Genomic DNA, 49,010 nt, shown 5'->3' with positions numbered 1-49,010 from the left:
CTACCGCCACCGCCACCCCCACCCCCACTACCTCCGCCGCCGCCACCACCACCGTCTTTCGCCTGAGCGCTCGACATCCCGGAAAGACTGTCCGGAACCCATACCGTAGATGCCGACAGAACTACGCCAATAGCCACTGCGAGCAAAAGCTTCTTCATGTGCATATCGATCTCCGCCTTATTGTGGGTGTATCAGTGAATACTCGAGGCCAGTTCGAAGATAGGGATGTACATCAGGATCACGATCACCCCGATCAACAGGCCAATAAACGTCATCAACAGCGGTTCGAACAACCGCACGAACCATTCGATCCAGCGGCTGATTTCTTCGTCATAGAAGTCGGCGCTGCGTTCCATCATCTGCCCGAGGTTGCCGGACTGTTCGCCTGCACGCAGCAAGCGCAGGGACACGGGAGTCACCAGGTGATTGAGTTCCAGCGCGGCGGACAGCGATTGCCCCTCGCGCACCCGCTCGCATGCCTGGTCCAGGCGCACGCGCGAAGGCACGGTGAGCAGGCCGCGGACCATGCCCATGGCCGTGACCAGCGGGATACCGCCCTGCAGCAGGATGCCCAGGGAGCGGTAGAAACGCGCCAGTTCGTACATGAAAATCCGTTGATGCACCGCCGGCAGTCTTTCGATCACCCGGTCGACGCCACGGCGAAAGGCCGGCTGGCGCTGGAGAAAGGCGAGGGCAACGACAATGGCCACCAGGGCGCCGAAGAATTCACCCTGGTGAGCATGCAGGAACATCCCGCAGCTCATCAGGACCTGGGACAACCACGGCAGGTTCGACCCCAGCCCCTCGAACACCAGGCTGAAGCGCGGCACCACGTAGCCCATCAGGAATAACACCACGCCACCGCCCACCACCAGCAACAGCATCGGGTAGATCGAAGCGCTGACGATCTTCTGGCGAACCTCATCCATGCGCTGGCGATAGCTGACATAACGACCAAGGGCATCGCCCACGGCGCCGGTTTTCTCGCTGGACTGTACCAAGGCTACATAGAGAGGCGGGAAAACCGCCGACAACTGGCCCAATGCCTGGGAGAAAGATTTGCCTTCGTACAGCAAACGCACCAGCTCACTCAGGGTTTTGCGGGCCTGGGGTGCGTTTTCTTTTTCCGCCAGGCTCTCCAGCGCATCGATCAACGGCAGGCCGGCATTGAGCAACGTGGTCAGCTCCTGGCTGAACAACACCAGGTTGAAAGTCTCGCGCTTTTGCAGGCGCAACGCTTGCCATCGTCGGTCGGCCTGCAGGCTGACGACACGCAAGCCCTGGTCCTCGACCATGCGCCGCGCCTCGCTGTCGCCCTGGGCTTCGACGGTCACCGACACGACGCCGGCCTTGCCCACTGCCTTGAGATGAAACCGCATGGTCGCCGCTCCTGTCATTGCCAACTGGTGACTTCGGCGTTTTCGCCTTCGCCACCGGGTTGGCCATCCTTGCCCATGGACAGCAGGTCGTACTCGCCGTTTTCACCGGGGTAGCGGTAGTTGTAATTACGGCCCCACGGATCCTGGGGTAGTTTTTTCTGCAGGTAGGGGCCGGTCCAGCGGGTTTCATCGCTGGGCGCGGTGACCAGCGCCTGCAAGCCTTGTTCGGTCGAGGGGTAATGGCCGACCTCCAGGCGGTACAAGTCCAGCGCCTTGCCCAGGCCTTCGATTTGCGCCTTGGCCACTTTCACTTCCGAGCGGCCGAGTTGGGCAAAGTACTTTGGCGCGACGATGCCGGCCAACAGACCGAGCACCACCAGCACCACCAGCAATTCGAGCAGGGTGAACCCGCTTTGAGCCCGCCGGGTACAGCTACGCGCAGTACAACACTGACGCTGATTCATGATGACCTCACACATAGACGGAAGGGTCGCGGGAAAGGCTAATGCAATTGTCATGCACATGCCCCGGCATTGCTCTGCAACCCCTGTATCACGGGCCTCGGCACTTGCGGCACGGTGCTTGCGTACGGCTGGTTCACGACTTGTCATTGGGGCATTACCCCCATTTTTCGGGGCAGGTCAGGGGAGGCACCAATGATCAAGTCATTCACTGCGGGACTGCTGGGCGGGTTGTTGCTGGCCGGGGTCGCGCACGCCGATGTGTTCATTTCCGTCGACGCCAAGGGCAGCTACGTTCTGTCCAATGTCCACCGTCCCGGCCGCCACTATGAACGGGTGATCCGTGAGCCTGAGGTGGCCCAGGTCAGCCTCGACCAGCAGCCGCAGATGATTGCCGCGCGGCCCTATGCCGAGCTGGTGTCGGCAGCGGCCACGGCCAACCAGTTACCGGCGGCGCTGTTGCATGCGGTGATCCAGGCCGAGTCCAGCTACAACTCCGGCGCCACCTCGCCCAAAGGCGCAGGGGGGTTGATGCAGTTGATGCCCGACACCGCGCGGGAAATGGGGGTCACGGATGTTTATGACCCGAAGGCCAACATCCAGGGCGGGGCCAAATACCTCAAGCGCCTGATGACGCTGTTTGACAACGACATTGCCCTCGCCGTGGCGGCCTACAACGCCGGGCCGCAGGCGGTGATCAGCCGTGGCGGAGTGATCCCGCCGTTCGCCGAAACCCAGCGCTATGTGCCCAGCGTCCTGCGCCAATACCGGCGTCTGCAGGGCTTGGACGCTGATTCGCCGCTGTGACCGGGGAATTCCCCAATTGTGGGGGAAGCCGGCAGGCATCGGTTAACCCGCAAACTGGGGAATGGGTGGGGGATTTCCCCCGACTTATCAAATCGTTTAGGTAACCGTTTGAAAAATAAGGAAAAAGGTTTATGGCATGGCGATTGCTGAAGTGATTTTTGTCGAGACGTATTTCCAATGAGCACACAAATCGAGGCCCGTGATCATGACCGGCAAACCCAACGCTCATCACCTGCTTAATCTGCTGCTGTTTCTGGTGCCGATGTTCGGCCTGGAAATGGCCCAGGCCGCCCTGCGCTGCGAGCGCAATCTGGTGGCAAACGTCGTGGCGCTGGACCAGCCGCTGATGTTCAACCGACTAGGCGCACAGAACGTCAACGGCATGATGTTCGCCCTGCGCCGCGATGTGGTCGACGACCACAACAGGTCACTGGCACAGGGTGGTACGGCGGTGCCGGGCAAGGTCTCGCTACGACCCGACAAGCGTCCGCGCCCCCTGGTGCTGCGCGTTGCGGCCGGGGATTGTCTGACCATTAACCTGCAGAACTTGCTGGCATATCAAGCCAACCCCGGCAGCCATGACAGCGGGGAAGAAGGCGAAATCGAAGGCGAAGTGCAGATCGGTGCAGTCGATCACTTCAAGGTCGATGAACAGGTCACTGACCGCCATATCGGATTCCAGGTCAACGGCATGCAGGCGGTCAACAGCATTGACGATATTTCCTCCTACACCGGACGCAACGCCAACACCCTGATCTCCCCCGGCGCGAGCCGCTCCTATACCTTGTATGCCGAACGCGAAGGCGCCTTCGCCGCCAGCAGCCGTGGCGCAACCTTCGGAGGCGAAGGCGCTGCAGGTAACGTCGCCAACGGCCTGTTCGGCGAAGTAGTGGTAGTGCCCAAGGGCGGCCGCACCTATCGCAACACCGTGACTGAAGAAGAGATGCGCCTGGCCAGCACCGGGCGTACCCCGACGGGTCAGCCGATCGTCGACTATCAGGCGCGATACCCACAGCGCCAGCCGTGGATCCGTGAAGGCAAGGCCGGCACGCCGATCATCAACATGGTCGACGGCAGCGAAATCATTTCCAGCGAGAGTGACGCGATCGTCATGGGCAGCAACGCCGACGGCAGCTTCGCGCCTTCGACCTACCCGCTGGAAACCATTGGCAAGCGCAACCCGGCACTGCCCAATCGGCTTGAACCGTTCCGCGATTTCGCCTCCCAATTCCAGGATGAAACCGCTGCAACCCAGGCATTCCCTGCTTATTGGGCAGACCCGGTGATGGCCCACGTGCTGGAACCGACCCGCGATGCGTTCATGATCAACTATGGCTCTGGCGGCATGGGTGCCGAAGTGGTCGCCAATCGCCTGGGCGTCGGGCCGATGCACGATTGCCTGTCCTGCGCCTACGAAGAGTTCTTCCTCAGCTCGCACACCGTTGGCGACGTGGCGATGTTGGTGGATGTGCCGGCCAACGCCGGCCTGGAAAATATTCGTCCCGGTGAAACCCCGCGCGCCGACCAGATCGGGGTCAAGGCCACCATGGCGCTGTATCCGTCGGAGCCGTCCAACGTCAACCACAGTTACATCGGCGACTTCGTGAAATTCCGCAATACTCACAACGGTCACGAGCAGCACATTTTCCACCTGCACGGGCACCAGTGGCTGTTCAACCCCAACGACGATAACTCCGACTATGTGGATGCCCAAGGCATCGGTCCGGGCGCCGGCTACACCTATGAAATCGCCAACGGTGGTTCTGGCAACCGCAACCGCGTGGCCGGTGATGCTATCTATCACTGCCACTTCTACCCGCACTTCGCCCAGGGCATGTGGGCCATGTGGCGGGTGCACGACGTGTTTGAAGAAGGCACCAAACTCGAAGTCTCGCAGCAAGGCGACGACGGTTACCACAGCGAACCTTATGCCCTGCGAAGCGGTAAACCCGCAGCGGGTGCCCGGGCCTTGCCCGATGGCGAGATCATCGCCGGTACCCCGATTCCGGCGATAGTGCCGCTGCCTGGTAAGGCGATGGCGCCGATGCCAGGCAAGGTCGCGGTCGTACCGAAAATCGGTGAAACCCTGGTGGCCGGTCACGACGATGACGATGATGAAGACGACGATGGCGAACACCACGGTGGCAACGGTGGCGCCCAGGCCATCGGTTCGCTGGCCCTGGTGGACCGCAGCGAAGCCAACCGCAATGCCGATGGCAGCCTGAAAAACCCTGGCTATCCATTCTGGATTGGTGGCATGGAAACTTCGGTCGGCCAACGCCCACCGACTCCACCCCTGGACATGCTGGATGCAGCCAAGGCCCAGGCTTTGAAAACCAGCGGCAACGCACTGTGGGCCAACCTCGACCCGGCGCAATCCGGTGGCTGGGATGGCGGCCTGGGCCGGCACTCGCTCGATGGTTTTTCCTCCGGCGGTGAAGCCCGCACCATCACCACCTCGCTGGATTTCTCCAAGGAAGTGACCCGCGCCAAACCCATCTACATGCCGGAAGAGGGTACTGAGGTGGAACAGGCAGCGATGGCCTTCCACGCCAAGAAAGACCACCCAAGCTACGCCTTGCTGCCGGGCAACCAGATCGTGGCGCGGGCCTTCCGCACCAATGGCGCCTTGCCCATTGCCGGCGCGCCTTACTACGAACCTTGCATGGATGACCGGCAAAAACGCCTGACCAGCAGCGCCGGTACTGGCGAGTTTGCCAGCGGCGAACGCATCGACGGCATGTCCTACACCGGTTCGTCGACTTTCACCGCCGACCGTCCACGGGTCTACAAAGCCGCGAACATCCAGTTCGACGCGGTGTACAACAAGGTCGGTTACCACTTCCCGCAAGCGCGTATTCTGGCGCTGTGGGAAGACGCCTGGCCGGTGATCACCAAGCAGCGACCACCAGAGCCACTGGTGATGCGCATGAACACCTTCGACTGCGTGCAATACCAGCAAACCAACCTGGTGCCGGCCACGTATGAGATGGACGACTATCAGGTGCGCACCCCAACCGACGTGATCGGTCAGCATATCCACTTGCCGAAATGGGACCTGACGGCGGCCGACGGCTCGGCCAACGGCTGGAACTATGAAGATGGCGTGCTTTCCCCTGGCGCCGTGCAGGAGCGTATCCACGCTATTCGCGAGTTCAACCAGTGCCAGGGCGCGGATCCACGTGACGGCACGCCGACCTGCCCGAAAGCCAAGAATCACCCGTTCTTCGGTCAATACGGTCGGGCGGACTGGGTCGGCGCACGGACGGCAATGCAACGCTGGTTCGTCGATCCGGTGGTGAATACCAAAGGCGTCGACCGTGGCCTGGGGACCATTTTCACCCACGACCACCTGGGCCCATCAACTCACCAACAGATTGGCCTGTACGCTACCGTGCTGGCTGAACCTGCCGGCTCCACCTGGTTCCACGCCGAGACCGGCGAGCAGCTGTACAGCGGCGCGCGCCAGGACGGCGGGCCAACTTCGTGGCAAGCGGTGGTGTCCACCGGTGACCTGGACGGCGACGGCAAGAACGACAGCTTCCGTGAGTTTTTCCTCGAGTACAGCGACTTCCAGCACGCCTATGAAGCCGGTGTGTACGTGGGTGCCGGACCCAATGGCGTGCCCAACCCGACGGCGTTCCCGGCCACTGCAGACAGCTTCCGCTACGCCATCAACCCGCCTGTGCGTAACAGCGCCAGCAACCTGCTCGACGGCATCATCGAAGTGCAGGGCGGCATGGTACCGGGTTGCCCAAGCCGGCCTTGCCCGCAGGCCATCTCGGTAGATGATCCTGGCATGTTCGTCGTCAACTATCGCAATGAGCCATTGGCGCTGCGAGTCTATGACCCGAACAAACTTGGCCCTGACGGCAAGCGCGGCATGCAGGCGGACGGCCTGGCGGGCGACCTCGCGTACGCCATGCAAAGCCGTACTGACCGTGCCATCGCGGCGATGAACCTGGCGCCTAACCTGGTCACCTCGGCGACCGGCCCGACCGGCGGCACCACGCTGTTCCCACCGCACATCAACCGTGGCGGCGCTGAACCTGGCGACCCGTTCACCCCGATGTTGCGTACCTACACCGGTGACAACGTTAGGCTGCGCCTGCATGCCGGTGGCCACGAGGAGGAGCACAACGTGACCTTGCACGGGGTGAAATGGCTGCAGAGTGGTTCCGGTTTCGGCAACAGCTCCAACTCTGGCTGGCGTGCCTCGCAAATGGTCGGCATCTCCGAGCAGATGGGCTTCAACGCACCGGTTTCGTTGCTCTCCAGTTCGGCAGCGACCACGGGGGACTACCTGTACTCGATGGACGCTTCCATTGAAGGTTACTGGAACGGTATCTGGGGCGTGATGCGCAACTATACGGCCCAGCGCAGCGACCTGTTCGCCTTGCCGAACAATCCGAAACCGGCGGGCATGCGCAACACCGTGGCGTACGAAGGTTCCTGCCCACGGATCAGCGCCAACCCCAATGGCATCGGCACCCGGCCGACCGTGCAACGCAACTATGAAGTGGTCGCGGCGCTGGCCAACGACATCCTGAGCAACCCTTTGAACCTGACCATCGGCGATCCTGCCGGTCTTGGCCAGCACGTCGGCGGGCCGTTGAATCCGGCGGGCGGCACCCTGGTGTTCAACTCACGGACGGTGAATATCCCGCAGGTCACGGTGACCGATCCTGAAGATGGCGAAACCATCACCATCGGCGGGCAAAGCGGACCGCTGCATGATCCGACTGCGATCCTGTACGTGCGTAAGTCCGACCTCGACCCGAACACCGGCAAGCTCAAGTCCGGCGTACCGGTAGAGCCGCTGGTATTACGTGCGGCGGCGGGGGATTGCATCAACGTCACTCTGGAAAACCGCCTGCCGCTGGTCATGCCCGACCTGACCCAGACTGCGGTGATGCAAGGCCTGGTCAAGCGTGATCGCAACAGTGGCCAGGGTTCGACCATCTTCACCAACAACCTGATCCGGCCGTCCAGTCATGTGGGCCTGCATGCCCAGCTATTGTCCTACGACATCACCAAGTCCGACGGCACCAACGTCGGCGCCAACCCGGTCCAGACCGTGCCACCCCGGGTCGGCAATACCGGCGCCTACCCGACTCGTACCTACCAGTACTACGCCGGGCACTTGGAGCGTGAGGGCAAGCCGGTCACGCAACTGGGGCGCAGTGTCGACAACATCAACGCCACGGCGGTGGAGTTCGGCGGCCTGAACATCACCCCGGCGGACGTGATCAAGCAAGGGCAGAAAGGCCTGGGCGGGGCAATGACCATCCTGCCGTTCGGTGCGACTTGGGTCGAGGACGCCCGCAAGACCAACGCCACTGTCACGGCGCCAGGGCAGGCCGTATACCGCGACTTTGCGATGGTCTGGCAGAAAGCCTTGAATATGCGCTGGGCCAACGGCCGGCCGGTGGAAGGTATTGCTGCCGAAGGGTTCGGGGTGCCAAACGATCCGCAGGACAACTCGAGCATGGCCATCAACTACAAGGCAGAGCCGCTGTGGTTCCGCTTTGGGCTGGCACCGGACGCACCTTTCGGTCACGCCGGTGGTGCTGGCTACGGCGACGTGCCCAACGCGCACATGGCCTACAGCAATGCGCTGATCGGCGGCGATCCACAAACGCCGGTGCTCTATGTGAAACCGGGGCAACCGTTCCGTACGCACATCCTGATGCCGAGCGGTGGCAGCCGTGGCTCGACCTTCCAACTGGACGGTCATGTTTGGTCGGTCAACCCCTTCCAGTCGGAGAAGAGTGACACCGGCGGCTACCCGATGAGTACGCCAGGGGTGGGTTCGGTGCGGTTCGGCTACAACCCGATGTCGATGTATATCGGCGCCCGGGAAAGCATCCTGCCGGCCGCGCACTTCAGTTTCATGCACCCGAGCGCCGGGGGCAGCAACGCGATACCGGGTGACTACCTGTACCGCGACTATGGCGCCTACGGCAATACCTCCGGACTCTGGGGATTGCTGCGGGTGACCAACGAACCGGAACCGGCGCCAGCACCGTGAGTGTGAGTCCATGCCAGCAAACTGTGGCGAGGGAGCTTGCTCCCGCTGGGCTGCGAAGCGGCCCCAGGATTGTGCAATCCATGCAGTCTTTGTGAGTGCTGCGCACTCAAGCGGGAGCAAGCTCCCTCGCCACAGGATTTGGAAAGAATAGGCAGGCACAGATCTGTAAGGGGAGAAGGGAATGAACAGGAACATCAAAGTCACCACCGGTGCACTGGTTGTTGGCGCGGCACTGATCGGGCTGGGGCTATGGAAGACGATGCCGTCGACCATGCTCAGCGAAGTCGCGCTGCCAAACACCTGGACTGCCAACGCCAGCTCGCCCACCAAGGCGGCTCAGCCCGCCCGCCAGAAACCGGAAGCGGTAAGCGCCACTGACGCCGGCAGGCAAGTCCTTGAACGCGATGGGGTGTCCGTTGCATTGCAGGTGCGTCCCCTGGCTGCTGACGGTGTACTGCGCGAGGGTGAATTTGCTGACGTGCGGTTCCGGATCACTGACAGCGCTTCCGGCCAACCCCTGGCAGGCGTCGCGCCGGGGGCCTGGCTCGATCTTGAAACCGTGGCCGCTGACAAGGCCCAGGGCCGCGAACAAAGCTGCAAATCCCGGGTCGGGGTGTTCCTCAAATCGAGCATCGGCGCACGGCCCATGCTTGACCTCAACAGCTACTTCCTGCTGGTGATGAACCGCGATGCCAGCGTCACGGTGGTCGATCCCTCGGTCTCGGTGGGGGGTATCACCAGCACCATGGCGCGCGTCGACATCAAGCAACCACCAATGGACTGGATCACCCCGAGGGACAATAAGCGGGTATTCGTCTCGATGCCTACGGCCGGCGAAATCGCCGTGATCGATAGCGAGCAATTCAAATTGATCGATTCGATCGCCGCCGGCAGCAACCCGGTGCGCGTGGCGCTGCAGCCGGATGAACGCCTGCTGTGGGTCGGCAACAACGCTGCGAGCGCCGAAGAGTCGGGAGTGACGGTGATCGACGCAAGCAGTCTAAAACCGCTCAAACACCTGACCACTGGTGCCGGGCACCACGAAATCGCCTTCACCAAGGACAGCCGCCAGGCCTTCGTCAGCAACCGCGATGACGGCACTGTCAGTATCATCGACATCGCCAGCCTGACCCTCAGCAAGCAGCTCAAGACCGGCTCGCACCCGCTGTCCGTGGCCTACTCGCCGCTGTCCCAGGCCGTATATGTCGCTGACGGCAAGGACGGCACGGTAACGGTTATCGACACCGCCAGCCTGGCCGTGCGCCGCGTGATCCAGCTCAAGCAGGGGCTTGGCCCGATGGGGTTCAGCGCCGACGGACGCTTCGCTATCGTGCTCAATACCCTGGAAAACCAGGCCTCGGTCATCGACGCCGCGACCAACTCACTGATCCATGACCTGGACGTTTCTGCCGAACCATTCCAAGTGGTGTTCACCAGGGCTTACGCCTACATCCGTGGCCTGGCCTCGGCCAAGGTCACGATGATCAACCTGTCTTCCCTGGGCGAAGGTCGCAAGCCGATCACCCAGGGCTTTGAAGCCGGCCCCCAGGCGCCTCGCCTGGCGGGCGACCTGCCACTGGCGTCGAGCCTGGCAGTTTCGCGCGATGACAACGCGGTGTTTGTGGTTAACCCGGTGGACAACACCACCTACTTCTACGCCGAAGGCATGAACACCCCGATGTCCGGCTACCCCAATCGCGGGCAGGTGGCGCGTGCGGCGCTGGTTATCGATCGCAGCCTGCGCGAAGTCGAGCCAGGGCTTTATAGCGCGCGCATCAAACTGCCGGTGGCCGGGCGTTTCGACGTGGCGTTTCTGCTCAACCAGCCGAACATCATTCACTGCTTCACCGCGCTGGTGGAACCCAACAGCACTATTGCCCAGCACGCTGGCGTACCCAAAGTGGAATTCATGCTCGATAAATCCACCGCCCAACTCGGCAACCCCTACGTCGTGCGCTTTCGCATCGTCCAGGGCCAGCAGAAGGCCGAGCGCAGCGGGGTCAAGGACGTGAAGGTGCGCTACTTCCGCGCGCCGTCATCGAAGACCCAAACCGTAGCGGCGCTGGAAGTGGGCAACGGCGTATACGAAGCACCGGTGACCCTCGACCAGAGCGGCGCCTGGTATCTGCACGTGCGTGCGGCGTCACTTGGCGCGAGTTTCGACGACAAGACCTTTGCCAGCGTCCGGGTAGTCCCGGGCGCTGCACACTGAAGAGGATAAGGACATGAATCGATTCGTACCCTGCGGACTGCTGACGCTGTGCCTGCTTGCCGCCGGTATCGGCCAGGCCGTGGCCCATTCGGCGGATGAACACGCCGGCCATAACATGCCCGCCAAAAGTGCCACCTCCGAAAGCGCCCAGGTCAAGTTCGCCGACGTCGCCCTGGTGGACCAGACGGGCAAAGCGGTGCGCCTGGAGCAAGACCTGGTGAGCAACAAGATCGTGGTCATGAGTTTCATCTACACCAGTTGCACCACGGTCTGCCCGGTAGTGTCCTCGATCATGGGCAAGGTGCAGAAGCAGCTTGGCGCGCGGGTCGGTGCCGAGGTGCAGCTGGTGTCGATCAGCATTGACCCGCAACGCGACGACCCCAAGCGGCTGAATGATTACGCCCGGTCGTTTCAAAACGGTCCCGGCTGGAGCTGGCTCACCGGTTCTACCCAGTCGATCAACGAAACCCTCAAGGGCCTGGGTACTTTCAATGGTGACTTCAAGAGCCATGCGCCGCTGATTCTGGTGGGCGATGGCAACAGCCGTCACTGGACCCGCTACTACGGGTTTACCGACCCGGCCGTGCTCACCCGCGAAGTGGAAAAACTCAGTGGCCAACGCAATGCTCACGCCAAACACACCGCCATAGCCATGGAGCCGCACCCATGAGGACTTTTGACCGCATCGCCCTGAGCCTGTGCCTGGGCATTTTCAGTTCGCTGGCGCTCGCCCATGAAGGCCACCAGGAACCGGCACCTATCGCCCCCGCTGCGCAACCGGCCGGGGGCACTCGCGACGCAAAAACCTGGTTCACCGACACGCCGTTGCAGGACCAGAATGGACAGACCCTGCGCTTCTACAGCGATGCTTTGCAAAACCGCGTAGTGCTGGTTAACGTGATTTTCACCAGTTGCAATGATGCCTGTCCGCTGATCACCCAAAAGCTCAAGGAAGTTCGCGAAGTGCTGGGCGACAAGGCCGACGGCATTACCTTTATCTCCCTTACCAGTGATCCGCTGCGGGACACCCCGGCGGTACTCAAGGCTTACACCTTGAAACAAGGGGTAGAAGACCCCCACTGGCTTTTTCTGACGGGCGACAAGGCCCAGATGGACCTGGTTCTGGGGCGCATTGGCCAGATCGTGCCCACCCCGGAGCAGCACTCCACGCAACTGATCGTCGGGGACGTGGCCAACAAACGCTGGAGCAAGATCCGCCCAGATGCCCCGGCTGCCGCCATTGCCCAGCGCTTGCAGTTGCTGACAATGCCCGTGGTCGGCCGTTGAGTGCGCGCCATGAAAACGTCCTTCGTCCTCGGCCTACTGTTCCTCTGCAATCTGCACCTCGGCGCCCAGGCGCTGCCGCTGACCCCTAGCGAAAGTGCCGGTAAGCGGTTATATCGCGAGGGGCTTTCGGCCAGTGGCGAGCCAATCATGGCGCGGGTCGGTGCGGCGGGGATGCTGTTGCCCGGCACCAGCCTGCCGTGCGCCAACTGCCATGGCGCCGATGGCGTGGGGCGACCCGAAGGCGGGGTACGACCGCCGGATTTGAGCTGGTCGCGCCTCAGCAGTACCTATGGTCAGCAACAGGTCAACGGCCGCGATTACCCTGCGTATAACGACGGCAGCCTGGCAAAAGCGATTCAGGAAGGTCGCGACCCCGGCGACAATCGACTCGACCCGGCGATGCCCAGATTCGTCCTGTCGATGAACGATCAGCGTAACCTCACCGCCTATCTCAAACGGGTGGCCGAAGACCGCGACCCCGGCCTGGACCCAGCCACCGTAAACCTGGGGACGCTGTTGCCCAGTTCCGGGCCGTTGAGCGAGGAGGGCAACACTGTGGCGGCGGTGCTCAAGGGCAGCGTGGCGCGTATCAATGAAGCGGGCGGTATCCACGGCCGGCAGTTGCGCCTGACCATTGCCGACCCGGGGCCGGACCGCGCCAGTGCCGAGCAGGCGCTAGACCGCTTGATCGACAAGGAACAGGTGTTTGCCCTGATCGCGCCGCTGGTCCCGGCACTGGACGCGGACCTGGCGACTCGTCTGGAACGAGCCGGCGTGCCGCTGATCGGTCCCTTGTCGCTGCTGGGAACGGCTCAGGCGAGCCGGCAGATTTTCGAGCCCTTGCCGGGCTTGCGCGAGCAACTGATCGCCCTGGCCGACTACGCCACCGAGCAGCTTAAAGTGCTGCAGGGGCCAACGCTGGTCATCTACCCGGACGAACCCGGCCAGCGCCTGGCGGCGCAAAACCTGAGCCAGTATTTGCAGGACCACGCCTGGCAGAAAGTGCGCTTGCAAGCCTACGACCCGGCACACGAAGAATTACCCCTGGGCTCGCGTTCGGTGTTTTACCTGGGCAGCGGTAAGGGTTTCAGTCGCCTGGCCGAACGCTTGCAAGTCGCCGGGCAGGTGCCTTATCTATTCGCCACCTCGAACCAGGTGGCGGGGGACCTGCTGCAGGTGCCCAGTGATTTTTCTCGGAGAGTGTTCCTGGCTTACCCGTTTGTACCCAGCGACTGGACGGTGGCCGGACGCCTGGCCCTGACTCAGGTGCGCGCGAATCAGGGCCTGGGTGGCCAGCATGCGGTGCTGCAAGTCGGCGCCTACAGTTCGATGCTGCTACTCAGCGAGGGCCTGAAACATTCCGGGCGCGATACCAGCCGGGAGAAGCTGATCAACGCCCTCGAAGGCCTGCACGATTTCGAAACCGGGCTGACCCCTTTGATCAGCTTTGGCCCTGGCCGCCGCCTGGGCCTGAGCGGTGCCCATGTGGTAACCGTGGACCTGCCTGACCAGCGTTTTTACCTGGTAGCGCCCTATAGACCGATTGCAGCGATGCCCTGACCGGAGACCGATCATGAAACTCAATACCTGGTTGCTCCTGCTGGCCCTGTGGGTGCCGGTAAGTTACGCCAGCAATGGCCCAATTGCGGCGCGGGTCAATGGCGAGGAGATATCCGAGTTTCGCCTGGAACGCTATTTCGCCGAGTTCCTCGAGGATCAGGGGCGAGCATTGGGTAGCATTCGCAACCCCAAAGCCTATAAGCAATTGCGGCAAAAGGCCCTGGATGCCTTGATCGACAAGGAACTGCTGTGGCAGGAAGCCGTCAAGCGCGGCGTGGTGATCAGCGACGCAGAAGTCCAGGGACAGGTCGACCAGGCTCGCCAGGCCATCGGCGGCCCCGAGGTGTTCGCTCGGCGCCTGAACGATGCCGGTTTTGATGAAGCCAGCTTCCTCGAGTACACCCGGCGAGACATGGCTGCGCAGCAGGTGTTTGCCGAACTGACCAAGGTGGCAGCGCCCGACGAGAAAGAGGTACGCGCCTTTTACGAGGAACATCGCAGCGAAATGGGCCGGCCCGAGGAGGTCCAGGCCCTGCATATCCTGGTCAAAGTGCCTGAAGGCGCAGATGCCGCGACAATTGAAGCAGCGCGACTACGCTTAGCAGATATGCGGTTGAAAATCGTTAACGGTGCTAATTTTGCCAGTATCGCCAAAAGTGCTTCAGAAGACGCTACCGCCAGCAGCGGCGGGGACTTGGGGTATTTCCCACGGGGCCGCATGTTCCCTCAATTCGAAGCGGCAGCCTTTGCCATGGCCCCCGGTGAGCTCAGCGAGCCGGTGCGCACCCCAGTGGGCTGGCACCTCATTTATTTACAGAACCGCAGCGAGGCGGCTGATGTCTCAGAAGAACAGGGGCTTGAAATGGTCAGGGCGTACCTTGCCCGGCAGCAACAGGTTGCGATTCGAGGCGAAGTGCTTGCGCAGTTGCGGTCGGGCAATCGAATTGAACGGATTGACGATGATTGAAGTTTGTTCCCCAATAGTGGGGAAAAGCTTCTGGGCGAATCCTCGCGCTTGCCCCGGCTTTGGGGGGCAGTCAGCGGCGGTGTGCTCGGGCGAAAAAAGTTTTTCATGAATATCAACTACATGCAGTGGTGAAAACATCGGTACTCAGTCTGGCATGAAGTGTGCGTTAGCCTGTTTAAGGCGGCACTCTGCCAGGTTCGAGATTCGGGCCTGCGGTTACAAGGAGTCCACCTTGTTAAACAAAGTACTGGTTGTTGAAGACGAACAGCTCCTTGCTCAGAACCTGCAGGATTACCTGCAAGCGCAAGGCCTGGATGTCCGGATAGCACACGAAGGTGCCAAGGCCATCGGCGAAGCCGCTGATTTTGCCCCCGATGTGATTGTGTTTGATTACCGCTTGCCCGATATGGAAGGTTTTGACGTTCTCGAACAAGTCCGCCAGAACAGGAATTGTCATTACGTACTGATTACAGGGCACCCAACCGCTGAAGTCTGTGAGCGGGCCCGGCAACTTGGAGTCAGTCATATCCTGTTCAAGCCGTTCCCGCTGATGGAACTGGCCCGGGCGGTTCGTGACCTTCTGGGGATGGAGCGCAGAGCAAACACGGCTGCAGGATTCGTCGAACGGCGCCAGAGCAAGACCGAAAGTTTCCCGCTGCAGTTGTACGACGGTAGCTGGGTGCTGGTGGATCGGCGAAGAAACTCGAACTCCATGGCACCAGACGACGAACAATTGCTCACCGGGGAGTAATGACGCGACAAGTCGTTCCGGACCCCCGTAACTGCTCGCCGCGTCGACAGGGCTCAAAGCCCCCGGCGTTGGAGAGCATGCCATGGACCGTCTATCCCTAGCCGTAGAACCGGCGCTGTTGGACCCCGTACCGTCGCGTTTTTCCAGTGAACAACTGGCCCAGGCCCGATCCCGCGCAGCCACTTCCGGCGAACGGGTGCTGGAAGCACTGGGGGTGTTGTGTGAACTGGCCCCCATGCCCTTCATCGAATGCCTGGGCACCACCCTGCATTACCCGGTGCTCGACACCGACACGCTGTTCAAGGCCACTCCAGTATTCGACCGGGTCACCTTGGCCCAATGCCTCAAACGCGAATTTATCCTTCTGAGTCATGAAGAGACGGTTATTGGCGTGTTCGCCGACCCCTTCGACAGTGCACGTCTGGCCTGGATCGACGATTGCCTGCACGGTGCGCCCTTGTATCTGGTGCATGCCGATGACCTCAAGGCCTACCTTGCCCGCCACGAGGAAGGCTTTCACGCGGTCGAATCGCTCAATGCCCAGGCCGACGCCGGGGTTGAAATCGACAAGCTGCAAAGCCTGTCTCTGACCAGCATCAGCGAGGACGCCAGCGTTGTGGTCAAGCTGGTCAACTCGACCCTTTACGACGCGTTGAAGATGCACGCCAGCGACATACACCTGGGCACTACCGGCAGCGGCCTGGTGATCAAGTACCGCATCGACGGCGTGCTCAACAACATCAGCAAGATCCAGGGCACCGAGTTCGCCGAGCAGGTGCTCTCCCGGGTCAAGGTCATGGCTGAACTGGACATCGGCGAAAAACGCGTGCCTCAGGATGGCCGTTTCAAGATCGGTATTAGCGGACGCCAGATCGACTTCCGGGTTTCGATCATGCCCAGCATCTTTGGCGAGGACGCGGTGCTACGGGTACTGGACAAACAGGACCTGGCAGACAAGGTCAGTGGCGTGCAGTTGCAGGCCCTGGGCTTTGAAGACGAAACCCTGCGCCAGCTGCGCCGCCTGGCGTCCGAACCCTACGGCATGGTGCTGGTGACCGGTCCCACCGGCAGCGGCAAGACCACCACGCTCTACGCGATGATCACCGAGATCAACCACGGCGTGGACAAGATCATCACCATCGAAGACCCGGTGGAATATCAACTGCCAGGTGTACTGCAGATTCCTGTGAACGAGAAGAAGGGCCTGACCTTTGCCCGGGGCCTGCGCTCGATCCTGCGCCACGACCCGGACAAGATCATGGTCGGTGAAATTCGTGACCCGGACACCGCGCAGATCGCCGTGCAATCGGCACTCACCGGGCACCTGGTGTTCACCACCATCCACGCCAACAACGTGTTCGACGTGATTGGCCGTTTCACCCAGATGGAAATCGATCCCTACAGCCTGGTCTCTGCGCTCAACGCGGTATTGGCCCAGCGGCTGATCCGCCTGGTCTGCACCAGTTGCAGCGCGCCGCATTTTCCCACTGACGACGAGTTGCACCTCTCGGGTCTCGACCCGCAACAGGTGGCCGATTTCCACTTCGTCCACGGCAAGGGCTGCGGCCATTGCCGCGGCACCGGGTATCGCGGGCGTACGGCGATTGCCGAGTTGCTGCACCTGGACGACGAGCTGCGGCAGATGATCGTCGAGCGCCAGCCGATTTCGAAAATCAAGGCCCATGCCTGCAAACGTGGCTTGCGCCTGCTGCGCGAGTCGGCCCTGGAACTGGTGCAGGAAGGGCGGACCACGCTCGAGGAGATCAATCGTGTCACTTTTGTCTCGTGATCGTTTTGTCGCCGTGCTCGGTGCCAGCGGCGTCGGCCTTGGCCGGCGCCAGGGCAGCGATACCCTGTGGCTGGGCAGCGTCGGTTTCATCGACGAAGGCTTCCATGCTTGGGCTGTGGCCCTGGAAACCCTCGACCGCCTGCTGGGCGAACATGCCACTGCCGGTGCGCAGTTGAGTGTGGTCGTCTCGGGACACTTCAGCCGCTTCTGCCTGGTGCCCTGGAGCGATCAGATCAACAGCCCCGAGGAACTGCGTGGCTTCGCTCAACTGTGCTTCGAAGACCTTTACGGCGTACCGACGCAGCCCTGGAACCTGGTGCTGTCGGCCGAGGCAGCGGGTTACGACCGCATTGCCGCCGCGCTGCCACAGGATCTGCTCGAGCGTCTGCGCACGCTGGCCAGCGCCCGGAGCCTGAAACTGCGTTCGGTGCAGCCCTACTTGATGGCTGCCTTCAATCACTTCGACTCGAGCTTCGAGGCCGGCGACTTCCTCTTCGTGGTCGCCGAGCCGGTGCGCAGTGTGTTGCTGGTAGCGCGGGAAGGGCGATGGGCCTCGGTGCGGTCGGTGGGCAGCAGTGACAGCGATGCCGCACTGGCGGCGCTGATCGGTCGCGAAAGCCAACTGCAAGCCTCCACCAGCGACCGTCCGCTGAATGTTTACCTGCATGCGCCCGCACGCATCGACTCGCACCCTGAAGTGCCGGGCGTTCACCTTCGCACCCTTGAAGAGGACCGGACAGCCGTACGCGACAGCCTGTACGTCATGTCCCGGGCGGTGGCCTGAGATGCGCGCCCTGATGCTCGACTTCCAGCCACGCCGTCGTTCCGGTCCTTTGGGCTGGAGCCTGCTTGCCGCAGGCGTGGTGCTGGCGCTGACTTGCGTGGCGGCCAGCCAGCACCTCAGCGACCAATCCAGCCAGCAGCAAGGTCACCTGCAAACGGCCCAGCGGGTGCTCACCGGCGACACCGGGGCCAAGGTCAGTCTGAGCCCGGCGCAAATTCGCGAACAGGCGCAGAACCTCGCCGAGATGCGCAAGGTGTCGCAGCAATTGCGTCGCCCCTGGGAGCACCTGTTCGCCACCCTCGAAAGCATGCCCCGGGACAACATTGCCCTGCTGACCCTGACCCCCGATGCGCGCAAGGGCCAGGTGCGCATCAGCGCTGAAGCTCGGGACCTGGAAGCGATGCTTGATTTTCACCGGCGCCTCGAAGCCAGCGACGAACTGTCCGATGTGTCGTTGCTGAGCCACGAAATCGTCGCCAACGTGCCGGAGCATCCGGTGCAGTTCAACCTGTCGGCTACCTGGGAGATCGGCGATGCAAATCCCTAGATTGATCGTCCACGAATACCTGCAAGGCCTGGGTGTGCCCGGGCTGGCCGGAATCGCCCTGGTGGTGCTGGCGCTGGTGTACGGCCTGGCAGGCTTGCTGCCGGATTGGCAGTCCCTGCAACAGCTCACCCAGCAGACCCGTGAAGCCGGCGAATACCTGGCCAAGGTTGAGGAGGGCAGTGTCGCCGCGCCAGTGGTGCCGCAACGCCAGCTCGACGACTTCCGCAACAAGTTGCCATCCCAACCCCAGGCGACGGTCGCCATCGACAAGATCTACGCGTTGGCCGCCCAGGAACGCATCACCCTGGCGCGCGGAGAATACGCCCTGGGTATCGATCCCAAGACTCACCTGGCGCGCTATCAGATCCTGCTGCCGGTGCGCGGCAGCTATCCGCAACTGCGGCGCTTCCTGCATGCCTTGCTCGGCCAACTGCCGGCAGTGGTGGTAGAGGACGTGGAATTCCAGCGCAAGAAAATCGCCGATACCGACCTGACCGGGCGGATCCGCATGACCCTTTACCTGTCGAGGTCGTGATGAAAAGCCAACGCGTAATGGGCTGGCTGGCGTTTCTCGGGGTTGCCGCCGCGCTCACCTGGGGCAGCGAATTTTTTCAATCGGCAGACGAGGGCGACGACACAGTCGCCGTCGTAGCCAACCCGGCTAAAAGCAAGGTTCGCGGCGCCTTGCCGGCCGCACCCACCGCCGGAAAACCCCGGCAGATCAAGGACCTGAGCCCGGCCGGCGACCTGTTCGCCGCCCGCAGCTGGAAAGCGGCGCCGACCCTCGCCGTCGTCATCGAACAACCTGTCAACTTTACCCCGGTGGTGCAAGCCCCTAGCGCACCGCCCATGCCTTTCCAGTTCGTGGGCAGGCTGGATGACCGTACCGACCTGCAAGTGTTTTTGCAGAACGGCGAAAAAATATACGTCGTGCGCAAAGGGGACGTGATCGACGAAACGTGGCGGATCGAGGGCATTTCCGATGTGGAATTGAGCTTCGTCTACCTGCCTTTGCATTTGTCTCAGACGCTGTCTGTGGGGAGCACGCAATGAACCGATCCCGTTTGCTGATGAGCCTTGTCTGCCTGTGTGCAGGATTGGCCGCGTGCAGTTCCGCGCAGGTAGCCAAGCAGGAGGCGTCCGACCTGATTGAGTCGGGACAGTACGAAGCCGGCCTGGCCCGAATAGAGGAAGGCCTGCGCGAAAATCCGCGTGATACCGAGCTGCGCCTGGCCTTGAACAGCGGCCGCGCCCGGGCGGTGACGGCGCTGTTGACCCAAGCCGACATGGACCGCGTCCAGCGTGATTTCGCGTCTGCGCGCATGGGGTATGGCCGGGTGCTGACCATTGAACCGAACAACCGGCGGGCGCAGGAATCCCTGAGCCAGCTCGAACACATGCGCAGCCAGGATGCAAAACTCGAGCTGGCCCGAGGTGACCTGCGCCGTGGCGACATCTACGCTGCCGACCGCCAGGTCAAGCAAATCCTCGAGCTGGACCCGAAAAACGAAGGCGCCCTGGAGCTGCTAAGCAGCATCCGCCTGGTGCAGAGCCGCAACGTAGTGCAGTACCCACAGCTGCGCACTCGCCTTGATCGGCCGGTGACCCTGGAGTTTCGCGATGCCAACCTCAAGACCATCTTCGAAGTGCTGTCCCAGGTCGCCGGGCTGAATTTTATCTTTGACAAGGACCTGCGTCCGGACATGAAAGCCACTATCTTCGTGCGTGACGTGCGCATCGAAGACGCCGTGGCGCTGCTGCTGCAACAGAACCAGTTGCACCAGAAAGTGGTGAATGAAAACACGCTGTTGATCTACCCGGACTCGCCGCAGAAGCTCAAGGACTATCAAGAGCTGGTGATGCGCACTTTCTACCTGACCAGCATTGACGCCAACACCGCGCTGAACATGATCAAGACCATGCTCAAGACCCGCGACGTGTTCGTTGACGAGCGCCTCAATACCTTGACCATGCGCGACAGCGAAGACGCGATTCGCATGGCCGAAAAACTGCTGCAATCCCAGGACCAGTCCAACCCGGAAGTGGTGCTTGAAGTGGAAGTCATGGAGGTCGCCCGCCAGCGCATTCTCGACCTGGGCCTGCAGTGGCCCAATACTTTTGGCGTGCTCACCAGTGACGGCCAGCCGGTGTCGGTGCTCGACCAGCTCAAGGGCCTGAACTCCAGCCGGATCTCGATCTCGCCTTCGCCCCAGGCCAAGATCAATGCCCAGGACAAGGACATCAACACCCTGGCCAGCCCGGTGATTCGGGTAAGCAACCGCGAGCAGGCACGCATCCACATCGGTCAGCGCGTACCCATCATCAGCGCCACCTCCGTGCCCTCGACCCAAGGCCCGGTGATCACTGAAAGCGTGACCTACCTGGATGTCGGTCTGAAACTCGAAGTGCAGCCGATCGTGCACCTGAACAACGAAGTGGCCATCAAGATCGCCCTGGAAGTCAGCAACGCGACTCCACTGGAGCCGACCCGCCAAGGCACCATTCCGGTTCAGGTCGACACCCGCAATGCCCAGACCACCTTGCGCCTGCACGACGGTGAAACCCAGATCCTCGCCGGGCTGATGCGCAACGACCATGGCAGCAGCGGCAACAAGATCCCCGGCCTTGGCGATATTCCCGGCATCGGCCGCCTGTTTGGCAGCAACCGCGACGACGTCAGCAAATCGGAACTGGTGCTGTCGATCACTCCACGCATCGTGCGCAACCTGCCGTACCAGAGCCCGTCGGACATGGAGTTCCCTACCGGCACGGAAAGCAGCATGCACATCCAGGCCCCGGACCGCTCGATGGACACCGCGATTCGCACTGAAACCATGGGCACGCCGGTGGCTTCCACCACCCGTGTCGTCGTCGAGAAGCCTTGATCATGAACGCCTCGCAACGCGGTTTTACCCTGATCGAAGTCGTGGTGACACTGGCCCTGATCGGCCTGCTGGCCGGCATGGCCGCGCCGCTGACCGAGACGGTGGTGCGCCGGGGCAAAGAGCAGGACCTGCGCACCGCGCTTTACCAGATACGCGATGCCATCGACGCCTACAAGCGCGCGTTCGATGCCGGCTACATCGAGAAGTCACTGAACAGCAGTGGCTACCCACCGAACTTGAAAGTACTGGTGGACGGCGTGCGCGATGTGCGCAGCGCCAAAGGGGCCAAGTTCTACTTTTTACGGCGCATTCCTCACGACCCGTTGGCGTCGGTCAAGCGTGACGACGAGGGCGGTTGGGGTTTGCGCGCCTATGACAGTTCGGCCCAGAACCCGCGTGAAGGGGAGGACGTCTTTGACGTCTACTCCCAGGCTCGCGGCAAGGGGCTCAACGGCATCGCCTATAGGGAGTGGTGAGATCATGCGTCGGCAAAAGGGTTTTACCCTGCTGGAATTGATGGTCGTCATGGCAATCATCGCAACCCTGATGACTATTGCCTTGCCACGTTATTTCAACAGCCTGGAAACGTCGAAAGAGACCACCTTGCGCCAGAGCCTGTCGGCAATGCGCGAAGCGCTGGATCACTACTACGGGGACACCGGACGCTATCCCGACTCCATCGAGCAGATGGTCGAGCTGCGTTACCTGCGCAACCCGCCCATGGACCCGATCACCGAGCGCAAGGATGCCTGGGTCATGGTCGCGCCGCCTGAGGGTGTGGCGGGCGGGGTGGCCGATATCAAGAGTGGAGCCACAGGGAGGGCGCGTGATGGAAGCCTTTATTCCGAGTGGTAGGCCGTCTGTCGAGGGCGGGTTCACCTACCTGGGTGTGCTGTTCCTGATCATGGTCATGGGCATGGGCCTGGCCAGTGCCGGCGAGCTGTGGTCCACCGCTTCGCGGCGTGATCGCGAGAAGCAGTTGCTCTGGGTCGGTACCCAATATGCCCAGGCACTGCGCAGCTATTACCGCAGTTCGCCTGGCCTGGCGCAGTACCCCAAAGAACTCGAAGACCTGTTGGAGGATCAGCGCTTTCCAACGCCCAAACACCATATTCGCCAGCTCTATCCAGACCCGATCGGCGGCGGTGAGTGGAGCCTGCAAAGGGGCTTTGACGGACGCATCACTGGCCTCAGCAGCCCGTCCACCGACAAGCCGCTCAAACAGGTGGACTTTCCCAGCCAGTGGTCGGACTTCACCGGCATGGCCAGTTACCAGGACTGGCAGTTCGTTGCCGAGAAAGCCTTCCTTGACGGCGCGTCGGGCCCGGCGAAAGGTCAGCCCACCGCACCCCAGGGGTTACGGCCATGAACCGCCAATGGCTGGCCGCCATGGCCCTGGTGCTGGTACTGCCTTTCGCCTCGGCCGGGGAAGAGGACGAAATGATGGGGTTCATCGTCGATGACACGATCTCGCACATCGGCCACGAATTTTACTACTCGTTCAGTGAACGCCTGCGAGCCACCAGCCCGATGGATTTCAACCTGGTGGTACGCGAACGACCTTCGGCACGCTGGGGCAGCCTGGTGACCGTGGAATACCAACAGAGACTGGTTTACCGGCGCTTTCTACCGCCGAACACCGTGGAGCTCAAGGACGAGGCTTATGACGCCGCCGACTGGGTTCGCGGACAGATTGTCCGGCGCAAGCTGGAAGCCTTGTTGCAAGACACCACGGACCTTGAGAGGGACGAATTATGAAGACGACACTGTTTTCGCCGCGCAGCGGCCTCGCATGGGCAGGCATGTGGCTGCTTGGGATCACCAGTTGTGGTGTGGTCCAGGCCACGGAGCTGGTGTACACACCGGTCAACCCCTCGTTCGGCGGCAATCCGTTGAACGGCACCTGGCTGCTCAACAATGCCCAGGCGCAGAACGACTACGACGACCCCGACCTGAAGGATCGCACCTCGATCGCCGGCACCTCGGCCCTCGAACGATTCAGCAGCCAGTTGCAATCGCGCCTGCTGGGGCAGTTGCTGGACAACATCTCCACCGGTAACACGGGGAGCCTGTCCACCGATGCGTTCATCGTCAACGTCATCGACGACTCGGGCGCACTGACGATTCAAGTGACGGACCGAGCGACCGGTGAAATTTCGGAAATCCTGGTGAACGGCCTGGCTCCTTGAGCCAAGGACTGATGGGGAGTAACGGACATGAAAAAAATAATTTTGCTAGGGATGCTGTTGGCGGCCTTACAGGGTTGCAGCCTGCGTGAGCCGATGTCAGCGGAGCAGGACACCGAAACCCCGACCTTGACCCCCAGGGCGTCAACCTACTACGACTTGATGAAGCTGCCGCGTCCCAAGGGCCGCTTGATGGCCGTAGTCTATGGTTTTCGCGACCAGACCGGGCAGTACAAACCTACCCCGGCCAGCTCCTTTTCCACCAGTGTGACTCAGGGTGCGGCGAGCATGCTGATGGACGCCATGCAGGCCAGCGGCTGGTTCGTGGTGCTGGAACGTGAAGGGCTGCAGAACCTGCTGACCGAACGCAAAATCATTCGCGCTTCGCAAAAGAAACCCAATACACCCATGAATATCCAGGCGGAACTGCCGCCGTTGCAGGCGGCGAACATGATGCTTGAGGGCGGGATCATCGCCTACGACACCAACGTGCGCAGCGGCGGGGAAGGGGCACGCTACCTGGGCATCGATATTTCCCGCGAATACCGGGTCGACCAGGTCACCGTCAACCTGCGGGCGGTGGACGTGCGCAGCGGTCAGGTCCTGGCCAACGTCATGACCAGCAAGACCATCTACTCCGTGGCCCGCAGCGCCGGGGTCTTCAAGTTCATCGAGTTCAAGAAACTGCTCGAGGCTGAAGTGGGCTACACCACCAACGAGCCGGCGCAGTTGTGTGTGTTGTCGGCCATCGAATCGGCGGTCGGGCATCTGCTATCCCAGGGCATTGAACGCAAGATGTGGCAGGTCGCCGGCGACAACTCGACACCGCCCCAGAATGAAACCATGGAGCGCTACCTGTCGCAGAACCGGGTAGTGCCGGACGGCGAGGAAGAATAACCGAGGCAGCCCCTGTCTTCCCTGGCCCCACAGGTATCTGCAGTGCACCTGTGAGAACGAGCCTGCTCGCGATGACGGCTGTCGATGATTAATTCAGAATGTAAGACGCAGCTGTAGGACCAGGGATGAGGCTACAACGGCTTGCGTCACTGCCTACAACTACGCCAGAATCCGCCGGCTTGTGCGCCTTGGCTCAGGTCTCTATCGTTTCCGGGTCGCTGCCAATTCAGCGATCGGGTTTAGCGACTCGAGTACAGGACACTCAGCACCCAGGTCTATGTCGTCGACTCTCATGTCGGCGATGTGCGTTATGGCGGCTGTAGGTGGGAGACCTTCGGGTCTACCGGGTTCCTGTACCGGTTCGCTAACCTGCCTGTAGCCGCCACCTTGACCTGTTTAGCGACAGGTCCTGGTGACGCCCATTCAGACAGGAGCCACACCATGCCCAAACCCACCCCCAATCCTCCCGAATCGATAGCGCAAACCCCAAGCGCTGGCCCTTCCTGCGAGCTTGATCCACTACACTCCATTCGCAAATCTTCCGTCCCCCACACCCCCAACACAATGTTCCTCATCGCCCCAGACATCGACACCGAAACCTTGCTGGCCCACGCCTGTGAATCCCTGGCATCGGCGAGTGTGATGGCGAGCGATTTCGCGGTGTTTCTGGATGGTCCACAGCGCAGCATGTTGCTGGGCATCCAGCAGGTCGTCATGCTGGCTGATCTGGCGGTAAATCGGGCATTGGACAACCTCGATTCCCCGGCCTGACCCTCGCCACACTGTTCGTCCAGGCAGATAGACTCAATATTCGTTCATCGCGCCGATGCCTTGCTCCACAGCGGTTTGCGGCGCGCACAAATCATGCCCGCGCACAATCCAACTGTGGGGCTGCCAAGTGAAACGAGGCTGCGATCTTTTGCCCTGGCATATGCCACAAAAAAAACCAAAAGATCGCAGCCTCGTTGCACTCGTCAGCTCCAACAGAAACGCTCCCGCATAAAAAAACCGCGACCTTTGGGCCGCGGTTTTGTTACACCCGTATCAATCACTGCTGCAACACAGTCGCCTGGTTAGCCCCCCCAAACTGCTGCACCGTCGCCATCTGCGCCACGCCGCTCTGATCAACATTGGCAATGTTCCCGATCCCGCCCTGGGTCACATACGCCACGTTCATGCTGTCGGCCTGTTTGACGGTGATCTGGTTGTCACTGCCATACATCTGCGTGGTAAACGCCTGGTTGCCGCTGCCCGACTGGTCGAACTCGGCGCTGTTGCCCGTGCCGTTGGACGTGCCCTGGATCAGGTTGGTGGTGCCGCGCTGGTCGGCGATGAGGATGTTGTCGGTGCCGTTCTGGTCGAAGTACAGCTCGTTGTAGGACTCGGCCTGGCTGACGGTCGTCTTGTTGCCCGTGCCGCTCTGGTTGGTGGTCATGATGTGGCCAGCGCCGGTCTGGGTGAAATTGGCGATGTTGGCATTGCCAGTCTGGTTGACGGTGGCGCGCTGGTTGGTGCCGAACTGGCCGCCGGATTGTGGGCCTTTCCAGTTGCTGGCGTAGACCTTGTTCTCATTACCCACTGAGTTGGCATTGAGCACGTGGCTGTCGCCGCTCTGGTAGGTGAAGTGGATGTTGTTGGTGCCCTGTTGGTACAGCGCCAGGGTCGAGCCGATGGATTCGAACTGGTCGGCATAGAGGGCGTTGAGGTCGCCGACTTGCAGTATCTGGGCATAGTTGTTTTGCCCAAAACTCTGGTCGACGATGGCTTCGTTGGCTTGCCCGTATTGATCGACGATAACCTGGCTGGCGGCTTGACCGAACTGCCAGACTTCACTGCCGTTCATGTCGCCGAACTGGCTAATGGTCACTGTGCCGCCAACGCCGCTGCGCTGATCGCCGTAGGCGTAGTTGTCGCCGCCGTTCTGGTTGATCGCGATCTGTCCGCCCGAGTGGCCGACCTGTTCGGCGGTGCCGTAGTTGGCGGTGCCGTACTGCACCACGGTGGCGACATTCGCATCGCCTACTTCCATTTGTTCGACGTAAGCCACGTTGTTGTCACCGAATTGAAAGGTCTGACCCGAGGCGCCTTGCTGGCTGTCCTGGTAAATGAACGAAAAGTTGCCGTTACCCTGTTGCTGTTGCAGCGCTTCGTTGCCGGTAAAACCAATGGACTGGCTGGCATGGGTGTTGTTGAACGCACCCACCTGTTGTTGCACGATGGTGCTACCGTCCTCGAACAGTTGCTCGGCATAGCCGGCGTTGTAATCACCGACCTGATTCTGGTCGATGCTACTGCTTGCATTGTCCTGCACCGCCATCGCGTCGTTGCCCTGGCCGAATTGCTGCTCGGTTGCGGTGCTGAACGGGGCCTGGGTCTGCTTCACATTGGCGATGTTGGCATCACCGAATTGGCGCTGGGTAGAGACACTGTCGTCAGCCATGGCCTGGGCACTGACAATGACCAGGATGGTGGCGGTGAGGGGCGTCAGTTTGAACATGATGAAACCTCCGGGTAGTGCAGTGCTTTAGCGATATTGTTTGACCGAAACGCTCATGCCATTGCCCGACTGGGTGACGGCGCTCGAGAGCCCCGCGCCCGCCTGGTCGATGGTTGCGTCGTTGTTGTTGCCGTTCTGGGATATCTGCGCGCGGTTGTGGCTGCCGGTCTGGGTGATGCCGGCGTTGTTGCCCGAACCTTGCTGGGTGATCAATGCCATCAAGTCGTTGCCTTGTTGAAGAATGAACGCCTCCTGATTACTGCCCGACTGGACAATGCTGCCGAGCAGCGATTGGCCGTTCTGTTGCAGCAGTGCGACGTTGGCCTGGCCGTTCTGGTCGATCAGCGCCTGCTGGCCAATCGGCGGTGGCAGCTCGCCGAGGTCGGCGCCGGCTGCCAGGTCGTCGTTGTCCATCAGGTCATCTGCGCGCACACCTGCGCTGCTGCAGAGCAGGAGCAGGCAGAGCAGGGCGGCGGTCGACGTTTTCATGGCGTTGTCCTGTGAGAAGAGGCTGGCCCCATCAACTCGAGAAGTTGATGGGGCGAGGGCTCAGTTCGCCGTTACCGACACCGTACGCACGGTGCCCTGGGACGAGGTAATGGTGGCTGTCGGGTTCGCCGACGGGATCACCGTGGTGCTGTTGCTGACCGTCAACCGCCAGCGACCGGTCACCGGCACCGTGGTGGTACCCAGGGTCACCAGGCCTGTCGGGGTGCTGACCTGGATGGTGATGGTGTTGCCGGTGATCACCGAGCTGGTCCCGGTAAAGTCCCAGGTGAAGCGGTTGTTGGAGCGTGCTGACACCGTGGCCGTGGTTACCGCGAAGTTCTCCGCAGCAGGCCGTGGCGAGACTTGCACGGTGACCGTCGCCGGGGTCGCTGACACAGCACCGAAGCTGTCCTGGGCGGTGTAGGTGAAGGTCGTGGTGAAAGCCGTGGTCACGGTGGCCGGTGGGGTGTAGGTCAGTACCGTGCCGTTGCTGCTGACAGTGCCGCGCCCCGCCGTCGGTTGGGTGAAGCCGGCGACGGCCAACGGCAGGTTGCCTTCCGGATCGGTATCGTTGGCCAGTACGTTGATCGGGATCGCCACTCCCAGGGTGGCGACGGCGTCGTTCACCGCTACCGGTGCCTGGTTTGGCGCAACGGTGATGGTCACGGTCGCCGGGGCGGTCGAGGCCAGGCCTTTGATGTCTTGCGCCTTGTAGGTGAAGGTCGTGGTCAGCGGGGCGTTGACCACCGCAGGCGGGGTATAGATCACCGCGGTCGAGCCGCTCAAGGCCACAGTGCCCTGGCCCGCAGCCGGCTGGGTCAACGCCGTGATGCTCAGCGGTACGTCGCCGTCGGGGTCACTGTCGTTGGTCAGCAGGTTGAGGGTGATGGGTACGCCGAAGCTGGTGCTGCCGCTGTCGGCGACGGCCAGCGGCGGCTGGTTTTCGCCGACGTTCGGCGCGCTGCCGACAACCACGACGGGCTCGGTGTCACTGCCGCCGGCAGCGGATTTGACCGTCACGGTGGCAGGTGGCTGGGTCAGGTCGGCAATGGTGATTTTCTGCAGGGTGCCGGACTTCGACAGCCGTCCGTAGCCTTGCGCGACCATGTCCGGAACGGCCACTTCATCGGTGGAGGTGGCCTCGATCAGCAGGCTGTGGTTGGCCCAGTCGTAACGCGCAGTCTGGATTTTCACCACGTCAATGAGCTTGCTCGATACCGCCGTCGGCCGGGTGGTGCCTGCCGGGTTAGAGGCGGTGACCACAATGACCGGAGGCACCGGACCAATGGCCTGGCGCTGGCCGAAGAACAGTCCGGTATTGTCCCCAAGCAGCGTGGTCTGGCAGGGCGACAGCGGCGGTCCGGGAACCAGCGCAATGCTTTCGCGGAAGCACAGGGACGAGCCGTTGTCGGCCTTGGCGAACACTTCGACGCGCACGTTGCTGCTGCCACCCGAGGTGGTGCGCCGGTAGGTTGCACGGTCAACCTCGACCGGGGTTTGCGCACGGGCGTCCAGGACCTTGCCGGCCACGGTAAAGAGGCTGGTCTGGATGGTGCCCGCCGGCCCGGTGATCCGCAGGAAGTTGGTGTCGTTCGGGCTGCCGGTGACCTGCTCGGTGAGGTTCGGGTCGCCGATGAATGTTTCCACTGCGCCGGTGTCCGGGTTCACCTCGGTATACGGACCGTTGATGCTGCGCAGGAATGGGCCGATGGCACCGTTCACCGCACCGGTGAAATTGCCCGGGGCGCCGATGCCGACGTCGCGGGTGATGTTGATCGCGCGGCGGCCAGGCACCGTCACGTTGACCGTTTCCACACCGTACGGGTGGGTGATGGTGTACACACCGGCAGTGGGGATGTTCACCCGCATGCGAATCCGCGCAAAACTTTGCTGGTCGCCATCGGCGGGGTTCCCCGAAGCGAATGCCGCTTCGATCCCGGCCACGTAGGCATCTACTCCATAGCCTGCGCCGTTATTGGGGATGGTGGTTTCGGCGAGAAACCAGAAGGCTTCCGGCGGCCAGTTGTCCGGGAACACCATGGGTTGGGTATCGTCGTAGATGCCCGGTTCCGGCAGCAGGGTACACATGTAGGCCGGCGGTACCGAGGCCGGCACCCGCGAACTGGCGGCCCGGGACTGGCACAGTTCCATCGAGAGTTGATTGTTGTCCTGATACCACATGGGGAATTTCCCCGTGGCAAAGGTATAGGGGCCCGGGTCGACGGCGGCGAGTTGCGCGAACGCGCTGCCGGACAGCGATAGAGTCAGTCCCAGGGCGTTGAGCGCCAGGCGTGGCCAATTGTTCATGATGCCTCCTGATGAGGATCTGGGCATGTGAGCGTTCATTGCACGATGACCACTTCTTCGGTGTCGCTGCCGCCATTGGATGACGTCACACGAACCCGGGACGGTGGAATCGGCGAGATACCGGTGGCCAGGGATTTCACCGCGCCTTCGCCACTGAGGGCGCCGATGGCAGCGCCACTGCCCGACGTTGCCGTGAGCACCGGCGGCGAGGTTTCATCGCTGGTGGAGGCCACGAGGGTCAGTTGCCCGGAACTCAGGCTGTACTCGGCCCGCTGGATCACCACCAGATCGGTCAGTGCCATGGGCAGGGTGGTCGGCGTACTGCTGGGAATGGCCAGGTGGTTGTCGGCGGTCACTTGCAAGGTGGTCGGCAAGGTCGGGTTGACCGACGATTGCGCGTACCAGTTGCCGGTGGTGTCGGCTTCGCTCAGATTCAGCACCGGGGTGCTGCTGGTCAGGGCCACGCTCGCCGGTGGTGGTGGCGCCATCACGAACACGTCTTGCTGGGCCACCGGCGCGCTTTCACCGGCCTTGCGCGAGTAGGTGCTGCGCTGGGTGATCATGGGCGTTGGGCGAACCACGGTCGACAGTTTGCCCGAGATGGCAAACAGCGTGGTGCGCAGGTCCAGGCCGTTAGGGCCTTCGATGCGCACGTAGTTGGTGTTGAACGGGCTGCCGGTCACGGCCTCCGTGAGGTTGGGGTCGCCGACGAACTGTTCGGCACTGCCGGTCAGCGGGTTGGTCTCGGTGTAGGGACCGTTGACGCTGCGCAGGAAGGGTCCGACATCACCCTTGAGGGCGCCGTCGTAGGTTTGCGGTGAGCCGATGCCGATGTCCCGGGTCATGTTGATCGCGCGCCGCCCGGGAGTGTCAATGTTGAACACGTCCACGCCATACGGGTGGGTGATCACGTAGGTGCCGGCGGTGGGCACATCGACGCGAATCCGCACCCTGGCAAAGCTGATCTGGTCGCCTTCCACCGGGTCTCCGGCGGCGAAGGCTGCTTCCATGGCCGTGCCGAACGAAAGGTCAACCCCGCGTGCGGCGTCGACAATTGCCGCATCGGCCGTAAACCAGAAGGCTTCGTCGGGGAAGTTGGTGGGGAACACGATTGGCTGCGCGTCGTCGAACACCCCGGGGGCGGGCAGTAGGCTGCACATGTAGGTGGGCGCGCCCGGTGCGCCGGGAACCCGTGAACTCAACGCCTTGGACAGGCACAGGTCGAGGGTTCGACCGTGAGTGTCCTGATACCAGGCGGCGAAGCCACCGTTGCCAGGCAGATAGGGGCCGGGATCGACCGCAAACAGCGCCGCCTGGGCGACGCCTTGAGCCAGAGCACTGACGACCAGGGCGGCCGCCGTTTTGGACAGTAAAGGGTGCATGAGTATTCCCTCTATTGGAGACCTGTCCCTGGGGGATGGGTCAGTTGAGAGGGGTTTCGGCAACTTCCATACCAAACTGCAAAAATGTCCCGCACAGGCCCGGCGCACGGGCGTGCAGGTGCGCAAGTGAAGCGTCTTGTGGAAAAAACCATCGGGCCCCTGTCCCCAGTGTTGGGGGTAGATGGGGGGGGCGGGGAATGGGGGGCTGCCACCCCCAACGTCGGGCAAAGATCGGCGGGTGGGCTATAACCCTATAGGGGAATCCGTGCGGAACACTATCCATGGCCAGGTCGAATCAAACACTCGCGTCCAACCAGGGCGACGTCCGCCAGGGCTCGCGCACTCAGCCGTTCAACCTGTTGCGCTGGTTTTCGCTGATCAGCATGGCGGTGATCGGCACGGTGGCGATCGCCCTGGGGGCAGTGTCGACACGCTTCGTGATTACCGAAAGCGTCCAGCGTGATGCCTTGTTGACCTCGCAGTTCATCCAGGCGATCGCATCGGCAGAAGTACGACACGTGTCCATCCCGAATGTGCGGACCATGGGCGATTTGCTCGACCCGCGCCAGGACCACAATTTCCCCGACGTCGATCCCCTGGCCCGTGCCAGCGCCCGCGGCGAATTCCTCGACCATATTACGCACCTGCCGGACGTTATTTTGGCCAATATCTATGCACCCGACCGCACAGTGATTTGGTCGACCAATCCGTCCCTGATGGGCACCACCATCCACGCCGACGAAGACCTGGACCAGGCCTTCACTTCAAGAGTCCCGGTGTCCGCCAGTTATCACGACGTGGACAAAAGTCGCATGGAGCAGAAGTTCGTCATTCCGCCGGATTACATCTTTATCGAGAACTACATCCCGTTGTTCGATGCCGACGGCGACAAGGTCACGGCGATGGTCGAGATCTACAAGGAGCCCAAGGACCTGATTGATCGCATGCTGCGTGGCCTGGTGCTGATCTGGCTGGCCACGGCTCTGGGTGGCGGACTGATTTACCTGGGGCTGTACTGGATCGTGCGGCGTGCGGCAAATCTGTTGGCGATTCAGCAGAAGCAACTGATCACCAACGAAACGTTTGTCGCCCTGGGCGAGATGTCCTCGGCCGTGGCCCACAGTTTGCGCAACCCCTTGGCGACCATACGGTCCAGCGCTGAGCTGGCCCTGGAGTTTGACACTGGCGCGGCACACAAGAACATCAACGACATCATCGGCCAAGTCGACCGCATGTCGAAGTGGGTGCGTGAGTTGCTGCAATCCTTACGCCCGCTGAGCGAAGAAGCCGAACCGGTGAACCTGGTAGCAGCGTTGCACGACAGTCTGATGGCCTTCGAGCAGCAGATCGCCAAGGGCGCGATCAATATCGTGTTCGAGCCCACCCAGACGCCGATGGTGCGCAGCCAGCAGATGCAACTCAACCAGATCCTCAACAGCCTTGTATCCAATGCCCTGGAAGCGATGGACAGGGGGGGCACCTTGACCATACGGCTGGAGCCGATCGATGCCCGCAGCGTCAGCGTGGTGGTCAGCGATAACGGCAAGGGCATGAATGCCGAACAGCGCACCATGGCCTTCCGCCCGTTTTTTACCACCAAGCAGGGCGGGTTGGGCGTCGGGCTGGTATTGGTGAAGCGGATCATGGAGCGCTTTGACGGCTCGGTGAAGCTGGAAAGTCGAGAAGGTGAGGGCACCTGCGTACGTCTGTCGTTCAAGCTGATCCCCTGAAAATGGGGATGAACTTTCCCCGTTAGCGGGTGTCATTCCCCAGTCATTCCAGTGACTCATGGCAGATTGATGTTGTTAAGCCATTGTATTGAGTGACATTCATATTTTTGTATAACCTTGTTACATATTTGGCGAGCTCCTTGCAGTTCCATCAGTACCCCTTCTAACGGTGAGGCGGCTGGTGATGGACAGGAAATCGACGCACCCCTTCAAACGAACCTGCAAATGGTTCACGCCCCTGGGCATTCTCCTGATGACGCTGGGTGCCTCTACCTTGCGTGCCAGCCCGATCGACGACGAACGACAGCCCGAGGCCTCGGACCCTTCGGCGTATTACGACGAACCCGAGGACAAGGCGGGTGCCCTGAACGCGATCCTCACCATGCCGGAAGCCAACGAGGACGCCTTCGATTTGCCCGATGGCATCAAAGGCAGCCGCGACACGCCGCGTCAGGAAAACATCCTGCCGCCGACGGTGCAGACCAGTTTCAACTACCCCACCAATGGCAAGCCCAGCCCATTGTTTGGAGCCCAGCCGTTTGCCCAGCAACTGGTACTGTTCGAAGAGTTCGGCCCGGAGAAGCTCGACCCGACCACACCGGCGGCGCCCTTGCCGTTTCCACCCGTAGCCATCGGCCCGGCGCCGCAACAGGACCCGACCAGTGCGGCCCGCAGTGCACCACCCGCCGCCGCGCTCGACGCTTTCCTGCGTCAACCGGGGCTCACACCCTTCCCCAGTCAGTTCTCCAACGTGGTGGATCGCAACCCCTGGCAGGCGCAGATCGAGTATTTCCTCAACCGCCATATAGGCTCGTCTGCCGAAGGACGTCCGCCTGGAAAGGGCTGGTCCCATCAGCGCTGGAACGAGTTCTACCCGCAGCTGGCCTACAAGACCGTGCAGACTGGCGCCCGGGTCAATGGCGGGCTGCGTGACAGCCGGCAGATGCATGGTTATGCGCTGGGCGAGTTCGGCCCCGGAGGCCTCTACCACAACGTTGCCGGCGTACCGGTTACCGACGGCACTGCCAAGGGCGTCGAGGTGCGCTTCCACCCGAACATGCCGGTACAGAACCACAATTCGGTCTGGACCTTCGACGGTACCCTGCCACCCAAACTATTGATGGTGCGCTACGGTCAGCCCGTACTGATGCGGCACTACAACGGTCTGCCAATCGACCCGGCGGCCAATATGGGCTTCGGCCTGCATACCATCAGCACCCACGAGCACAACGGCCACGCGCCGGCGGAAAGCGACGGCTATGCCAACGCATTTTTCTTCCCCGGCCAGTACTACGACTATCGCTGGCCGATCCAGTTGGCCGGCTATGACAGCATCAACACCGACGCCCACGATCCGCGCGCGGCGTTCCCTTGCTCGCCGGGCGAGACCCTGTGGACCAACGATCTGACGCCCAACCGCAAGACCTGCGACCACGGCACGATCAAGATCCGTGGCGACTGGCGCGAAACCATGAGTACCCACTGGTTCCACGACCACATGCTCGATTTCACCGCGCAGAACGTCTACAAGGGCAACGCGGCGATGATGAACTACTACAGCGCCCTCGACCGCGGCAATGAGTCGGTCAACGACGGTGTCAACCTGCGTTTCCCCAGCGGCAGCGCTTTGCCCTGGGGCAATCGCGACTACGACGTCAACCTGGTGATCGCTGACAAGGCCTGGGATCAGTCCGGTCAGTTGTGGTTCAACCCGTTCAACACCGACGGCTTTCTCGGCGACCAGATCCTGGTCAACTGGCAGTGGAAGCCCGCCCTCGATGTGCGCGCCCGCAGCTATCGCCTGCGCATTCTCAACGGCTCGGTGTCACGCTACTTCAAGCTGGCCATCGTGCGCGAAATCAAGGGCAACAGTGGCGAGTTCCCTGGGCCGAAAAACTCCGGCGTGTCCTATAGTCGGGTGCCATTCCACATGATCGCCAACGACGGCAATATCATGGAGCACAGCGTGCCGTTCGACGGCACCATGGACCTGGATGCCGACGGCGATAAACAGAATCACAACGCGATCCTGCCGACCCAAGGCATCGCCGAGCGCTTCGATATCATCGTCAACTTCGCGAAAAACGGCATCAAGCCGGGGGACAAGCTGTTCGTGGTCAACCTGCTGGCCCACGACGACGGCAAGGGCCCCAAGGAGCCTGTTTCCCTGAGCGATGTGCTGTCGGAGAGATACCTGGCGGTGATCAAGCAGTCGAGCAAGGGGCCGCAATGGGACAAGGGCGACCCGGGCGTGGGCAAAATCCTCCAGTTCAACGTCAAGGCGTACACCGGCCAGGACCTGGCCATGGACCCGGCAGCCTACGAGCCGGCCAAACCGGGCAAGGCTGAAGGCATGGTGATGATCCCGCTGAAGATCCATCGCGACAACGCCGCCGACAAGCTGCTGCTGGCCCAGGCCCGTCACCGCACCTTTACCTACGGTCGCTCGGACGGCACCGATGCCGCTCCCTGGACGGTCAAGACCGATGGCGGTTTCGGCTTCCACATGGACCCGCGGCGCCTGAACACCTCGATTCAGTTGGCGACGGGGCCCACCGACGCCGGTGTCGGCGGCTTCGGCACCCTGGAAGTATGGAACATCAAGGCCGGCGGCAAGGGCTGGAGCCACCCGGTGCACGTGCACTTCGAAGAAGGGATCATTCTCAGCCGCGGCGGCAAGGCGCCACCGGAATGGGAAAAGTGGGCCCGCAAGGACGTGTACCGCATCGGCTCGGAAAGCGATGGCCTGGACAGCGTGGAATTTGCAATCAACTTCCGTGAGTTCGGCGGGACCTACATGGAGCACTGTCACAACACCCAGCACGAAGACAACTCCATGCTGCTGCGCTGGGACCTTGAAAAGCCTGGGCAATTGCAGTTGATGCCGACGCCACTGCCAAGCTGGGACGGGGTGCGCTACGTCAACTCCGCCGCACTGCCAACCTTTCGCACCGGCGACGGCTTCGGCCCGCAAGTGACGGTGAAACAATGAACCGCCCGGGCGCCGACCAGCCAATGCACACGCAGCGCTCCCGCGCCCTGGGCATGCATCTGGTGTTGCTGTTGGTCACCTGCCTGCTGGCTAGCCGGTTGCTGGTGGCGCAGGAGGCCGCGCCGGCGGCAAATGGCTCGGTGACCCCCTGGGGCGGCGACTATTTCCCCAACACCCTGCTGACCAACCAGGACGGTCGGCAGGTGCATTTTTTCGATGACCTGATCAAGGGCAAGGTGGTGGTGATCAACTTCATTTTCACCTCGTGCAGCGATTCCTGTCCGCTGGAAACCGCACGCCTGCGCCAAGTGCAGTCGCTGCTGGGGGACCGAGTCGGCAAGGACATCTTTTTTTATTCGATCAGCATCGATCCGCTGAGCGATACCCCCGCAGTGCTCAAGGCTTACGCGCAACGCTTCAAGGTCGGCCCGGGCTGGCAATTTCTCACTGGTGAATTCGACGATGTCACCGAGCTTCGGCACAAACTGGGTCTGTTTATCGAAGGCGTCGACAACGGCAGCAACAAGGACCACAACTTGAGCCTGATCGTCGGCAATCAGGAAACCGGTCGCTGGATGAAAGCCTCGCCCTTTGAAAACCCGTGGATACTCGCGGACCAACTGGCCAACACCCTGCAGAACTGGAAGCAGCCTAGCATCGAGCAAAGCTATGCCGACGCGCCGCAAATCCGCCCGCCGAGTACCGGCGAAGAGCTTTTTCGCACCCGTTGTGCTTCGTGTCACAGCCTCGGCCCGCAGGATGGCCAGGGCATTGGTATGCGCAGCATCGGGCCGGACCTGATCGGCGTGACCCGCCAGCGCGATCCGGCCTGGTTGAGTCGCTGGATTCGTGAGCCGGATCGGATGCTGGCGGAGCAGGATCCGATTGCGACAGCGCTGTTCGAACGCTTCGAAAAGATCCCGATGCCCAACCTGCGACTGGATGAAAACTCGGTGCAGGCGATCATCGATTTCCTCGGGGAAGAAACCGAACGCCAGCAGACGCTGGCGGCGCAAACACAATAGCGGCAATTTACTATCACTGAGCCGTCGGTGGCGATGATTGCCACCTACACTGACTTGGAACGCGCTCCTGTAAACCGGGATAGGCTCATGCACAGATCAGAACAATTTAAAGCATCTGCGCCACCATTGGCCGCAATACGTGAGGGCTGGCCCGGCCAGTTCAATCTGCTGCGCTGGTTTTCCGTGGGCAGCTTCGTCATCATCGCTGTCGTGGCCTGGGGTCTGGGCTATATCTCCACGCGTTTTGTGGTTGAGGAGAGCATCGAGCGTGACTCCATGCTGACCGCGCAATTCGTCCAGGCCATCGGTGATGCTGAAATCCGCCATGCCTCGATCAACCCGCAAAGAACCATGGGTGAGATGCTTGACCCGCGGGATGACAACGCTTATCCGGATGTCAGCCCAGGGGCGCGCGCAGCGGCCCGCATTGAGTTTCTCGATCACGTGGAGCACCTGCCGGACATCCTGATGGCCCACGTCTACGCGCTTGATCGCACGGTGGTGTGGTCGACCAACCCCGAACAGATCGGTGAACGCATTTCCGACGACGATGAGCTCGACGCCTCCTTCATGATGAAGGAGGCGGTGTCCACCAGCTATCACAAGGTCGATGATGAGCGTCCCGAGCAGCGATTCTTGCGCGAGCCGGCTTACCTGTTCATCGAGAACTACATCCCGATGTTCAACGCCGACAAGAGCAAGGTCATTGCCATGGTGGAAATCTACAAGGAGCCAGCAGACCTGGTGGCGCGCATCCAGCGTGGGTTCAAGTCCATCTGGCTGGCGACTGCCCTGGGCGGCGCGGCCATCTACCTGGGCTTGTTCTGGATCGTGCGGCGCGCAGCCAGGCTCCTGCAAACCCAGCAGAAACTGTTGATCGCCAATGAGACCTTCGTGGCCTTGGGGGAGATGTCGTCCGCGGTGGCGCATAGCTTACGCAACCCGCTGGCAAACATTCGCTCCAGCGCCGAACTGGCCCAAGACATAGCCAGCCAGAGCGCACAGAAAAACATCGGCGACATCATCAGCCAGGTCGATCGCATGTCGCGCTGGGTCCGCGAGTTGCTGGTGTCCTTGCGCCCGGCCAATGAAGACTCTGAGACCGTGGACCTGCTGCTCGCCGTCGAAGACACGCTTAGCGCCTTTGAACCATTGATCCAGCGGTCGAACGTCGAGGTGCGCTTCACTCCGCGATCTGTCGAACCGGTCGTCAGCCAACGGGTGCTGCTGACGCAAATTCTCAATAGCCTGTTTGCCAATGCTCTGGAAGCCATGCCCAAGGGCGGCGTACTGACGATCGACCTCGACTCGTCCCAGGCGGGGCAGTTGAGGCTGACGTTGAGCGACACCGGCAAAGGCATGACCGCGCAGCAGCAGCAAATGGTCTTCAAGCCGTTTTTCACTACCAAGCAAGGCGGGTTGGGCGTGGGCTTGGCCTTGGTCAAAAGAATAATGGAGCGTTTCGAAGGCTCGGTCGAACTGACCAGTCGGGAGCTGGAAGGAACCCGCGTGTGTCTCAACTTTAAGGTGGCAACGGGAGGGGAATATGGAGCACAGCATACTGCTGGTCGAGGATGATGAACTTCTCGCCGAGAATATTCAGACCTACCTGGAGCGCAAGGACTTCGAGGTCACGGTCTGCCACTCGGCTGAAGATGCACTGGAGCAATTGCGCACGACCGCGCCTGATGTAGTGCTGACCGATAACTCATTGCCGGGCATGAGCGGTCACGATCTGATCCAGAAGCTGCGCATCAGCGCACCGGATTTGAAAGTGATCATGATGACCGGCTACGGTAACGTCGAAGATGCCGTAGTGGCGATGAAAGAGGGCGCATTCCACTACGTCACCAAACCGGTGGCCCTGCCGGAGCTTAAGTTGCTGCTGGACAAGGCTCTGGCAACTGATCGAATGGAACGTACGCTTTCGTTTTATCAGGAACGTGAAGCACAGAAGTCCGGCGTGCAGGCGTTGATTGGCGAATCGGCGCCCATGCAATACCTCAAGGGCACTATTGCCCAACTGCTCGATGCCGAGCGGCGGATGGCCAACACCGACTTGCCGCCGGTGCTGGTGGAGGGCGAGACCGGCACTGGCAAGGAACTGGTGGCCCGGGCCCTGCATTTCGACGGGCCGCGCAGCAAAGGTCCGTTCATTGAGTTCAACTGCGCCTCGATTCCATCGAATCTGGTGGAGTCGGAGCTGTTCGGTCACGAGAAGGGCGCTTTTACCGATGCCAAGGACCGTCGGGTCGGGCTGGTCGAAGCAGCCGATGGCGGCACCCTGTTCCTCGATGAAGTGGGCGAGATGGACCTGCTGTTGCAAGCCAAGCTGCTCAAATTGCTGGAAGACCGGACCATCCGCCGGGTGGGTTCGGTGAAAGAACGCAAGGTCGACCTGCGTGTGATCAGCGCCACCAACTGCAACCTCGAACAAATGGTCCAGCAAGGCAAGTTCCGCCGCGACCTGTTTTTTCGTCTGCGGATCATCTCGATCAAGGTGCCACGCCTGTACGCCCGCGGCGAAGACATCCTGCTCCTGGCCCGGCACTTCCTGGCGAACCACGGCAAGCGCTATGGCAAACCACATCTGCATTTCAGCGATCAGGCCGAAGAACTGCTGCTGAGCTACAGCTGGCCGGGCAACGTGCGAGAGCTGCGCAACATGCTCGAACAGACTGTGCTGCTGGCGCAGAGCGACACCATCGCGGCCCATCAGTTGAACGTGTGCCTGAGCCTGGTGGACGATCCACCGATCGTCCAGGAGGCGCAACACTACGAGCCGCGCCCGGTCTATAACGGCGCCGAGTCGATGAATCTGCCGGAGGTCGAGCGCGACATGGTGCGCAAGATGCTTGACAAGACCGACTGGAACGTCACCAAGTCTGCACGCCTGCTGGGCCTTAGCCGCGACATGCTGCGCTACCGGATCGAAAAGCTCGGTCTCGCGCGTCCGGACAAGCGCCAGTGGTAACCCGGCTACAACGCCGGGCGCTGGCGACTCAGGCAGGCAAGCAGGCAAGTGGGATCGAGGACTTCTTCGTTGACGTACACCCCGCGCTCCGGGTCGTAGGAGCGGATGAATACCCGCACGCTGGCGTCCGCGATGGTCGGCAGGCGTGAGTCGGAAAACTCGTGCTGGCTGGCTATCGGGATGAAATCCCGCGGCGAGGTCGAGATGTACGACCCCGGTGGCACGGTGCTAATGGACGGAGGTGAAGGGTGGGCGAAGGGCTGGTCCGTGCCGTAGTAGTTGAATTCACTGTTGTAGGTTTGCGTCTGCATCGGACTGTCATCGGCCTGGACGTTGTTGGCAGCGATCAGACTCACAGCCAGCAACAGCATCCGTTGGGTGTTCTTCATGGCATCACCTGGTTTTCGGCATTTCCCCAAGGTCATTAACTATAGCTGCCCGCAGCAGCTCCCTTACAAGAATCCAACAATCACTCAATGGGATTCTCCATAACGCTCACCTACACTCCTGCCCGGTCAATCAAGACTGGATCTCTGGAGCCTGCAATGGAAATGCCGACCAAAGAAAAAGCCATCGCCAGCAACCGCGATGCCTGGAACGACTCCGCTCGCCATCACCGGGACGACCCGCAATGGCCGGCGTTGCTGAATGCTGTAGAACGGACTGATTTTAGCTGCATCGACGACACCTTACGCACGCTGCTGGAGCAAGTCGTCGTTGCAGGAAAAGACCTCGTGCAAGTGGGCTGCAACAACGGCCGTGAAAGCCTCTCGTTGTTCGCCCTCGGTGCCCGCAGCGTGGTGGGCATCGATCAGTCCGCAGCGTTCCTCGATCAGGCGCGGGAACTGGCAGCGCGCTCACCCCATCCCGCGCAGTTCATCGAAGCAGACATCCATCACCTGCCCACCGAACTCCACAACCGGTTCGACGTGGCGCTGATCACCATTGGCGTATTGAACTGGATGCCGGACATTGGCGAGTTCTTCCGTCATGTGGCCAGCGTCCTCAAACCCGGTGGCGCGTTGGTGATCTACGAAACTCACCCGTACCTGGAGATGTTCGACCCCGAAGCGAGCGATCCTTACCGCCTGGACAGCTCGTACTTTCGCAGCGAGCCATTCGTGCAAACCCAGCCGATTGTCTATGAAGGCAAGGTCGAACAGCCGTCGGCGGCGTCCTACTGGTTCGTCCATACCCTGGGCGACATCTTCACCGGTGCCCTTGAAGCAGGATTGGCGATCAGCCATTTCAAGGAGTACCCGCACTCCAACCGCGAAGAACTGTATGACCGCTATGAGCAGCAGAGCGCCCAGTTGCCGTTGTGTTTCACCTGGGTGGCGGTGAAAAGCTGATTGAGAACCCGTATCCTGTGACGCCAGGTGCAACAGTGCCTGGTTGATCAGGAGTGAACATGAACACCACCGCTGGACTCACGGTTGCCCTGTTGACGCTGTTCGCTGCACCGGCCAATGCCGCCGGTGATGCGCAGGCGGGGCAGAAACTGTTTGGCCGCATCTGTGGCGGCTGCCATCAGGTCGGCGAGTCCGCCCGGGCGTCTTTCGGCCCGCAACTCAATCAGATTTTCGACCGGATGTCCGGCAGCACCACGGATTACCAGTATTCCGCTGCGATGAAATCAGCCGGCATCACCTGGACCACGCAAACGCTCACTGCGTATCTGGAGGCACCGAAAAAAGTAGTCCCCGGAACCCGGATGATCTTCTGGGGGCTAAGCGATCCCGAGAAAGTCGCGGATGTGCTGGCGTACCTGCAGACGTTCCAGAACGCCCAATGACCTCAAATACCAGACAGAAAAAACCCGGCTGTTGAGGCCGGGTTTTTTCAGGTGGTGCCGTTAACACTTCACTCATGCGTTGCGACTCTCGATCAGGCGATCGGAACCACCTTCAGCAACCCGACGTTCCTGCAAACGATCCGAGCCGCCTTCGGCCACACGACGTTCCTGCAAACGATCCGAGCCGCCCTCGGCCACACGACGTTCCTGCAAACGATCCGAGCCGCCTTCGGCCACACGACGTTCCTGCAAACGATCCGAGCCGCCTTCGGCCACACGACGTTCCTGCAAACGATCCGAGCCGCCCTCGGCCACACGACGTTCCTGCAAACGATCCGAGCCGCCTTCGGCCACACGACGTTCCAGTAAACGATCCGAACCCCCTTCAGCCACACGACTTTCAATCAGGCGATCCGACCCACCTTCAGCGACGACGGGCTGAGTGGAAGTGGCGGCAAAAGCGTTAACTGCAAAAACAGAGAATGCGATGCTGAGAAGGACTTGGCGTTTCATGATGGTGTGCTCCGGGGTGTTATTGGTTGGTATGGATGCGATGTTACGCCCCAGGATTTTTATGAGAACTTCATTGAGTTGATGGTGACTATCGACGCCAGCGATGGCGCGAACGTATGCTTCCATGCCGCTTGATCCGAATGGCAGCAGGGACCTGGCCGCCACTGAGTAGCAGTCAATAAAACGAAAGGAGTGGATCATTGATGAAATCGAAAACCGCCGTGCTGGGCTCGGCGATCATGCTGGCGATCGTGCTGGTCTGGGCCCTGGCCTTCCCTCTGTCGCGGCAAATGCCCGATAGCGTGTTCGCCGAACCCTTCGGTTCGGTCTACAACGGGCTCAATGTGCTGTTCACGGCGCTGGCGTTTGGTGGCGTGGTGATCACGCTGCTGTTCCAGGCTGAACAGTCGCGTAATGCCCGGCGTGAGGAAATCGAGCGCTCGATCTTCGAACTGTTCCAGACGTTCACCAGCCTGGAATTCCAGAAGGTCAAGGACGGCGCGTTCCGTGCACTGCTGGCAGCGGTCAAGGACAGCGACTACGCGCACTACCTGGCGACTCGTTTGTTCGTGGTTGACCAGGCCGCATTCCCGGTGAAAGTGATCCCGATCCTGCGGCAACTGGACGAGGCCAAGAAAGAACTGACTGATGGGCAAATCGAACACGCCGACCGCGCGGATAGGCTGATGCTGGACAACATGCTCAATTTCTTTGCCTTGCTCGCCCAGCGCGAGTCTTCGGCCATGGTCATCAAGCATTGCGATTTCGCCTACGACTGGTGGCGCCCGACGCTGTGGATGATTGGGCAGTTGCAAGAAGAGCATTACGCCAGATCGCCCCTGGTGCAGCAGTACTGCAAGACCCAATTGATCACGGGCACGCTGAAGGCACTGGACAAGGTTTATGGCCACAGCCCGCTGAGCGGTCGTGCTCCCGTCTGGGAATACATTACCCACCACCCCAAAATGCTCGCCTTCGGCATGGACCCCGCATTCGCAAAGGACCCGTAGGCGACGCGTCGATGACGTCCTGAACTCACCGGGCGAAGCCTTTGTTTCCCTTGCCCCCGATCCTGGGGCTATCCTTCAGTGCTCACCTTGCGCAGTCGAGACGGACCTCCCTTTCATGTCAACCCAGCCTCTGTGGAAAACCTACCTGCTGTTCCTCGCGCCCATGGTCCTGTCCAATTTCCTGCAGTCCATGTCGGGCACCATCAACAGCATCTACATCGGCCAGATGCTCGGTACCCAGGCCCTCGCTGCGGTCTCTGGCATGTTCCCGATCGTGTTCTTTTTTATTGCGCTGGTGATCGGCCTCGGCGCAGGGGCCGGGGTGCTGATCGGCCAGGCGTGGGGCGCGCGCGAGGCGCACATGGTCAAGGCCATTGCGGGTACTACGTTGCTGCTGGGGGCGATGATCGGGCTGACAGCGGCCGTGCTTGGCAGCATATTCGCCCGGCCGGCCTTGCAGGGGCTGGGCACACCGGCCGATGTACTGGACGACGCCGTGGCCTATGCCCACGTGATGATGTGGATCATGCCGTCGCTGCTGGTGTACGTGCTGTTTACCCAATTGCTGCGCGGGGTCAGCGATACGATGTCGCCACTGGTGGCATTGCTGGTGTCGACCTGTATCGGCCTGGCGCTGACGCCGGCCTTGATTCGTGGCTGGCTGGGGTTCCCACCGATGGGGATTCAGAGCGCGGCGTATGCCGGATTGGCGGGTAACCTGGCGGCAATGGGGTGGCTGGCGTGGCGATTGATCGCCAGGGGACATCCGCTGGCACCGGACCGGGAGATGTTCGCGGCGATGCGGCTGGACCGGGTGATCCTCGGCAAGGTGTTGCGCATCGGCTTGCCCACGGGTTTGCAGATGGTGGTGCTGTCGCTGTCGGAACTGGTGATCCTGGCGCTGGTGAACCAGCACGGTTCCCAGGCGACGGCAGCGTATGGCGCGGTGACGCAGATCGTTAATTACGTGCAGTTCCCGGCGCTGTCGATCGCCATCACTGCCTCGATTCTCGGCGCCCAGGCGATAGGGGCCGGGCGCCTGGAACGCATGGGGCCGATCCTGCGCACCGGGCTCTGGATCAACGTGTGCCTGACCGGTGGCCTGGTATTGTTGGGTTATCTGTTGTCGCACTGGCTGCTGGGACTGTTCCTCACGGATGACTCGACCCGGGCGATGGCTGAACACCTGCTGCATATCATGCTCTGGAGCCTGTTGATCTTCGGCTTCCAGGCGATCATCGGCGGTATCATGCGCGCCAGCGGCACGGTGCTGGTGCCGATGGCGATCTCGATCGTTTGCGTGCTGCTGGTGCAATTGCCCGTGGCCTACTTACTGGATGAGCAGTTTGGTCTGCAAGGCGTGTGGATGGCGTTTCCGGTGGCGTACCTGGGAATGCTGGCGTTGCAGACGGCGTACTACCGATTCGTTTGGCTGCACCGCAGGATCGAGAGGTTGGTTTAGGTAAGCCTCACATGGCGGGTGGAACAACACGCGTTTCTTTGCTTTAGTCCATCTACCGCATTTGGCCTTTCAATCGGTACACCAAGCCCCGACCGGAGAATCACATGTCCCGCCGATTCCCGTGTTCCATCGCATTGGCGATCATTTTTAGCATGGGTACGGTGCCGTGGGCCCAAGCCACCGAGTACACCCGCGTTAACCCCACTGCAAGCCAGATAAGCTTCACCTTCAACCAGATGGGTTCCGAGGTTTACGGGACGTTCAGCAGGTTCGAAGCCAGCTTCGAGTTCGACACCGCCAACCCGACGGCAGCCCGCACCCGGCTGGTCATCGATATGGCCAGCATCGATGCGGGCAGCAGCGACGCCAACATCGAACTGCAGAAACCAGCCTGGTTCAATACCCCGGAATTTCCTCAGGGTGTGTTCGAATCGACCGGGGTCACGGACCTGGGTAACAACCGTTATGCCGTGGCCGGTAACCTTACGATCAGGGGCTTGACCCGAGAAGTGCAGGTCCAGGTCGAACTGAAACCGGAGAGTGGCATCGGTTTGTTCAATGGCGAGTTTGTTCTCGATCGCGATCTTTTCAAGATTGGCGAAGGGGAGTGGGCTGATACCGTTGTCTCCAAGGACATTGACATCAAGTTTCGGGTAGTGGCGCCTGAGCATTAAGTACCTGGTGGCGCTGCGTCAAACCACCCTGTTGCATTGCCTCATCCTTGCAGCAGCCCAACACGGGCTGTGCCAGCGGCGACAAAAACGGGCGCGGCTTCGTTAGGCGTGGGGCTGATGAATTCGAGGCTAGGACCTGCGCAGGTCACCTGATACGCACTCACCGCGTTATGATTGCACCTTCGAGCGCCAGCCAGACCCAGAGCCGCACATGCCCCAGATCACTCATTTCAAAACCCCATGCCCAGAGCATCTGACCAGCCAGATCCTGCAGTTGGTGGTCGACAACCTCACTGACATCAGCATGATCGCGATCCCGCCGAGCAACCTGTTGTACAACGTTTACCAATATGCGATCGGCTATGAAGTGCATCTGTATCTGGAGGCGTTAAACGGCACCAAGGGGGTTGCCGTGGAATTGCTGGTGGCCACCGATGAGGATGACCCCGAGCAGGTCGTTGGTTTCCTGTTGTACCTGCCGGTACAGGATGATCCCGATGCGTGTGGCGTGGCGTACATGGCGGTGCAGGCCGGGCATCGACGGCAGGGGATCGCCCGGCGGATGTTGCGGGAGATGGTGGGGCGTTATCCCCACGCCGAACTGACGTGCGCCGTGGCCAAGGTGCGGTGGTTCGAATCGATGGGTTTCCAGGTGGTTGGCGTGCGCGGCACCCAGGTGCTCATGAACACCCGTGATCACAGCAGCGACGGGCTCATGGGATTGCTGGACGTAGCGCCCATCTACAGCTCGCTGGAGGTGCGCCAGATTCATACTTACCTGCTGCAAAAGCACGGCAAGCGGGCGATGGTCGATGCGGAAAAGCAACGGGACCGGCATCTGGATCAACTGACACACAAAGCCCACGAGTTCGTTCGCGGGCGGGGTGACGGCGCTATTTAGCAGCGGGCAATTTGAGTTGTGCGCACAGGCCACCGCCTTCACGATTGCTCAAGGTCAAGGACCCGCCCAGCGCCAGCGCCAGCTGTTGGGCGATTGCCAGGCCCAGGCCGGTCCCGCCGGTGCTGCGGTTACGCGAGTTTTCCACTCGAAAGAAAGGTTCCAGCACATGGGCCAGTTCTTCCTGGGTGATGCCCGGGCCGCGATCCATCACCTTGATCGACAAGCTGCCACCGGCCTGTGACTCCACCTGCAGCTGCGCGGCGCCGGCGAACTTGAGGGCGTTGTCGGTCAGGTTGACCAGTACCCTGCGTAGCGCATGGGGCCGGGTGTTGATCACCGCGTCACTCTTGCCTTCCAGGGACACGTCCTTGCCTATGTCTTGATAGTCGAACACCAGGCTGTCGAGGAATGAATCGAGATGGGTCCGGCAGACTTCCTCGGTGGCGCCGTGCACGCTGCGTGCATAGGCCACGCCCTCTCGGACCAGGTGCTCTATTTCGCCCAGGTCGCTCCACAGTTTGTCCTTCTCGCTGGAGTCGTCCATGAATTCGGCGCGCAGTTTCATCCGGGTGATCGGGGTTTGCAGGTCATGGGAAATCGCGGCGAGCAGTTGCATGCGTTCTTTCAGGTACGCCGCAATTCGCGCCTGCATCGCGTTAAACGCCTTGGCCGCATGGGCGACCTCGGTGGGGCCTTTCTCGTCGAGATGCACCGGGTGCGCGTTGGGGTCGAGGGTTTCTACCGCTTGGGCGAGGCGAGTGAGGGGACGGATAGCGATCCTGACAGCCAACCAGGTGCACAGGATCAACAGGACCAGTTGCCCCAGCAGCACCACCGGCAACCACGGGGACAAGGGCGCCATTGCCGGCCGGACGTCGATGGTCACTGGACTGCCATCCGCCAGTTTCAGGTGCACCTGGAAATGTTTTTGCGCCCCTGGAATATCGGTGTAGGTCATCGGGTAGTCGTTGCCAATGGCCTCCTTGATCGAGGTCATCGCCATCGGCGAATCGTTCATGGTCACTCCCGCAGATCCTTCGTCCAGCATGTACCCATAGTTGGGCCTGTTCAGCTGTTGCAGCCAGCTCGCCCGTTCATCGGCAGGCAGGCGGTCAAGGATGGCGATGGAAGTCGACACATCGGTTTCCAGATTGCCGAGCATGGTGTTTTTCGCGCTTTCATAACGTTCGTAGTACTGCGCTCCGAAGGACAGCGCCTGCGCCAGGATCAGCCCGACGAGGAAAATAAGCGACAGCCGCGAGGCGAGGGTGCGGGGCCAGCGCAGCGAGAAATTCATGAGGATGCCTCGACGACTTCAGCCGCCAGGTTGAAGACGTAGCCCTCGCTACGGGCGGGGAGCATCAATACTGGATTGGCCCGGTGTGTGCCGGCGCGAAGTGCGCGGCACAGCAGCGGGACATCGTCCCCCGGCATCATGATGTCCACTGGCGTGGATTCGAGGAAAGCGTGCATTTGTCGGCCGTCGGCGACCACCGTGGTGCGAAGCCCGTTCTTTTTCAGGTAATGGCCGACCGGTTCACGAATCTCGCGGTCATCGTCAACGATGAGAATGTGATCAACGTGTTCCATGGGCCGGGCCTCTGTAAACGGGGGATGTCGCGCAGTTTAGCGAGCCTTAGCGCGCGCGACTCCTGCCCTTTGTATTGCAGTGTATCTGGCCTGTGGATGGACACACGCAGACTCAAAAACCGTGATTTCCGGGTTTTTGTATCGCTGTGTATCGGGAGGCGGTTCTGATACGTAGCGATTACCCCGCGCCTGTTTCCGACACAGAGGGGATACCTGGCGGGCTTCTAATGAGCTCCATCGAGGCAAACCCTAACCGCCTCGGCTCAATACCTGAACCATTGAAGCCTTGAGGAGCCACCATGAATACTAAAGCCATCTACGCCGCCTGCCTGTTTGCCGCGCTGAACATCTGCACCCTGTCGGCCCGCGCCGAAGCCACGGTCAAGCCTGAAACCTACACCTACGGCAAGCACCTGGACATCAAGAAAGTCATCTCGATGAAACAGGACGCCACGCCGTCCTGCGGAATTATCAACGCCCAGCTGACCTACCTCGACTCGCAGGGCGACACCAAGGTCCTGGACTACCGCAAATTCGCGGACGGCTGCAACGAAGACAACTGAGTCTGTTGATCGCCCCTCACATACTCCATTCCTACAAAGGTCCCCATTTCAAGGTGATCCCCATGTTACTCATCGCTTTTCTGGGCGGTATTCTCACCGTCCTCAGCCCGTGCATCCTCCCGGTCGTGCCGTTCTTGTTCGCCGGAGTCGACCGCAGCCGCTCCTCGATCCTGCTGACCCTCGGCGGCATGGTCCTGACCTTCGCCCTGGTCGCCAGCCTGGCCGTGGTCAGCAGCGAATGGGTCATACAGGCCAACAACACCGGCCGCCATGTGGCATTGGCAGTGATGGCGCTGTTTGCCCTGTCGCTGATTTCCGCGCGGATTGGCGGCTGGCTGGCGCGTCCCTTCGTGCTGCTGGGCAATCGCCTCGATCCAGAGACCCGCAAAATGTCCGGCCCATTGGGCTCGATCATGATCGGCGTGGCCACCGGCCTGCTGTGGGCACCCTGTGCCGGGCCGATCCTCGGGGTGATCCTCACCGGCGCCATGCTGCAAGGCGCCAATGCCGGCACCAGCCTGCTGCTGGTGGCATACGGGCTGGGCAGCGCGCTGTCGCTGGGC

At 61.4% G+C, this 49,010-nt stretch carries 43 protein-coding genes and 1 pseudogene; 34 read left to right on the top strand and 10 right to left on the bottom strand.

The annotated features are described in order from the left end of the window. Nucleotides 1-191: 191 nt before the first annotated feature. Nucleotides 192-1,379, bottom strand: coding sequence for a type II secretion system F family protein (locus L9059_RS26345; protein WP_247293815.1), 1,188 nt, complete (start codon nucleotides 1,377-1,379; stop codon nucleotides 192-194). Nucleotides 1,380-1,393: 14 nt separating this feature from the next. Beyond that, nucleotides 1,394-1,843 carry a type II secretion system major pseudopilin GspG gene (gene gspG / locus L9059_RS26340; protein WP_247293814.1) on the bottom strand — a complete coding sequence of 150 codons (450 nt, stop codon included), beginning with the start codon at nucleotides 1,841-1,843 and terminating at the stop codon, nucleotides 1,394-1,396. A gap of 195 nt (nucleotides 1,844-2,038) precedes the next feature. Between gspG and L9059_RS26335 the strand changes: the two genes are divergently transcribed. The 21 genes from L9059_RS26335 (at nucleotide 2,039) to L9059_RS26235 (ending at nucleotide 25,314) form a co-directional block, all read left to right on the top strand. Continuing rightward, nucleotides 2,039-2,647, top strand: coding sequence for a lytic transglycosylase domain-containing protein (locus L9059_RS26335; protein WP_247293817.1), 609 nt, complete (start codon nucleotides 2,039-2,041; stop codon nucleotides 2,645-2,647). 205 nt (nucleotides 2,648-2,852) lie between these two features. Further along, complete coding sequence (mnxG, locus tag L9059_RS26330) at nucleotides 2,853-8,678, top strand: manganese-oxidizing multicopper oxidase MnxG (protein ID WP_247293813.1); 5,826 nt, start codon at nucleotides 2,853-2,855, stop codon at nucleotides 8,676-8,678. A 181-nt stretch (nucleotides 8,679-8,859) separates the two neighbouring features. Further along, nucleotides 8,860-10,890 (top strand): YncE family protein, encoded by a 2,031-nt coding sequence (locus tag L9059_RS26325; protein WP_247293812.1) that lies wholly within the window; start codon nucleotides 8,860-8,862, stop codon nucleotides 10,888-10,890. Between the two features lie 13 nt (nucleotides 10,891-10,903). Further along, nucleotides 10,904-11,560, top strand: a complete 657-nt coding sequence (locus L9059_RS26320) for an SCO family protein (protein ID WP_247293811.1) — start codon at nucleotides 10,904-10,906, stop codon at nucleotides 11,558-11,560. Continuing rightward, nucleotides 11,557-12,177, top strand: coding sequence for an SCO family protein (locus tag L9059_RS26315; protein WP_247293809.1), 621 nt, complete (start codon nucleotides 11,557-11,559; stop codon nucleotides 12,175-12,177). Before L9059_RS26320 ends, L9059_RS26315 begins: the two co-directional genes overlap by 4 nt. Nucleotides 12,178-12,186: 9 nt before the next feature. Beyond that, nucleotides 12,187-13,737, top strand: coding sequence for a cytochrome c/ABC transporter substrate-binding protein (locus tag L9059_RS26310; RefSeq protein WP_247293807.1), 1,551 nt, complete (start codon nucleotides 12,187-12,189; stop codon nucleotides 13,735-13,737). Between the two features lie 13 nt (nucleotides 13,738-13,750). Then, nucleotides 13,751-14,704 (top strand): peptidylprolyl isomerase, encoded by a 954-nt coding sequence (locus L9059_RS26305; protein WP_247293805.1) that lies wholly within the window; start codon nucleotides 13,751-13,753, stop codon nucleotides 14,702-14,704. A gap of 232 nt (nucleotides 14,705-14,936) precedes the next feature. Then, the gene (locus tag L9059_RS26300) at nucleotides 14,937-15,455 is read left to right on the top strand and encodes a response regulator (protein WP_247293804.1); all 519 of its coding nucleotides are present in this window, start codon (nucleotides 14,937-14,939) and stop codon (nucleotides 15,453-15,455) included. A gap of 82 nt (nucleotides 15,456-15,537) precedes the next feature. Then, nucleotides 15,538-17,244, top strand: a complete 1,707-nt coding sequence (locus L9059_RS26295; RefSeq protein WP_247293802.1) for a GspE/PulE family protein — start codon at nucleotides 15,538-15,540, stop codon at nucleotides 17,242-17,244. Then, nucleotides 17,225-18,028 carry a hypothetical protein gene (locus L9059_RS26290; RefSeq protein WP_247293800.1) on the top strand — a complete coding sequence of 268 codons (804 nt, stop codon included), beginning with the start codon at nucleotides 17,225-17,227 and terminating at the stop codon, nucleotides 18,026-18,028. The genes L9059_RS26295 and L9059_RS26290 overlap by 20 nt, the downstream gene beginning before the upstream one ends. A 1-nt stretch (nucleotide 18,029) precedes the next feature. Beyond that, on the top strand, nucleotides 18,030-18,575 hold the full coding sequence (locus tag L9059_RS26285; protein ID WP_247293798.1) for a PilN domain-containing protein: 546 nt from the start codon (nucleotides 18,030-18,032) through the stop codon (nucleotides 18,573-18,575). Further along, nucleotides 18,562-19,110 (top strand): GspMb/PilO family protein, encoded by a 549-nt coding sequence (locus L9059_RS26280; protein WP_247293797.1) that lies wholly within the window; start codon nucleotides 18,562-18,564, stop codon nucleotides 19,108-19,110. Before L9059_RS26285 ends, L9059_RS26280 begins: the two co-directional genes overlap by 14 nt. Next, the gene (locus L9059_RS26275) at nucleotides 19,110-19,628 is read left to right on the top strand and encodes a hypothetical protein (RefSeq protein WP_247293796.1); all 519 of its coding nucleotides are present in this window, start codon (nucleotides 19,110-19,112) and stop codon (nucleotides 19,626-19,628) included. The genes L9059_RS26280 and L9059_RS26275 overlap by 1 nt, the downstream gene beginning before the upstream one ends. Then, entirely contained in the window at nucleotides 19,625-21,460 is a 1,836-nt protein-coding gene (locus L9059_RS26270; protein WP_247293795.1) for a type II secretion system protein GspD, read from the top strand. Before L9059_RS26275 ends, L9059_RS26270 begins: the two co-directional genes overlap by 4 nt. A gap of 2 nt (nucleotides 21,461-21,462) precedes the next feature. Further along, entirely contained in the window at nucleotides 21,463-21,936 is a 474-nt protein-coding gene (locus L9059_RS26265; protein ID WP_247293794.1) for a type II secretion system protein, read from the top strand. A gap of 4 nt (nucleotides 21,937-21,940) precedes the next feature. Then, entirely contained in the window at nucleotides 21,941-22,315 is a 375-nt protein-coding gene (locus L9059_RS26260; RefSeq protein ID WP_247293793.1) for a type II secretion system protein, read from the top strand. Further along, complete coding sequence (locus L9059_RS26255) at nucleotides 22,290-22,829, top strand: type II secretion system protein (RefSeq protein WP_247293792.1); 540 nt, start codon at nucleotides 22,290-22,292, stop codon at nucleotides 22,827-22,829. The genes L9059_RS26260 and L9059_RS26255 overlap by 26 nt, the downstream gene beginning before the upstream one ends. Next, nucleotides 22,826-23,218: a curli production assembly/transport protein CsgE gene (csgE, locus tag L9059_RS26250; protein ID WP_247293791.1), complete on the top strand. Its 393-nt coding sequence runs from the start codon at nucleotides 22,826-22,828 to the stop codon at nucleotides 23,216-23,218. The genes L9059_RS26255 and csgE overlap by 4 nt, the downstream gene beginning before the upstream one ends. Further along, entirely contained in the window at nucleotides 23,215-23,649 is a 435-nt protein-coding gene (locus L9059_RS26245) for a curli assembly protein CsgF (protein ID WP_247293790.1), read from the top strand. Before csgE ends, L9059_RS26245 begins: the two co-directional genes overlap by 4 nt. 27 nt (nucleotides 23,650-23,676) lie before the next feature. Further along, nucleotides 23,677-24,543, top strand: a complete 867-nt coding sequence (locus tag L9059_RS26240) for a CsgG/HfaB family protein (protein WP_247293789.1) — start codon at nucleotides 23,677-23,679, stop codon at nucleotides 24,541-24,543. 441 nt (nucleotides 24,544-24,984) lie between these two features. Then, on the top strand, nucleotides 24,985-25,314 hold the full coding sequence (locus L9059_RS26235; protein WP_247293788.1) for a DUF6124 family protein: 330 nt from the start codon (nucleotides 24,985-24,987) through the stop codon (nucleotides 25,312-25,314). 277 nt (nucleotides 25,315-25,591) lie between these two features. Here L9059_RS26235 and L9059_RS26230 read toward each other — a convergent pair whose 3' ends face one another. The 4 genes from L9059_RS26230 to L9059_RS26215 are packed head-to-tail and all read right to left on the bottom strand — an operon-like array spanning nucleotide 25,592 to nucleotide 31,218. Beyond that, nucleotides 25,592-27,040, bottom strand: coding sequence for a curlin (locus L9059_RS26230; protein ID WP_247293786.1), 1,449 nt, complete (start codon nucleotides 27,038-27,040; stop codon nucleotides 25,592-25,594). 27 nt (nucleotides 27,041-27,067) lie between these two features. Continuing rightward, nucleotides 27,068-27,529 (bottom strand): curlin, encoded by a 462-nt coding sequence (locus tag L9059_RS26225; protein WP_247293784.1) that lies wholly within the window; start codon nucleotides 27,527-27,529, stop codon nucleotides 27,068-27,070. 60 nt (nucleotides 27,530-27,589) lie between these two features. Then, nucleotides 27,590-29,836 carry an Ig-like domain-containing protein gene (locus L9059_RS26220; protein WP_247293781.1) on the bottom strand — a complete coding sequence of 749 codons (2,247 nt, stop codon included), beginning with the start codon at nucleotides 29,834-29,836 and terminating at the stop codon, nucleotides 27,590-27,592. 35 nt (nucleotides 29,837-29,871) lie between these two features. After that, nucleotides 29,872-31,218 carry a hypothetical protein gene (locus tag L9059_RS26215; protein WP_247293779.1) on the bottom strand — a complete coding sequence of 449 codons (1,347 nt, stop codon included), beginning with the start codon at nucleotides 31,216-31,218 and terminating at the stop codon, nucleotides 29,872-29,874. A 281-nt stretch (nucleotides 31,219-31,499) separates the two neighbouring features. Here L9059_RS26215 and L9059_RS26210 point away from each other — a divergent pair, with 281 nt between their 5' ends. The 5 genes from L9059_RS26210 (at nucleotide 31,500) to L9059_RS26190 (ending at nucleotide 39,939) form a co-directional block, all read left to right on the top strand. After that, entirely contained in the window at nucleotides 31,500-32,948 is a 1,449-nt protein-coding gene (locus L9059_RS26210; protein WP_247293777.1) for a sensor histidine kinase, read from the top strand. A 184-nt stretch (nucleotides 32,949-33,132) separates the two neighbouring features. After that, entirely contained in the window at nucleotides 33,133-35,940 is a 2,808-nt protein-coding gene (locus tag L9059_RS26205; RefSeq protein ID WP_247293776.1) for a multicopper oxidase domain-containing protein, read from the top strand. Then, complete coding sequence (locus L9059_RS26200; RefSeq protein WP_247293775.1) at nucleotides 35,937-36,965, top strand: SCO family protein; 1,029 nt, start codon at nucleotides 35,937-35,939, stop codon at nucleotides 36,963-36,965. Before L9059_RS26205 ends, L9059_RS26200 begins: the two co-directional genes overlap by 4 nt. A gap of 87 nt (nucleotides 36,966-37,052) precedes the next feature. Beyond that, nucleotides 37,053-38,543, top strand: a complete 1,491-nt coding sequence (locus L9059_RS26195) for a sensor histidine kinase (RefSeq protein ID WP_247293774.1) — start codon at nucleotides 37,053-37,055, stop codon at nucleotides 38,541-38,543. Then, a complete protein-coding gene (locus L9059_RS26190; RefSeq protein WP_247293773.1) occupies nucleotides 38,512-39,939 on the top strand; it encodes a sigma-54-dependent transcriptional regulator in 1,428 nt (475 codons plus the stop codon). The genes L9059_RS26195 and L9059_RS26190 overlap by 32 nt, the downstream gene beginning before the upstream one ends. 5 nt (nucleotides 39,940-39,944) lie before the next feature. On the opposite strand, the gene L9059_RS26185 is transcribed toward L9059_RS26190, so the two are convergent. After that, nucleotides 39,945-40,328, bottom strand: coding sequence for a hypothetical protein (locus L9059_RS26185; RefSeq protein WP_247293772.1), 384 nt, complete (start codon nucleotides 40,326-40,328; stop codon nucleotides 39,945-39,947). A gap of 156 nt (nucleotides 40,329-40,484) precedes the next feature. Here L9059_RS26185 and L9059_RS26180 point away from each other — a divergent pair, with 156 nt between their 5' ends. Then, nucleotides 40,485-41,291, top strand: coding sequence for a class I SAM-dependent methyltransferase (locus tag L9059_RS26180; protein WP_247293771.1), 807 nt, complete (start codon nucleotides 40,485-40,487; stop codon nucleotides 41,289-41,291). A gap of 59 nt (nucleotides 41,292-41,350) precedes the next feature. Beyond that, nucleotides 41,351-41,734 (top strand): c-type cytochrome, encoded by a 384-nt coding sequence (locus tag L9059_RS26175; protein WP_247293770.1) that lies wholly within the window; start codon nucleotides 41,351-41,353, stop codon nucleotides 41,732-41,734. A gap of 72 nt (nucleotides 41,735-41,806) precedes the next feature. Here the strand turns inward: L9059_RS26175 and L9059_RS26170 are convergent, their stop codons facing one another. Beyond that, complete coding sequence (locus tag L9059_RS26170; protein ID WP_247293816.1) at nucleotides 41,807-42,247, bottom strand: phage infection protein; 441 nt, start codon at nucleotides 42,245-42,247, stop codon at nucleotides 41,807-41,809. Nucleotides 42,248-42,450: 203 nt separating this feature from the next. Here L9059_RS26170 and L9059_RS26165 point away from each other — a divergent pair, with 203 nt between their 5' ends. From L9059_RS26165 to L9059_RS26150, 4 genes are all read left to right on the top strand, one after another. Beyond that, entirely contained in the window at nucleotides 42,451-43,257 is an 807-nt protein-coding gene (locus L9059_RS26165) for a hypothetical protein (protein WP_247293769.1), read from the top strand. A gap of 115 nt (nucleotides 43,258-43,372) precedes the next feature. Further along, the gene (locus tag L9059_RS26160) at nucleotides 43,373-44,719 is read left to right on the top strand and encodes an MATE family efflux transporter (RefSeq protein WP_247293767.1); all 1,347 of its coding nucleotides are present in this window, start codon (nucleotides 43,373-43,375) and stop codon (nucleotides 44,717-44,719) included. Between the two features lie 104 nt (nucleotides 44,720-44,823). Then, nucleotides 44,824-45,393: a YceI family protein gene (locus L9059_RS26155; protein ID WP_247293765.1), complete on the top strand. Its 570-nt coding sequence runs from the start codon at nucleotides 44,824-44,826 to the stop codon at nucleotides 45,391-45,393. A 211-nt stretch (nucleotides 45,394-45,604) separates the two neighbouring features. Continuing rightward, nucleotides 45,605-46,294 (top strand): GNAT family N-acetyltransferase, encoded by a 690-nt coding sequence (locus L9059_RS26150; RefSeq protein ID WP_247293764.1) that lies wholly within the window; start codon nucleotides 45,605-45,607, stop codon nucleotides 46,292-46,294. Here L9059_RS26150 and L9059_RS26145 read toward each other — a convergent pair. Both L9059_RS26145 and L9059_RS26140 read right to left on the bottom strand, forming a co-directional pair. Beyond that, nucleotides 46,287-47,591: an ATP-binding protein gene (locus L9059_RS26145; RefSeq protein WP_247293763.1), complete on the bottom strand. Its 1,305-nt coding sequence runs from the start codon at nucleotides 47,589-47,591 to the stop codon at nucleotides 46,287-46,289. The genes L9059_RS26150 and L9059_RS26145 overlap by 8 nt on opposite strands. A 44-nt stretch (nucleotides 47,592-47,635) precedes the next feature. Further along, nucleotides 47,636-47,884: pseudogene (locus tag L9059_RS26140) on the bottom strand (response regulator); the annotation flags it as partial. A 299-nt stretch (nucleotides 47,885-48,183) separates the two neighbouring features. Here L9059_RS26140 and L9059_RS26135 point away from each other — a divergent pair. Together L9059_RS26135 and L9059_RS26130 are read left to right on the top strand one after the other, a co-directional pair. Beyond that, on the top strand, nucleotides 48,184-48,447 hold the full coding sequence (locus tag L9059_RS26135; protein WP_247293762.1) for a DUF2790 domain-containing protein: 264 nt from the start codon (nucleotides 48,184-48,186) through the stop codon (nucleotides 48,445-48,447). A gap of 62 nt (nucleotides 48,448-48,509) precedes the next feature. Beyond that, on the top strand, nucleotides 48,510-49,010 hold a 501-nt coding region (locus L9059_RS26130), incomplete at its 3' end, for a cytochrome c biogenesis CcdA family protein (RefSeq protein WP_282615616.1).

The sequence above is a fragment of the Pseudomonas violetae genome, assembly GCF_023072615.1.
GTDB classification, from domain to species: Bacteria; Pseudomonadota; Gammaproteobacteria; order Pseudomonadales; family Pseudomonadaceae; genus Aquipseudomonas; species Aquipseudomonas violetae.
The sequence above is the reverse complement of the archived record's forward strand: the minus strand, read 5'-3'. Positions and strand labels throughout refer to the sequence as shown.

Bases quoted from the DNA above. Each gene is read 5' to 3' on its own strand.
- L9059_RS26210 (WP_247293777.1), top strand. From the start codon at position 31,500: ATGGCCAGGTCGAATCAAACACTCGCGTCCAACCAGGGCGACGTCCGC.
- L9059_RS26260 (WP_247293793.1), top strand. From the start codon at position 21,941: ATGCGTCGGCAAAAGGGTTTTACCCTGCTGGAATTGATGGTCGTCATG.
- L9059_RS26255 (WP_247293792.1), top strand. From the start codon at position 22,290: ATGGAAGCCTTTATTCCGAGTGGTAGGCCGTCTGTCGAGGGCGGGTTC.
- L9059_RS26265 (WP_247293794.1), top strand. From the start codon at position 21,463: ATGAACGCCTCGCAACGCGGTTTTACCCTGATCGAAGTCGTGGTGACA.
- L9059_RS26310 (WP_247293807.1), top strand. From the start codon at position 12,187: ATGAAAACGTCCTTCGTCCTCGGCCTACTGTTCCTCTGCAATCTGCAC.
- csgE (WP_247293791.1), top strand. From the start codon at position 22,826: ATGAACCGCCAATGGCTGGCCGCCATGGCCCTGGTGCTGGTACTGCCT.
- L9059_RS26230 (WP_247293786.1), bottom strand. From the start codon at position 27,040: ATGTTCAAACTGACGCCCCTCACCGCCACCATCCTGGTCATTGTCAGT.
- L9059_RS26280 (WP_247293797.1), top strand. From the start codon at position 18,562: ATGCAAATCCCTAGATTGATCGTCCACGAATACCTGCAAGGCCTGGGT.
- L9059_RS26225 (WP_247293784.1), bottom strand. From the start codon at position 27,529: ATGAAAACGTCGACCGCCGCCCTGCTCTGCCTGCTCCTGCTCTGCAGC.
- L9059_RS26240 (WP_247293789.1), top strand. From the start codon at position 23,677: ATGAAAAAAATAATTTTGCTAGGGATGCTGTTGGCGGCCTTACAGGGT.
- L9059_RS26135 (WP_247293762.1), top strand. From the start codon at position 48,184: ATGAATACTAAAGCCATCTACGCCGCCTGCCTGTTTGCCGCGCTGAAC.
- L9059_RS26270 (WP_247293795.1), top strand. From the start codon at position 19,625: ATGAACCGATCCCGTTTGCTGATGAGCCTTGTCTGCCTGTGTGCAGGA.
- L9059_RS26220 (WP_247293781.1), bottom strand. From the start codon at position 29,836: ATGAACAATTGGCCACGCCTGGCGCTCAACGCCCTGGGACTGACTCTA.
- L9059_RS26205 (WP_247293776.1), top strand. From the start codon at position 33,133: ATGGACAGGAAATCGACGCACCCCTTCAAACGAACCTGCAAATGGTTC.
- L9059_RS26235 (WP_247293788.1), top strand. From the start codon at position 24,985: ATGCCCAAACCCACCCCCAATCCTCCCGAATCGATAGCGCAAACCCCA.
- L9059_RS26315 (WP_247293809.1), top strand. From the start codon at position 11,557: ATGAGGACTTTTGACCGCATCGCCCTGAGCCTGTGCCTGGGCATTTTC.
- L9059_RS26170 (WP_247293816.1), bottom strand. From the start codon at position 42,247: ATGAAACGCCAAGTCCTTCTCAGCATCGCATTCTCTGTTTTTGCAGTT.
- L9059_RS26190 (WP_247293773.1), top strand. From the start codon at position 38,512: ATGGAGCACAGCATACTGCTGGTCGAGGATGATGAACTTCTCGCCGAG.
- L9059_RS26325 (WP_247293812.1), top strand. From the start codon at position 8,860: ATGAACAGGAACATCAAAGTCACCACCGGTGCACTGGTTGTTGGCGCG.
- L9059_RS26295 (WP_247293802.1), top strand. From the start codon at position 15,538: ATGGACCGTCTATCCCTAGCCGTAGAACCGGCGCTGTTGGACCCCGTA.
- L9059_RS26185 (WP_247293772.1), bottom strand. From the start codon at position 40,328: ATGAAGAACACCCAACGGATGCTGTTGCTGGCTGTGAGTCTGATCGCT.
- L9059_RS26305 (WP_247293805.1), top strand. From the start codon at position 13,751: ATGAAACTCAATACCTGGTTGCTCCTGCTGGCCCTGTGGGTGCCGGTA.
- L9059_RS26215 (WP_247293779.1), bottom strand. From the start codon at position 31,218: ATGCACCCTTTACTGTCCAAAACGGCGGCCGCCCTGGTCGTCAGTGCT.
- L9059_RS26155 (WP_247293765.1), top strand. From the start codon at position 44,824: ATGTCCCGCCGATTCCCGTGTTCCATCGCATTGGCGATCATTTTTAGC.
- L9059_RS26285 (WP_247293798.1), top strand. From the start codon at position 18,030: ATGCGCGCCCTGATGCTCGACTTCCAGCCACGCCGTCGTTCCGGTCCT.
- L9059_RS26175 (WP_247293770.1), top strand. From the start codon at position 41,351: ATGAACACCACCGCTGGACTCACGGTTGCCCTGTTGACGCTGTTCGCT.
- gspG (WP_247293814.1), bottom strand. From the start codon at position 1,843: ATGAATCAGCGTCAGTGTTGTACTGCGCGTAGCTGTACCCGGCGGGCT.
- L9059_RS26160 (WP_247293767.1), top strand. From the start codon at position 43,373: ATGTCAACCCAGCCTCTGTGGAAAACCTACCTGCTGTTCCTCGCGCCC.
- L9059_RS26320 (WP_247293811.1), top strand. From the start codon at position 10,904: ATGAATCGATTCGTACCCTGCGGACTGCTGACGCTGTGCCTGCTTGCC.
- L9059_RS26165 (WP_247293769.1), top strand. From the start codon at position 42,451: ATGAAATCGAAAACCGCCGTGCTGGGCTCGGCGATCATGCTGGCGATC.
- L9059_RS26150 (WP_247293764.1), top strand. From the start codon at position 45,605: ATGCCCCAGATCACTCATTTCAAAACCCCATGCCCAGAGCATCTGACC.
- L9059_RS26195 (WP_247293774.1), top strand. From the start codon at position 37,053: ATGCACAGATCAGAACAATTTAAAGCATCTGCGCCACCATTGGCCGCA.
- mnxG (WP_247293813.1), top strand. From the start codon at position 2,853: ATGACCGGCAAACCCAACGCTCATCACCTGCTTAATCTGCTGCTGTTT.
- L9059_RS26200 (WP_247293775.1), top strand. From the start codon at position 35,937: ATGAACCGCCCGGGCGCCGACCAGCCAATGCACACGCAGCGCTCCCGC.
- L9059_RS26180 (WP_247293771.1), top strand. From the start codon at position 40,485: ATGGAAATGCCGACCAAAGAAAAAGCCATCGCCAGCAACCGCGATGCC.
- L9059_RS26345 (WP_247293815.1), bottom strand. From the start codon at position 1,379: ATGCGGTTTCATCTCAAGGCAGTGGGCAAGGCCGGCGTCGTGTCGGTG.
- L9059_RS26245 (WP_247293790.1), top strand. From the start codon at position 23,215: ATGAAGACGACACTGTTTTCGCCGCGCAGCGGCCTCGCATGGGCAGGC.
- L9059_RS26145 (WP_247293763.1), bottom strand. From the start codon at position 47,591: ATGAATTTCTCGCTGCGCTGGCCCCGCACCCTCGCCTCGCGGCTGTCG.
- L9059_RS26275 (WP_247293796.1), top strand. From the start codon at position 19,110: ATGAAAAGCCAACGCGTAATGGGCTGGCTGGCGTTTCTCGGGGTTGCC.